The 52,999-nt window shown below is 66.0% G+C and carries 57 protein-coding genes and 1 tRNA gene (1 of these 58 running past the window's edge); 23 read left to right on the top strand and 35 right to left on the bottom strand.

What is annotated here, in order from left to right; translation table 11 throughout:
• A protein-coding gene (locus H0O22_RS11810) for an NAD(P)H-quinone oxidoreductase subunit 5 (protein ID WP_185186834.1) crosses the window boundary here: on the bottom strand, positions 1-404 show its start. Its footprint begins 1,606 nt before the window's first position; 404 of the gene's 2,010 nt are visible here — the first part of the coding sequence; its start codon is at positions 402-404; its stop codon lies off the left edge, out of view.
• 45 nt (positions 405-449) lie between these two features.
• Positions 450-1,151 carry an NnrU family protein gene (locus tag H0O22_RS11815; protein ID WP_185188423.1) on the bottom strand — a complete coding sequence of 234 codons (702 nt, stop codon included), beginning with the start codon at positions 1,149-1,151 and terminating at the stop codon, positions 450-452.
• Between the two features lie 140 nt (positions 1,152-1,291).
• On the opposite strand from H0O22_RS11815, the gene H0O22_RS11820 reads away from it, so the two are divergent.
• Positions 1,292-2,278: a LysR family transcriptional regulator gene (locus tag H0O22_RS11820; protein WP_185186835.1), complete on the top strand. Its 987-nt coding sequence runs from the start codon at positions 1,292-1,294 to the stop codon at positions 2,276-2,278.
• Between the two features lie 25 nt (positions 2,279-2,303).
• Here H0O22_RS11820 and H0O22_RS11825 read toward each other — a convergent pair whose 3' ends face one another.
• On the bottom strand, positions 2,304-2,939 hold the full coding sequence (locus H0O22_RS11825) for a DUF3172 domain-containing protein (protein ID WP_185186836.1): 636 nt from the start codon (positions 2,937-2,939) through the stop codon (positions 2,304-2,306).
• Positions 2,936-3,283 (bottom strand): NAD(P)H-quinone oxidoreductase subunit M, encoded by a 348-nt coding sequence (gene ndhM / locus H0O22_RS11830; protein ID WP_185186837.1) that lies wholly within the window; start codon positions 3,281-3,283, stop codon positions 2,936-2,938. The genes H0O22_RS11825 and ndhM overlap by 4 nt, the downstream gene beginning before the upstream one ends.
• 149 nt (positions 3,284-3,432) lie before the next feature.
• Between ndhM and pds the strand changes: the two genes are divergently transcribed.
• Positions 3,433-4,821 carry a 15-cis-phytoene desaturase gene (gene pds / locus H0O22_RS11835; RefSeq protein WP_185186838.1) on the top strand — a complete coding sequence of 463 codons (1,389 nt, stop codon included), beginning with the start codon at positions 3,433-3,435 and terminating at the stop codon, positions 4,819-4,821.
• Positions 4,821-5,753, top strand: a complete 933-nt coding sequence (locus H0O22_RS11840; protein ID WP_185186839.1) for a phytoene synthase — start codon at positions 4,821-4,823, stop codon at positions 5,751-5,753. Before pds ends, H0O22_RS11840 begins: the two co-directional genes overlap by 1 nt.
• Here H0O22_RS11840 and H0O22_RS11845 read toward each other — a convergent pair.
• From H0O22_RS11845 to H0O22_RS11855, 3 genes are all read right to left on the bottom strand, one after another.
• Positions 5,741-6,691, bottom strand: coding sequence for an alpha/beta fold hydrolase (locus tag H0O22_RS11845; protein WP_185186840.1), 951 nt, complete (start codon positions 6,689-6,691; stop codon positions 5,741-5,743). The two genes, H0O22_RS11840 and H0O22_RS11845, sit on opposite strands and share 13 nt — an antisense overlap.
• Positions 6,692-6,696: 5 nt before the next feature.
• Positions 6,697-7,128 carry an RNA-binding protein gene (locus H0O22_RS11850; RefSeq protein WP_185186841.1) on the bottom strand — a complete coding sequence of 144 codons (432 nt, stop codon included), beginning with the start codon at positions 7,126-7,128 and terminating at the stop codon, positions 6,697-6,699.
• Between the two features lie 169 nt (positions 7,129-7,297).
• Positions 7,298-8,533 (bottom strand): CCA tRNA nucleotidyltransferase, encoded by a 1,236-nt coding sequence (locus H0O22_RS11855; RefSeq protein WP_255439317.1) that lies wholly within the window; start codon positions 8,531-8,533, stop codon positions 7,298-7,300.
• 28 nt (positions 8,534-8,561) lie between these two features.
• On the opposite strand from H0O22_RS11855, the gene H0O22_RS11860 reads away from it, so the two are divergent.
• The 3 genes from H0O22_RS11860 to H0O22_RS11870 are packed head-to-tail and all read left to right on the top strand — an operon-like array spanning position 8,562 to position 10,089.
• Positions 8,562-8,813: a Ycf34 family protein gene (locus H0O22_RS11860; protein WP_185186843.1), complete on the top strand. Its 252-nt coding sequence runs from the start codon at positions 8,562-8,564 to the stop codon at positions 8,811-8,813.
• Positions 8,810-9,451, top strand: coding sequence for a tRNA (adenosine(37)-N6)-threonylcarbamoyltransferase complex dimerization subunit type 1 TsaB (gene tsaB / locus H0O22_RS11865; protein WP_185186844.1), 642 nt, complete (start codon positions 8,810-8,812; stop codon positions 9,449-9,451). Before H0O22_RS11860 ends, tsaB begins: the two co-directional genes overlap by 4 nt.
• Positions 9,448-10,089, top strand: a complete 642-nt coding sequence (locus tag H0O22_RS11870; RefSeq protein WP_185186845.1) for a YdcF family protein — start codon at positions 9,448-9,450, stop codon at positions 10,087-10,089. Before tsaB ends, H0O22_RS11870 begins: the two co-directional genes overlap by 4 nt.
• Here the strand turns inward: H0O22_RS11870 and H0O22_RS11875 are convergent.
• From H0O22_RS11875 to rpaB, 5 genes are read right to left on the bottom strand one after another with little or no spacing between them, the layout of a single operon-like run.
• Positions 10,031-10,783 carry a 1-acyl-sn-glycerol-3-phosphate acyltransferase gene (locus H0O22_RS11875; RefSeq protein WP_255439318.1) on the bottom strand — a complete coding sequence of 251 codons (753 nt, stop codon included), beginning with the start codon at positions 10,781-10,783 and terminating at the stop codon, positions 10,031-10,033. The two genes, H0O22_RS11870 and H0O22_RS11875, sit on opposite strands and share 59 nt — an antisense overlap.
• On the bottom strand, positions 10,780-11,670 hold the full coding sequence (gene fabD / locus H0O22_RS11880; RefSeq protein ID WP_185186846.1) for an ACP S-malonyltransferase: 891 nt from the start codon (positions 11,668-11,670) through the stop codon (positions 10,780-10,782). The genes H0O22_RS11875 and fabD overlap by 4 nt, the downstream gene beginning before the upstream one ends.
• Before the next feature lie 28 nt (positions 11,671-11,698).
• Positions 11,699-12,718: a beta-ketoacyl-ACP synthase III gene (locus H0O22_RS11885; protein ID WP_255439319.1), complete on the bottom strand. Its 1,020-nt coding sequence runs from the start codon at positions 12,716-12,718 to the stop codon at positions 11,699-11,701.
• Positions 12,719-12,746: 28 nt separating this feature from the next.
• Positions 12,747-14,099 (bottom strand): phosphate acyltransferase PlsX, encoded by a 1,353-nt coding sequence (plsX, locus tag H0O22_RS11890; protein ID WP_185186847.1) that lies wholly within the window; start codon positions 14,097-14,099, stop codon positions 12,747-12,749.
• A complete protein-coding gene (gene rpaB / locus H0O22_RS11895) occupies positions 14,080-14,829 on the bottom strand; it encodes a response regulator transcription factor RpaB (protein WP_185186848.1) in 750 nt (249 codons plus the stop codon). The genes plsX and rpaB overlap by 20 nt, the downstream gene beginning before the upstream one ends.
• Before the next feature lie 124 nt (positions 14,830-14,953).
• Between rpaB and radA the strand changes: the two genes are divergently transcribed.
• Positions 14,954-16,396 carry a DNA repair protein RadA gene (gene radA / locus H0O22_RS11900; protein ID WP_185186849.1) on the top strand — a complete coding sequence of 481 codons (1,443 nt, stop codon included), beginning with the start codon at positions 14,954-14,956 and terminating at the stop codon, positions 16,394-16,396.
• Positions 16,397-16,423: 27 nt separating this feature from the next.
• On the opposite strand, the gene H0O22_RS11905 is transcribed toward radA, so the two are convergent.
• The gene (locus tag H0O22_RS11905) at positions 16,424-16,945 is read right to left on the bottom strand and encodes a photosystem I assembly protein Ycf3 (RefSeq protein WP_185186850.1); all 522 of its coding nucleotides are present in this window, start codon (positions 16,943-16,945) and stop codon (positions 16,424-16,426) included.
• 164 nt (positions 16,946-17,109) lie between these two features.
• On the opposite strand from H0O22_RS11905, the gene H0O22_RS11910 reads away from it, so the two are divergent.
• Genes H0O22_RS11910 through H0O22_RS11920 form a run of 3 tightly spaced genes read left to right on the top strand, consistent with a single transcriptional unit; the run spans position 17,110 to position 20,999 of the window.
• Entirely contained in the window at positions 17,110-19,389 is a 2,280-nt protein-coding gene (locus H0O22_RS11910) for a cation-translocating P-type ATPase (RefSeq protein WP_185188426.1), read from the top strand.
• Entirely contained in the window at positions 19,382-20,026 is a 645-nt protein-coding gene (tmk, locus tag H0O22_RS11915; protein WP_185186851.1) for a dTMP kinase, read from the top strand. Before H0O22_RS11910 ends, tmk begins: the two co-directional genes overlap by 8 nt.
• On the top strand, positions 20,019-20,999 hold the full coding sequence (locus H0O22_RS11920) for a DNA polymerase III subunit delta' (protein WP_185186852.1): 981 nt from the start codon (positions 20,019-20,021) through the stop codon (positions 20,997-20,999). Before tmk ends, H0O22_RS11920 begins: the two co-directional genes overlap by 8 nt.
• On the opposite strand, the gene H0O22_RS11925 is transcribed toward H0O22_RS11920, so the two are convergent.
• The 4 genes from H0O22_RS11925 to H0O22_RS11940 form a co-directional block, all read right to left on the bottom strand.
• The gene (locus H0O22_RS11925) at positions 20,996-21,766 is read right to left on the bottom strand and encodes a response regulator transcription factor (RefSeq protein WP_185186853.1); all 771 of its coding nucleotides are present in this window, start codon (positions 21,764-21,766) and stop codon (positions 20,996-20,998) included. The genes H0O22_RS11920 and H0O22_RS11925 overlap by 4 nt on opposite strands.
• Positions 21,767-22,068: 302 nt before the next feature.
• Positions 22,069-22,140 (bottom strand) — tRNA-Asn (locus H0O22_RS11930).
• 33 nt (positions 22,141-22,173) lie between these two features.
• A complete protein-coding gene (locus tag H0O22_RS11935) occupies positions 22,174-22,869 on the bottom strand; it encodes an ABC transporter ATP-binding protein (RefSeq protein WP_185186854.1) in 696 nt (231 codons plus the stop codon).
• Positions 22,862-23,089: a hypothetical protein gene (locus H0O22_RS11940; RefSeq protein WP_255439320.1), complete on the bottom strand. Its 228-nt coding sequence runs from the start codon at positions 23,087-23,089 to the stop codon at positions 22,862-22,864. Before H0O22_RS11940 ends, H0O22_RS11935 begins: the two co-directional genes overlap by 8 nt.
• Positions 23,090-23,297: 208 nt before the next feature.
• On the opposite strand from H0O22_RS11940, the gene psbD reads away from it, so the two are divergent.
• Positions 23,298-24,353 carry a photosystem II D2 protein (photosystem q(a) protein) gene (psbD, locus tag H0O22_RS11945; RefSeq protein ID WP_185186856.1) on the top strand — a complete coding sequence of 352 codons (1,056 nt, stop codon included), beginning with the start codon at positions 23,298-23,300 and terminating at the stop codon, positions 24,351-24,353.
• 10 nt (positions 24,354-24,363) lie between these two features.
• On the opposite strand, the gene H0O22_RS11950 is transcribed toward psbD, so the two are convergent.
• A complete protein-coding gene (locus tag H0O22_RS11950) occupies positions 24,364-26,034 on the bottom strand; it encodes a multicopper oxidase family protein (protein WP_185186857.1) in 1,671 nt (556 codons plus the stop codon).
• 367 nt (positions 26,035-26,401) lie between these two features.
• On the opposite strand from H0O22_RS11950, the gene H0O22_RS11955 reads away from it, so the two are divergent.
• Entirely contained in the window at positions 26,402-27,637 is a 1,236-nt protein-coding gene (locus tag H0O22_RS11955) for a hypothetical protein (RefSeq protein WP_185186858.1), read from the top strand.
• Here the strand turns inward: H0O22_RS11955 and H0O22_RS11960 are convergent.
• Genes H0O22_RS11960 through H0O22_RS11975 form a run of 4 tightly spaced genes read right to left on the bottom strand, consistent with a single transcriptional unit; the run spans position 27,615 to position 33,875 of the window.
• On the bottom strand, positions 27,615-28,559 hold the full coding sequence (locus tag H0O22_RS11960) for a lysylphosphatidylglycerol synthase transmembrane domain-containing protein (RefSeq protein ID WP_185186859.1): 945 nt from the start codon (positions 28,557-28,559) through the stop codon (positions 27,615-27,617). The two genes, H0O22_RS11955 and H0O22_RS11960, sit on opposite strands and share 23 nt — an antisense overlap.
• On the bottom strand, positions 28,559-29,953 hold the full coding sequence (locus tag H0O22_RS11965) for a glycosyltransferase (RefSeq protein WP_185186860.1): 1,395 nt from the start codon (positions 29,951-29,953) through the stop codon (positions 28,559-28,561). Before H0O22_RS11965 ends, H0O22_RS11960 begins: the two co-directional genes overlap by 1 nt.
• Positions 29,950-32,337 (bottom strand): glycosyltransferase family 39 protein, encoded by a 2,388-nt coding sequence (locus H0O22_RS11970; protein WP_185186861.1) that lies wholly within the window; start codon positions 32,335-32,337, stop codon positions 29,950-29,952. The genes H0O22_RS11965 and H0O22_RS11970 overlap by 4 nt, the downstream gene beginning before the upstream one ends.
• Positions 32,304-33,875, bottom strand: a complete 1,572-nt coding sequence (locus H0O22_RS11975; protein ID WP_185186862.1) for a glycosyltransferase family 39 protein — start codon at positions 33,873-33,875, stop codon at positions 32,304-32,306. The genes H0O22_RS11970 and H0O22_RS11975 overlap by 34 nt, the downstream gene beginning before the upstream one ends.
• A 97-nt stretch (positions 33,876-33,972) precedes the next feature.
• Between H0O22_RS11975 and H0O22_RS11980 the strand changes: the two genes are divergently transcribed.
• The 3 genes from H0O22_RS11980 (at position 33,973) to H0O22_RS11990 (ending at position 38,277) form a co-directional block, all read left to right on the top strand.
• Positions 33,973-35,571 carry an iron uptake porin gene (locus tag H0O22_RS11980; RefSeq protein WP_185186863.1) on the top strand — a complete coding sequence of 533 codons (1,599 nt, stop codon included), beginning with the start codon at positions 33,973-33,975 and terminating at the stop codon, positions 35,569-35,571.
• 262 nt (positions 35,572-35,833) lie between these two features.
• Positions 35,834-37,507, top strand: a complete 1,674-nt coding sequence (locus tag H0O22_RS11985; protein ID WP_185188427.1) for an iron uptake porin — start codon at positions 35,834-35,836, stop codon at positions 37,505-37,507.
• Positions 37,508-37,590: 83 nt separating this feature from the next.
• Positions 37,591-38,277: a DnaJ domain-containing protein gene (locus H0O22_RS11990; protein WP_185186864.1), complete on the top strand. Its 687-nt coding sequence runs from the start codon at positions 37,591-37,593 to the stop codon at positions 38,275-38,277.
• Here H0O22_RS11990 and ndhO read toward each other — a convergent pair.
• Positions 38,274-38,519: an NAD(P)H-quinone oxidoreductase subunit O gene (gene ndhO, locus H0O22_RS11995; protein WP_185186865.1), complete on the bottom strand. Its 246-nt coding sequence runs from the start codon at positions 38,517-38,519 to the stop codon at positions 38,274-38,276. The genes H0O22_RS11990 and ndhO overlap by 4 nt on opposite strands.
• A gap of 90 nt (positions 38,520-38,609) precedes the next feature.
• Between ndhO and H0O22_RS12000 the strand changes: the two genes are divergently transcribed.
• Positions 38,610-39,539: a TIGR01777 family oxidoreductase gene (locus H0O22_RS12000; RefSeq protein WP_185186866.1), complete on the top strand. Its 930-nt coding sequence runs from the start codon at positions 38,610-38,612 to the stop codon at positions 39,537-39,539.
• Here H0O22_RS12000 and H0O22_RS12005 read toward each other — a convergent pair.
• From H0O22_RS12005 to H0O22_RS12020, 4 genes are read right to left on the bottom strand one after another with little or no spacing between them, the layout of a single operon-like run.
• A complete protein-coding gene (locus H0O22_RS12005; RefSeq protein ID WP_185186867.1) occupies positions 39,508-39,783 on the bottom strand; it encodes a hypothetical protein in 276 nt (91 codons plus the stop codon). The genes H0O22_RS12000 and H0O22_RS12005 overlap by 32 nt on opposite strands.
• Positions 39,776-40,999 carry a lipid-A-disaccharide synthase-related protein gene (locus H0O22_RS12010; protein ID WP_185188428.1) on the bottom strand — a complete coding sequence of 408 codons (1,224 nt, stop codon included), beginning with the start codon at positions 40,997-40,999 and terminating at the stop codon, positions 39,776-39,778. The genes H0O22_RS12005 and H0O22_RS12010 overlap by 8 nt, the downstream gene beginning before the upstream one ends.
• Positions 40,999-41,421 carry a hypothetical protein gene (locus tag H0O22_RS12015; RefSeq protein ID WP_185186868.1) on the bottom strand — a complete coding sequence of 141 codons (423 nt, stop codon included), beginning with the start codon at positions 41,419-41,421 and terminating at the stop codon, positions 40,999-41,001. The genes H0O22_RS12010 and H0O22_RS12015 overlap by 1 nt, the downstream gene beginning before the upstream one ends.
• Positions 41,422-41,469: 48 nt before the next feature.
• Positions 41,470-41,865, bottom strand: a complete 396-nt coding sequence (locus tag H0O22_RS12020) for an iron-sulfur cluster assembly accessory protein (RefSeq protein WP_185186869.1) — start codon at positions 41,863-41,865, stop codon at positions 41,470-41,472.
• 96 nt (positions 41,866-41,961) lie between these two features.
• Here H0O22_RS12020 and zds point away from each other — a divergent pair, with 96 nt between their 5' ends.
• From zds to H0O22_RS12035, 3 genes are read left to right on the top strand one after another with little or no spacing between them, the layout of a single operon-like run.
• The gene (gene zds, locus H0O22_RS12025) at positions 41,962-43,437 is read left to right on the top strand and encodes a 9,9'-di-cis-zeta-carotene desaturase (RefSeq protein WP_185186870.1); all 1,476 of its coding nucleotides are present in this window, start codon (positions 41,962-41,964) and stop codon (positions 43,435-43,437) included.
• Between the two features lie 5 nt (positions 43,438-43,442).
• Positions 43,443-43,898, top strand: a complete 456-nt coding sequence (locus tag H0O22_RS12030; RefSeq protein WP_185186871.1) for an SRPBCC family protein — start codon at positions 43,443-43,445, stop codon at positions 43,896-43,898.
• Between the two features lie 7 nt (positions 43,899-43,905).
• Positions 43,906-44,373: a hypothetical protein gene (locus H0O22_RS12035; protein WP_185186872.1), complete on the top strand. Its 468-nt coding sequence runs from the start codon at positions 43,906-43,908 to the stop codon at positions 44,371-44,373.
• Here the strand turns inward: H0O22_RS12035 and H0O22_RS12040 are convergent.
• The 5 genes from H0O22_RS12040 to H0O22_RS12060 are packed head-to-tail and all read right to left on the bottom strand — an operon-like array spanning position 44,363 to position 48,606.
• A complete protein-coding gene (locus H0O22_RS12040; protein ID WP_185186873.1) occupies positions 44,363-45,148 on the bottom strand; it encodes a uroporphyrinogen-III synthase in 786 nt (261 codons plus the stop codon). The two genes, H0O22_RS12035 and H0O22_RS12040, sit on opposite strands and share 11 nt — an antisense overlap.
• 3 nt (positions 45,149-45,151) lie before the next feature.
• Positions 45,152-46,345 carry a glycosyltransferase gene (locus H0O22_RS12045; RefSeq protein WP_185186874.1) on the bottom strand — a complete coding sequence of 398 codons (1,194 nt, stop codon included), beginning with the start codon at positions 46,343-46,345 and terminating at the stop codon, positions 45,152-45,154.
• Positions 46,346-46,398: 53 nt separating this feature from the next.
• Positions 46,399-48,000, bottom strand: coding sequence for a glycoside hydrolase family 3 N-terminal domain-containing protein (locus tag H0O22_RS12050; protein WP_185186875.1), 1,602 nt, complete (start codon positions 47,998-48,000; stop codon positions 46,399-46,401).
• A complete protein-coding gene (gene rbfA / locus H0O22_RS12055) occupies positions 47,987-48,397 on the bottom strand; it encodes a 30S ribosome-binding factor RbfA (protein WP_185186876.1) in 411 nt (136 codons plus the stop codon). Before rbfA ends, H0O22_RS12050 begins: the two co-directional genes overlap by 14 nt.
• Positions 48,398-48,399: 2 nt before the next feature.
• Positions 48,400-48,606: a DUF751 family protein gene (locus H0O22_RS12060; protein ID WP_185186877.1), complete on the bottom strand. Its 207-nt coding sequence runs from the start codon at positions 48,604-48,606 to the stop codon at positions 48,400-48,402.
• 79 nt (positions 48,607-48,685) lie between these two features.
• Here H0O22_RS12060 and H0O22_RS12065 point away from each other — a divergent pair, with 79 nt between their 5' ends.
• Entirely contained in the window at positions 48,686-49,396 is a 711-nt protein-coding gene (locus H0O22_RS12065; RefSeq protein WP_185186878.1) for a glutathione S-transferase family protein, read from the top strand.
• Here the strand turns inward: H0O22_RS12065 and H0O22_RS12070 are convergent.
• Positions 49,393-50,058 carry a DUF6816 family protein gene (locus tag H0O22_RS12070; protein WP_255439321.1) on the bottom strand — a complete coding sequence of 222 codons (666 nt, stop codon included), beginning with the start codon at positions 50,056-50,058 and terminating at the stop codon, positions 49,393-49,395. The genes H0O22_RS12065 and H0O22_RS12070 overlap by 4 nt on opposite strands.
• 49 nt (positions 50,059-50,107) lie before the next feature.
• On the opposite strand from H0O22_RS12070, the gene H0O22_RS12075 reads away from it, so the two are divergent.
• On the top strand, positions 50,108-50,377 hold the full coding sequence (locus tag H0O22_RS12075; protein ID WP_185186879.1) for a chlororespiratory reduction protein 7: 270 nt from the start codon (positions 50,108-50,110) through the stop codon (positions 50,375-50,377).
• Here H0O22_RS12075 and H0O22_RS12080 read toward each other — a convergent pair.
• Positions 50,370-50,993 (bottom strand): shikimate kinase, encoded by a 624-nt coding sequence (locus H0O22_RS12080; RefSeq protein WP_185186880.1) that lies wholly within the window; start codon positions 50,991-50,993, stop codon positions 50,370-50,372. The two genes, H0O22_RS12075 and H0O22_RS12080, sit on opposite strands and share 8 nt — an antisense overlap.
• A 58-nt stretch (positions 50,994-51,051) precedes the next feature.
• On the opposite strand from H0O22_RS12080, the gene H0O22_RS12085 reads away from it, so the two are divergent.
• Complete coding sequence (locus tag H0O22_RS12085; protein ID WP_370521449.1) at positions 51,052-52,008, top strand: 6-carboxytetrahydropterin synthase; 957 nt, start codon at positions 51,052-51,054, stop codon at positions 52,006-52,008.
• A complete protein-coding gene (locus tag H0O22_RS12090; protein WP_185186881.1) occupies positions 51,995-52,618 on the top strand; it encodes a RibD family protein in 624 nt (207 codons plus the stop codon). The genes H0O22_RS12085 and H0O22_RS12090 overlap by 14 nt, the downstream gene beginning before the upstream one ends.
• On the opposite strand, the gene H0O22_RS12095 is transcribed toward H0O22_RS12090, so the two are convergent.
• Entirely contained in the window at positions 52,603-52,956 is a 354-nt protein-coding gene (locus tag H0O22_RS12095; protein ID WP_255439322.1) for a hypothetical protein, read from the bottom strand. The two genes, H0O22_RS12090 and H0O22_RS12095, sit on opposite strands and share 16 nt — an antisense overlap.
• Positions 52,957-52,999: the final 43 nt, after the last annotated feature.

The following is a 52,999-nucleotide window of genomic DNA, read 5'->3' on the forward strand; positions in this document are numbered from 1 at the left end:
ATCGAACTGCTGAACAGGGCCAGATAGGTGAAGAAGCGGACATAGCCCTTGTCGTGGGCCATGTAGCCGTCGGAGTAGATCATCACCAGGACGGCGATGGTCGTCACTAGCGAGAGCATCACGGCTCCCAGGGCGTCCACCCGGAAGCCCATCTCCAGGGTGAAGGCCCCCGCGCTGGCCCAGTCGAACAAGACCTCGGTGGTGCCGGCGCCCGCCAGCTGCTGGGCGAGCACGGCGTAGCTCAAGACCGCAGCGGCCCCGACGCAGCTGATCAAGAGCAGCGCAACCGGTTTGCGCAGGCGGTTGACCGTGCGGTTAAAGCTGATGAGCCCCAGGCCCACGATCGCGGCCCCGATCAGCGGGAGCACCGGGATGAGCCAGGCGAGTTCGGCGGGCGACGGCATCCGGCACTCAGGGAATCAGGGCGAGTGTAGGCAGCCCGGTGGGCCTCAACCCAGCCAGTGGGCGAGCCCTAATCGACTGAAGCCTGTCGCGGCGACCCCGATGTAGCGATGGGCCCACCAGAAGACCCCCACGGCGATGGCGATTCCCAGTTGGGCCGGCCGGAGGAATTCAGAGGCCACCAACTGCTGACGGCCATCGAGCACGGCGCGGAAGGGAACGAAGGAGGTGCTGGCTCTGAGTTCCTCAAAGGCTTCGCCAAAGCGGTTGCTGAGGCGACGGTCTCCGTTCCAGACGGCGAAGAGATGGTGAGCGATTAAGCCGACGCAGGTGGCGACCATGAAGCTGCTGCCAATCCAGAGCAGGTGGGTGCAGCACCAGAGGATCTGACCGATCGCCTGGGGGTGGCGACTGACGCGGATGATGCCGGTGGCATACATCCGCACCTGGGGTTTGAGGACCGCCGGAATTTCCAGCAGGTTGTAGGTGGCGGGGTAGAGGAACAGAAAGGAGATGGCAGTCCCGACCCAGACCAGCGGCACCATCCAGGGCTGGTCCTGGAGGTTCCAGAGCCGGATCCCGTCGTAGCGATGGGCCAGGAAGTAGCCGATGACCACGACCGCTGAGGGAATGCTGATGGCGGCAAACAGCAGCCGCCAAGCCCGTTCCCCAATGCGCTCAGCCCCCCAGTAGCGCAGGGAGGCGCCGCCGCTGTGGATGACGGCAAACACCAGGAGCAGAGCCAGCATGACCAGGCTGCTGTGGTGGAGGTTGCTGACGCCGCTCACGACCCGGGTTGCTTTGGATGCAGCGGATTCTCGCCAAGCGCCTGAACCGGCTGGCCACTCGACCTAGAGTTCTGATCCCCCGCTGAACCGCAGCGCCCTCCATGGCTGATCTGCCGTTCACTCTTGATCAGCTGCGCATCCTGCGGGCGATCGCCAGCGAGGGCAGCTTTAAGAAGGCCGCCGACAGCCTCTACGTCACCCAGCCGGCGGTCTCGCTGCAGATCCAGAACCTGGAGAAGCAGCTCAATGTTTCCCTGTTTGATCGGGGTGGTCGCAAGGCCCAGCTCACCGAAGCCGGTCACCTGCTGCTGAGCTACTGCGATCGGATCTTGAGCCAGTGCCAGGAAGCCTGCCGCGCCCTCGAGGACCTGCACAACCTCAAAGGCGGCTCGTTGATCGTGGGGGCGAGCCAGACCACGGGCACCTATTTGATGCCCCGGATGATCGGTCTGTTCCGGCAGAAGTATCCCGAGGTGGCGGTGCAGCTGCAGGTGCACAGCACCCGCCGCACCGGCTGGAGCGTGGCCAACGGTCAAATCGACCTGGCGATCATTGGTGGCGAGCTACCGAGTGAGCTCAACGAGTTGCTGCAGGTCATTCCCTACGCCAGTGATGAGCTGGCCCTGGTGCTGCCCACCAAGCACCCCTTGGCCCGCCTGCCGGAGCTGAGTAAGGACGACCTGTACAGGCTGGGCTTTGTCTCCCTGGATGCCCAGTCCACGACCCGCAAGATGGTCGACCAATTGCTGGCGCGCTCGGGTTTGGACGTGTCGCGCCTGAAGATTGAGATGGAGCTCAACTCGTTTGAGGCCATCAAAAACGCGGTGCAGAGCGGCCTTGGTGCAGCCTTTTTGCCGGTGGTCTCGATCGAGCGGGAATTGGCCGCCGGCAACCTGCACCGTCCGGCCCTCGCCGATCTCTCGGTCCGCCGCCAGCTGAAGTTGATCACCCATCCCGCCCGCTACTGCTCGCGGGCGGCGGATGCGTTCCGCAAGGAGATCCTGCCGGTCTTCGCCAGCCCTGACAGTCCCTTGCGCCGGCCTTCCGCCGCGAGTGCACCGGCGGAACCCGAGCGCGTCGATGCCTGAGGGCCCCAGCTCCGATCAGGACAGATCAGAACTGATCGGCTTCAGGGGTGATACCGGCGGCATCGTCGGCGATGCCCTTAGTGATGAATTTGTTGTCGCTGATGTCGGTCTGGTAGACGCAACGCACGATCGGTTGGTCCTTGACCGAGCCGATGTAAGCGAAGGTGTTCATCCGCTGCTTGCACTGCCGCATCTGCTCGGAGGTAACCGCACCCTCCTTCTGCAGAACGCTCCAGTTTTCTCGCCTGATCACGCAGCCGGGCCGCAGCGCCGGTTGGGTGACGAAGCTCGAGCTGGGGTTCATGGTTGTGTACAGCTCGATGTCCATTACGAAGGCACTCGCTCCCCACTGCCGGCAGAACTCCGGATCCGGAACGGCCATGTCGAGCTGCTGGGAGCTGGCGATGTTGCCCTGGTCCCCCTGGGTGTTGCTGGAGATGCCGGTGCCGATGCCGATCCCCACCACAAGAACGCCGCCGAGCAAAGCGACCGTGCCCATGTTGAACTGAAATCCACCGCCCCCACCTGGGGCTCCACCGCCGCCTGATCCGGGTCCCCGGGGCCGGCCGCCACCGCGACGGGGGTCGCCGTAGCTGTCACGGCCGCGCTCGTCGCCGTAGCGATCGTCGTAGCTGCTGCGGCCGTAGCGGGAGCGGGTCATGGACGCTCAGGGCTTTGGGGAAGACCCATCGAGTAGTTCAGGACTCGGCAGTCGGGGTTGTAGCTGAGCTTGCCGGCCTGGAGCAGGGTGCGGATGGTGCCTTCCAGTTCGGAACCGATCCGGCGCAGGTTGTAGTCGTTGAGATCGTTGCCGGCGTTGGCCGTGACCAGCTCCTGGAAGCGCTGCTGCACGGCCTGTTGGGCCTCGGTGTTCCAGAGGAACTCGTTGTCCGGATCCAGGTCCAGGGTCAGCTGGTGGTCGTCTGGGACCAGCTGCCCGTTCTCCACCCGTGCCGTGAAGAGGCGCACGTGGCGAGTGGTGGATTTGATCAGGGTGTCGGCCATGGCGAGGCAATCTGCTGACCGGCGAACCCGAAGGCCGGCGTCACGACTTTAAGAAGTGCCTGGCGGCTCTGGTCAAGCCGGCCTGGGACTGGAGGGACTCAGTGCTGGTCTCGGGCCCTTTAGGGTTGTCTACTGATTCAGGGTTTTTCATGCGCGTCGCCATTGCTGGTGCTGGCTTGGCCGGATTGGCCTGTGCCAAGTACCTCTGCGACGCCGGTCACACCCCGGTGGTTGTGGAAGCCCGCGATGTCCTCGGCGGCAAGGTGGCTGCCTGGCAGGACGACGACGGTGATTGGTATGAGACCGGTCTGCACATCTTCTTTGGTGCCTACCGGAACATGCGCCAGCTCTTCAAGGAGCTGAACATCGAGGACCGGCTCCAGTGGAAGAGCCACTCGATGATCTTCAACCAAAAGGAGACGCCGGGGACCTACAGCCGCTTCGACTTCCCCGATATCCCCGCTCCCCTGAACGGTGTTGCCGCGATCCTGGGCAATAACGACATGTTGAGCTGGCCCGAGAAGATCTCTTTCGGCATGGGGCTGGTGCCGGCGATGCTGCGCGGCCAGCAGTACGTCGAGGAATGCGACCAGTACTCCTGGACCGAGTGGCTCCGCATCCACAACATTCCTGAGCGGGTGAACGATGAGGTCTTCATCGCCATGGCCAAGGCCCTGAATTTCATCGATCCCGATGAGATTTCGAGCACGGTGGTCTTGACCGCCCTGAACCGTTTCCTGCAGGAAAGCGACGGTTCAAAGATGGCCTTCCTGGATGGCAACCCCCCCCAGCGCCTGTGCCAGCCGATTGTCGATTACGTCACGGCCCGCGGCGGTGAAGTCCATCTGGATTCCCCCCTTCGCGAGATCGAGCTGAACGCCGATGGCAGCGTGAGCGGTTTTCGCATTGGCGGGATCAAGGGCAAGGAGGGCTTCACGCTCCAGGCCGATGCCTTTGTGAGTGCCCTGCCGGTCGATCCCTTCAAGCTGCTGCTGCCGGAGCCTTGGAAGCAGATGCCCTACTTCCAGAAGCTCGACGGCCTCAATGGCGTTCCGGTGATCAACATTCACCTCTGGTTTGACCGCAAGCTCACCGAGATCGATCACCTGCTCTTCAGCCGCAGCCCCCTGCTCAGCGTCTACGCCGACATGAGCAACACCTGCAAGGAGTACGAGGATCCCAACCGCTCGATGCTCGAGTTGGTCTTTGCCCCCGCCAAGGATTGGATTGGCCGCAGCGATGAAGAGATCGTCGCGGCAACCATGGAGGAGCTGAAGCGTCTCTTCCCGATGCACTTCACCGGGGACGACCAGGCCAAGCTGCGCAAGTCGATCGTGGTCAAGACCCCGCTGTCGGTCTACAAGACCGTTCCCGGTTGTCAGAAGCTGCGTCCGGATCAGACCTCGCCGATTCCGAACTTCTTCTTGGCCGGTGACTACACGATGCAGCGTTATCTGGCCTCGATGGAAGGTGCGGTGCTGAGCGGCAAGCTTTGCGCCCAGGCGGTGAGTGAAGCCAAAACTGCCGTGGCGGCTTGATGGCGGCGGTGACAGCAACGGCTGATCTCTCCACCATCCCCTCCCTTGAGGACGCGTTTGAAGCCTGTCGCCAGGAAACGGCGGAGTGGGCCAAGACCTTTTATCTGGGCACCCTGCTGATGCCCCCGGCCAAGCGCCGGGCGATTTGGGCCATTTACGTCTGGTGCCGCCGCACCGACGAATTGATGGATAGCCCCGAGGCGATGGCGCGTCCCGTCTCGGAGCTGGCCGAACGCCTCGATCGCTGGGAGGAGCGCACCCGCGCCTTCTTCAAGGGCGAAGTCCAGGACGGTCTCGATCGCGTGATGGTCGACACCCTCGAGCGCTACCCCCAACCGTTGCAGCCCTATCTCGACATGATCGAGGGGATGCGGATGGACCTGACCACCACCCGCTACGCGAGCTTCGACGACCTGAAGCTCTACTGCTACCGCGTTGCGGGAACGGTGGGGTTGATGACGCAGGAGGTGATGGGGATTGACCCGGCCTACACCTCGGCTCCCTGGAGTGATCCGCCGGACACCAGTGATGCGGCTGTCGCCCTCGGCATCGCGAACCAGCTCACCAACATTCTTCGCGACGTCGGAGAAGACCGTGGTCGCGGGCGGATCTACCTGCCCCAAGAGGACCTGCAGCGCTTTGGCTACAGCGAAGAGGAGTTGCTTGCTGGAACCCTCAACGACAGTTGGCGTGAACTGATGCGATTCCAGGTGAACCGCGCCCGCGAGTGGTTCGCGCGTTCTGAAGCCGGTGTTCGCTGGTTGGCCCCCGACGCCCGCTGGCCGGTCTGGGCATCCTTGCGCCTCTACCGCGGCATTTTGGATGTGATCGAAGAACTCGATTACGACGTTTTCAATCACCGCGCCTTTGTGCCAAGAACCGGCAAGTTCCTCGATCTGCCGCGTTCCTTCGTGATCGCTCAGGCCCGCTGAGGGCTCTCCCAGCCCAGCTGCAGCCAACGCTCCAGGATTGGATTGACCTGTTCGGGGGCCTCGTCATGGGGGCAGTGCCCAAGGCCCGGCAGTACCTCAAGCTCCTGCACGCAAGGGAACGTCTGCTCCCAGCGCCGGGCTTCCTCGAGTGGCTCCCAGGGATCCGCCTCACCCCAGAGCATCCGCACGGGTACGGTCAGTCGCTCCAGCAGCTGCGGCGCTAGCCAGTCATCAAAGAGATTGACGAAGCCCCGGAAGCTCTCCGTTGCTCCGGGCTTCTGGCTGGGCTTCAACAGCAGTTGGACCAGCGCGTCATCGACGTTGGCGCCGCTGGGATAGGCCTGCTTCAGCACCGCACGCACGGCCCCGGCCCGCGCGAAGAAGCGGAAGAGGTTGCTCACGATCCAGCGCTGCCGCACCAGCGCCATCACCAAAGGCCGCGAGAGTTGCGCGCCGAAGGGCTGCTCCGGTAAGCGCTTGAGGTCGAGTTCCCGCTCGGCGCAGTCGATCAGCACCACCTGGGCCGGAGGCTGACCGTTTTCCGAGAGCATCCGGGCGGCATTCAAGGAGACGACCCCGCCGATGGAGTTGCCGATCAGCTGCAGCGTCACCGGGCCAGTGGCTGCGATGACCTCGCGATAGAAGTCCACGAGTTGGCTGGCCCAGAGGTCAAAGCCGTAGCGCACGCTGCCCGCGGTCTCCGGTTCATTGACTAGGCGAGACAGGGGTTTGCTGCTGCCGCCAAAGCCGAGGAGATCAATCGCGTAGACCCACTGGTCGTTGGCGAGGGCCTGGAGGTTGTGCCGCCAATGGCCTTTGGAGGCGCCGAACCCATGCACACAAAGAACGGCTCGACCGCAGGCGGTTGAGCCGTTCTGGGGAGGGATTTGGGTGTAGCTGATCTGATGGCCTTTCCAGCTCCAGATCAGCTCATCCATTGCAATCAGACCGCAGCCTTCTGGTTGTCGAGCAGACCCTTCAGCTTGGCCAGTTCGCCAGCCCAACGGGGATCGGGAGCACCCTCTTCCACGGTGTCGCGGTGGACGACCTTGTTGACGGCCTTGCGGGCCACGGCGGGACCGGTGCTGCCACCGGGGCCGCGGCGGTCGTTGCCACCACGACGGTCATCGCGGCGCTCGGAGCGCTCGATGCGCAGGTTGTTGCCGCCGAAGTCACGGCCGTTGAGCTGCTCGATCACCGCGTCGGCGACCTTCTCATCGTTGATGTTGGCGAAGCCGAAGCCACGGCCAGCGCCGGTCTCACGGTCCTGGACGGCCTTGAAGCGGATGCCTTCGCCCACGCTGGCGAACAGAGCCTCGAGCTCTTTGGTATCGAAGCTCTGGGGCAGGTTGCCGACGTAAAGACGAACGCTCATGGGATGAGAGGGAAGGAACGGAAACGTGTGGGTTCTGGCTGGTCGGGGTTAATCACGAAGCGGCAGCACCGAACCCGACAGCGGAGTTCAATCGGCGACCTACGGCGTAATGCTGTGCCCTAACTGGCTGGATTCAGGTCGTTGATAACGCCTTTCATAGTGAAGTTAATCACGGCGGGGTCCCCTCTTCCTGGCGTTTCAGCCAACGGCGGGCCGCTTCGAGGGCCTCCGCGGTGTCATGGAGGCGGCCAAAGGCCTGCTCGAGCATCAGGAATTGCAGCAGTGATCCCAGCTGGGGAGAGGCTTTGAGGCCTAACTCCCGCTGCAGTTGATCCCCATTGATCGGTGCTTGTGGATGAAAGAGCCGGTCCTCAGGGTTGCGCCAGCGCTCCAGCCAGCGCTGGACGGGATCCGGGCCCCAATGCAGCAGCAAGGCCGGCAGATCGCCGCTGAGCTCCCGGTGCAGTTTCAGGCGTTCCGGTTCCGCCAGGCCGTCGGCGCGGCTCTCCGGGGCGTCGTGACCTAGCCGCTGCTGCCACTGCCGCAGGCGCTGAACCCGTTGCTGCAGTTTCCGGCTGCTCTTTAGTTGCTGCAAGCCCGCTCCGTCGAGGATCGCGGCCATCCGGGCCAAGGGCAGGGCGTCTCGCCACTCCTCGGCCCTCAGCCCCAGGGCCTCCGCCTGTTGCCAGCTGAGGGGCTCGAGTGCCGCCGAGGCCGGACCGTTGTGTTGCCACGGCGCGAGGAGCCCCCAGTCCAGGCAGCGCTGCAGACCCCGATGGCCCTCAGGGCTTTGGCAGAGCTTCTCGAGTTCCGCCAGGATCCGCTCGCCTGCCACGCCCGTTAGCTGCTGGCGGTGCTGCTGAATCCAGGCTGCGGTTTGGCTCTCCAGCTGGAAGCCGAGTTCGCTGGCAAGCCGTAGGCCCCGCAGCAGGCGCAGGGCGTCGTCCAGCAGGTTGGCTTCGGCGAGGGCCACCATCTTTCCGCTTTGCAGATGGCCCAGCCCCCCATGGGGATCCACCAGGCGGTCCCGCTCGGCAAGCGGCAGGGCCATGGCGTTGATGCTGTAGTCCCGCCGCTGCAGGTCCGCCTCCAGGCTGGGCCCCTCGCGGCGGGCCAGGTCCACGCTCCAGCCGCGGATGACCAGCCGGGCGATGTCCCGCTCCGCATCCAGCACCACCGGACTGCCGCCGTAGCGCTTACTCAGCGCCTTGCAGAGCTCAATGGCCCCTTCAGCCACGACCAGGTCAAGGTCAGGGGCTGGCCCCAGCCGGTTCAGCAGGGCATCGCGCACGGCCCCGCCCACCAGGGCGGCATCGCCCGGGAAGGCGGAGACGGGAAGCGGCCAGTCCTCAGCCCGCAACGCCCCCCAGGCGGCTGCCGCTGCAGAACCGCCAGAGCCGGGCACAATGAGCCCATCTGCGCTGACGCTGGAGATGTGCATCTGCGTGGACTGCCGCTGGGTCGACCAGTGCCAGGCCTACCACGCAGTCGAGCGTCAGCACGGGGTGAAGCACCTCTGCGTGGACCCGCCGTTCGCCCCCAGTGAGCCCAAGATCCACGTGCAGGTGCGGGACCTTGGTGCAAGCGCTGTCGGTGTCGAGTGGGACGTGCGCGCCTGCGGCAGTTTTGAGCTCGAGCGCGGTCGCTGGCAGCGCCTGTGCCCCGGGGAGGTGCTGCCCACATGAGCGCGCCGTCCCTGTTGCTGGCCCTGCACAGCTCGAGTGAAAGCCTCGGGGTGGGCCTCTGTGATCTGCAGGCGCCCGAGGCTCCGCCCCAGTGCGCCAGCTTCCCCCTGGGCCGTCAGCTCTCCAACGACCTGCTGCCCTGCGTCGAGCAGCTGCTGCCCGCGGAGCGCTGGCCGCAGCTGGCGCGGATCGTGGTGGCGACCGGGCCCGGGGGCTTCACCGGAACCCGCCTCACCGTGGTTCTGGCACGCACCTTGGCCCAGCAGCTCCAGATCCCCTTGCACGGCTTCGGCAGCTTCCTGCTGATGGCCCGTCGCCTGGCGGAGGCGGGGGTGCTCACGGGGGATCAGCCCCGATTCTGGCTGCAGCAAACCCTGCCCCGCCGCGGGATCGTGGCGGGGGCGTATCGCCTCGATGCCGCCGCTCTGGGCGGGATTCGGGAGATCGATGAGCCCCGCTTGTTCCGTCCTGAGGAGGAGGGGCCAGGCGGGGAGCCTGGAGCGCCTGCCGAGGTCGACGCGGAGCAGGATGTGCGGCAGCTGCTGGCCCTTGGCCGCTTGGCCCACGCAGCGGCCTTGCCGGGGCCCTGGGAGACGGTGCTGCCGCTCTATCCCACCAGCCCGGTAGATGGGGCATGACCCACGCCCAACCCCCAACGGCGACGCGGCCCGGCGGCAGGTGCCGGCGCCCGCGTCGCCGTGGCAGAACCCGGCGCGTCCTCCTTTTGGCGGGATTGCTCGCGCTGGCGTGGAGCAGCCGGGCTTTTTGGTTTCCCTCCCTGCCTCCACCGCAGTTGGTGCTCGTGCTCGGCGGCGATGTGGAGCGGGAGCGGGTTGGGGCGGAGGTCGCCCAGCGCGATGGACTGCCCGTGATCGTCAGCGGTGGCAGCAACCCGGAGTACGCCCATTGGTTGTTCCGCGGCCGGGGCCTCGATGACAGCCGGGTGCTGCTCGACTACCGCGCCACGGACACCCTGAGCAACTTCACCTCGGTCGTGGATGACCTCAAGCGCGCCAAGATCCGCCACGTGCTGCTGGTCACCAGCAGCGACCACATGGACCGGGCTCTGATGGTCGGTCGGGTCGTGGCCGGGAGCCGCGGGATTGGTCTGACGCCCCTGGCGGTGCCCTGCGGCAACCGCTGCTTCCCTGAGGACTGGCGCAAGGTCTGGGGAGATGGACTGCGGGCGGCCCTTTGGGTGGTGAGCGGCCGGGACCTCAGGGACTGGGCGGCAGAGCGTTTTGGTCCGCTTCTGGAGGAAGTGCGGGGCCGCTGATCAAGCCCTGATCGAGTAGGGCATTGATCTGCGCTTGGCAGGCCGCGGTGGCTTGATCGAGATCCGCCCGTTTGCGCGAGGCCGGGGGCGGGATCGGCGTGCCGATGCGGATGTGGACCGGCACGAGTCGGGCGCTGCGGGATCCGGTGCCCAGGGCGCGGTGGCTGTTGATGATCGCCACGGGCAGCAGGGGCACGCCTGCGCGGGCGGCGAGCAGGGCGGCTCCAGCCTGGGGATTGTTCACGCGACCATCCACCTGGCGGGTGCCATCGATGAAGACCCCGGTGGCCCAGCCCTGATCGAGGCGATCGGTGGCGACGCGGATGGCTTCGCGGTCACTGGCGCCCCGGGAGACCGGGTAGGCGCCGCACGCGCGGATGATCGGACCGAGCAGCGGGATCTTGAACAGTTCCGCCTTGGCCATGAAGGCCACGGGGCGCCCCAGGGCGTGGCCCAGGAGCGGTGGATCCAGGTGGGAGCCGTGGTTGGCGACCACCACCAGGGCCCCGTCCATGGGCACATTGCCGTTGCCGGCCGTGCGGCCCCGGAACAGCAGCCGGTAGATCGGGAAGACCAGCAGGTAGCTCACCAGCCGGTAGGTGAGGCTCGGCCGCGGCGTGCGGATCAGGGCCGGCGGTTCGGCGGGTTTGCGGCGCCGCAGAACGCGCTTGACCGCTTTGACGGGGCGGTTCACAACCCCAGGTCGGCGGCGGTGGCGACCTGCGCGTTGCTGATGCCTTCGCTGCTGCGCTTGATCAGACCACTGAGGACGTTGCCCGGACCGATCTCCACGGCGGTGCTGATGCCCGCGGCCGTCATCGCGTCCATCGTTTCGCGCCAGCGCACGCCCGTGGTCATCTGGCTGCGCAGGCGTTCCTTGAGGGCCGCACCGCTGGTCTCCGGGGTGGGGTCGGTGTTGCTCAGCACCGGAATGGCGGCGTCGGCAAAGCTCACCCCCTCCAGGGTGGTGGCGAAGGCGGCGGCGGCCTCGGCCATGAAGGGGGAGTGGAAGGCCCCGCTCACCGCCAGGGGGATGGCCCGCTTGCACTTGAGCTGGCTGCTCACACTGCCGACGGCGTCCGGGCTGCCGGAGAGGACCACCTGGGCACTGCTGTTGTCGTTGGCGATCACCACGCCCTCGGTGGCGTTCACGAGCGCTTCGAGTTCACCGCGGTCAAAGCCCATCACGGCGGTCATCGCGCCGCCGCCGGCGGCGGCCATCAGCTCGCTGCGGGTCTTCATTAGCTGGATGCCCGTCTCGGCATCGAACACCCCGGCGGCGTAGAGGGCCACCAGTTCCCCGAGGCTGTGGCCCGCCACCAGATTCGCGCTGCGGCCCTGGGCCTTCAGGCCATCCACCAGCAGGCTCTCCACCACAAAGAGGGCCGGCTGGGTGTTGCGGGTGTCGTTCAGGTCGCTGAGGTCACCTTCGGCGTCGCCGTTGCAGATCGCGAGCAGGTCGCGGCCCAGCAGGTTGGAGGCGGCTTCAAAGCGAGCCTTGGCACCAGGGAGCTCCAGCACCCCTGCAGCCATGCCCACCTTCTGAGAACCCTGTCCAGGGAAAACCCAGGCGTTACCCATGGCCGCGCGTTGAAGTGACGGGGGGAGCCTACGCGGGGCCCTTCCAGCGCAGCAGGGCTCCGCCCCAGCTCAATCCGGCGCCAAAGCCGCTGCTGGCGATTAGGTCTCCGGGTTGAACGCGGCCGTCCTTGACCGCCTCATCCAGCATTAAGGGAATGGTGGCCGCGGAGGTGTTGCCGTAGTTGCTCAGGTTGCTCAGGACCCGCTCGTGGGGAATCTTGAAGCGATCGGCCACCGCATCGAGGATGCGTTGGTTGGCCTGGTGCAGCAGCAGCCAATTCAGTGCTTCGGCGTCCGTGCCGGTGGATTCCAGCAGCTCCTTGAGGACTGCGGGAACTTCGCGCACGGCGAACTTGTAGACCTCCTGGCCATTCATGCGCAGGGGTTCAAAGCCACCCTGCTGGGCGCTGACGCCGTCGAGCACCGGGTGGTGGGTCTCGGTTTGAGCCAGGGTCAAGCATCCGTTGCGGCTGCCGTCGGAGCGCATGCGGAAGCCCAGCAGGCCGTCCTCGTCGGCGGGGCAGGCTTCGACCGCCACGGCGGCCGCGGCATCACCAAAGAGCACGCAGGTGGTGCGGTCGTCCCAATCCACCCAGCGGCTGAGCTGATCGGCACCGATGACGAGGGCCCGGCGCATGGCGCCGCTCCCTAGGTACTGCCCAGCGGTGATTAGGGCGAAGAGGAAACCGCTGCAGGCGGCGGTCAGGTCAAAGGCCACCGCCTGTTTGGCACCGAGGGCCCCTTGCACCCTGGGGGCGGTGCCGAAGAGGTCGTCGGGGCTCGAGGTGGCCATCAGGATCAAGTCCAGATCCTCGGGCTTCCATCCCGCGTGCTCCAGGGCGGCCTCAGCCGCTCGGGTCGCGATCACGGTTAGGGGTTCGTCGGCGTTGCAGATCCGCCGGGCACCGATGCCGGTGCGGGTGCGAATCCATTCGTCGCTCGTGTCGACTCGGGTGCTGAGCTGCTCGTTGCTCACGCGGTTGACCGGCACTGCGCTGCCACACCCCACCAGGGCCATGCCGAAGGGGGCTTTGGCAGCGCTGGTCATGTGGCCTGGCCCGAGACGGTGGGGTCAGTCAACCACAGGTGACGGTCGTGTTTTCGGCTTCGCTCAGGCGGTGTAGGTCGTCCATCACGCCGTGGTTCGCGGCGGAATGGGCGATCCGCAGAGCGCTGACCACAGACAGGGCTTTGCTGCTGCCGTGGCCGATGACGCAGACCCCATTGACCCCGAGGAGCAGGGCGCCGCCATGTTCGGCGTGGTCCAGGCGCTTCTTGATCCGCCGCAGGTTGCTCATCAAAAAGGCGGAGCCGACCTTGCCGCGGCGGCCGCGGGGGAGTTCGGCCTTGAGGACATCCAGCAGGACACTGCCGACGCTCTCAAGGAACTTCAGCAGCACGTTGCCGGTGAAGCCATCGCAGACCACCACATCGAAGTCGCCGGAGAGGACATCACGGCCTTCGCAGTTGCCCGCAAAACGGAACCGGGTTTCGGCGGCCATCAGCGGGTAGGTCTTGAGGGCTTGGTCGTTCCCCTTGCACTCCTCTTCGCCGATGTTCAGCAGTCCAATGCGGGGCTCTCGGACCTGCAGGACATCGCGGCTGTAGATGTTCCCCAGCAGCGCCCACTGGTGCAGATAGCTGGGCTTGGCGTCCATGTTGGCGCCGACATCCAGCACCAGAACTTGCTGCGCGGGATCTTTGGTCGGGAAGAGGGCGCCAATGGCGGGGCGATCAATGCCTTTGAGGCGGCCCAAGCGGAAGATCGCCGAGGCCATGACGGCTCCGGAGTTGCCGGCGGAGTAAATGGCGGTGGCTTCCCCGGCCTTCACCAGATCCATGGCCATGTTGATGCTGGCGTCGCGCTTCTTGCGCACCACCGTGGCCTCCTCGTTCATGCCCACCGAGGGGCCACTAGAGACGAGCTCAATCAGCCCCTGTTGTTGCGCCTCACGCAGTGCCTCACCCAGACCGAGTTCGGCAACGGCCGCGTCCACGGCGGCGGTTTCGGCCACGAACTTCACCCGCACCGGCAGCAGGCGCACGGCCCGCAGACAGCCTTCAAGGATCGGACCTGGGGCGTAGTCGCCGCCCATGCCATCGACCGCCACCCAGAGCCGATCGGCATCGTTGATGGCCTCGCCATCGACGCCGCCTGCCCCCTGTTGGAGACGGCGCAGCGGGTCAAACACCAAGGGTTGCAGCACCGTGTTGGCCGCGGCACCCGCTGCTCCAGCGGCGGTTCCAGCCGTGCTGACGACGGAACCGGCCATTGAGCCTGCGGCGGTCCCAGCGGCCGAAGCCGAATCAACCAGGGTGGTGACGGCCGCGTTGCGCCGATACCAAATCACCAAACGCCGAATGGCCTTCGGGCGGTTCCGGCGGCTCGATGCGCCGGGGCCAGTCGCGTCAGTTGGATTCTGGGGCAACGGCTTCAACGATGCGTTGGAACAGATAACCGGTGCCGCGAGCCGTGAGGATCAGCTCGGGGTTGGCCGGATCGTCTTCCAGTTTGGAGCGCAACCGGGAGATATGAACATCGACCACCCGGGTATCCACATGGCGCTCGGGGGTGTAGCCCCAGACCTCTTTGAGGATTTCGCCGCGGCTGAAGGGTTCCCCGCTGCGGCCCACCAAGAGTTCCAGCAGGCTGAATTCCATGCCGGTCAGGCGAATCCGCTCATCACCGCGGAAGACCTGCCGTTTGTTGGTGTCGATCCGAATGTCGTTGATCTGGATCAGGCCCGAGTTCGGAATGCCGGCGGCGCCTTCCTTGCCGATGCGACGCAGCACGCAACGGATGCGGGCCTCGAGTTCCTTCGGGCTGAAGGGCTTGACCACGTAGTCGTCCGCCCCTAGCTCGAGTCCCGTGATCCGGTCGGCGACATCGCCGAGCGCTGTGAGCATCACGATGGGGACGTCGGACTCCTTGCGGAGTTCCTGGCAGACGCCGTAGCCATCGAGCTTCGGCATCATCACGTCGAGCACCACCAGATCGGGGGGGCTGTTCCGAAACGCTTCGAGGGCTTCCTGGCCGTCGCAGGCGGTGACGACCGTGTAGCCAATCATCGAGAGCCGCGTCTCCAGGATGCGGCGGATGCTGGCCTCGTCGTCCACGACCAGAATCGTTTCCTTGGCTGGAGCGGAAGAGGCCGTCATTGCGCCAGTCTGGGTGGCCGTTACTAAGTGATTAGACCTACTGAAGAGGTCTTTCGGGGTTCACGTTCGACGAATCCCACCTTTCGTCATACACCTTCTTCATCCCCCCGCCGCCCCCAGCGCTTTGGCTCGCACCACCAGCACCTACGTCTGTCAGAGCTGCGGAGCCCAAACCCGGCAGTTTTTTGGACGCTGCTCGAGCTGCGGCAGTTGGAACAGCCTGGTGGAGCAATCCACCCCTGCGAGCGATAACCGCCGCCGCCGTCCTGTGGCGGTGGCCGATGCCGAAAGCGAGATTCCCGCGGCTCCTCGTCGCTCGGAGCCCATCGCCGCCGTAGGCGACCGCCCCCTGCAGCGCCTGGGCAGTGGCTACAGCGAATTTGACCGGGTGCTGGGCGGTGGTTTGGTGCCGGGCTCGTTGGTGCTGCTCGGGGGGGATCCCGGCATCGGTAAGAGCACCTTGCTGCTGCAGAGCGCCCAGGCGATAGCGGCCCGCCATTCCGTTTTGTATGTCAGTGCGGAGGAATCCGCCCAGCAGGTGAAGCTGCGCTGGCGCCGCCTGGCGGAGGAGCAAGGCGAGCTGCCGCCGCCCCAAGAGGATGCCTCGGGGCTGCAGCTCCTGGCGGAAACCGATCTGGAGTTGGTGCTGCAGGAGCTGGAGGCCCTGCGGCCCGCCGTCGCCGTGATCGACAGCATCCAGGCACTGCATGACGGGGAATTGGGCAGTGCCCCGGGCTCAGTGGCCCAAGTGCGGGAATGTGCCGCCGCGTTGGCTCGGATCGCTAAGCGCCAGAACACGGCGCTTCTCCTGGTGGGCCACGTCACCAAGGAAGGGATGTTGGCCGGTCCGAAGGTGCTCGAGCACCTGGTGGATGCCGTTCTGACCTTTGAGGGGGATCGTTTCGCCAGCCATCGCCTGCTCCGGGCGGTCAAGAACCGCTTTGGCGCCACCCATGAATTGGGGGTCTTTGAAATGCGCGGCCAGGGCCTGGCCCAGGTGCTCAACCCCAGCGAGCTGTTCTTGGGTAGCGACGAACCCAGCGCAGGAACCGCGACGATCGTTGCCTGCGAAGGCACGCGCCCACTTGTGGTCGAGCTCCAATCCCTGGTCAGCACCACGAGCTATGCCAGCCCCCGGCGCACCGCGACCGGCATCGGTACCAATCGCCTGCACCAAATCCTGGCGGTGCTCGAGAAACACCTCGGCCTTCCCCTCTCCCGCTTCGATTGCTATCTGGCGGTGGCGGGCGGACTGGATGTGGAGGAACCCGCCGCGGACTTGGGGGTCGCGGCCGCCGTCGTGGCGAGCTACCGCGACCTGACCCTGCCGCCGGGGACGGTCCTGGTGGGAGAGCTGGGCCTGGGCGGCCAGTTGCGGCCCGTCGGCCAGCTGGAGCAGCGCCTGCAGGAGGCGGCGCGGTTGGGCTTCAACCGGGCCGTGGTCCCCAAGGGCTCGGGCTTGGGACGGCTGGCGGCCGGGCTGGACCTGCAGCTCCACGAAGCGGGGAGCGTTGCCGAAGCCCTGGTGGCCGCCCTGGGGGTGAACCCCGCCGACGACAGGGCCTAATTCAACGACTACTCAGAAGTCGCCAACTCAGAAGTAGACGTCGACGCTGCCGCGACCGCTCGTCTTGAGCCAGTTCTGGGCTTCGATGTAGTTGTTGGGCGCGAGGCGGATGGCCTTGCCCCAGAAGTCGGCCGCGAGATCAAAGCGGCGATCGGCCTCATCGGTTTCGCCCTGCTCTTCGGCGATGCAGCCCAGGTGGTGGTGAATCACCGCCATGTTGTTCAGCGCCTGGGGCATCTTGCTGTTGAGATCCAGGGCTTGGCCGTACTGCTCGAGTGCTTTTTCGTGCTCGCCGTTGCTGGCGTACACGAGGGCCATGTTGTAGAGGATGAAGGCCTTGTCGTTGGGGTCCTCCTCCAGCTTCAGGGCTTCTTTGTAGTTGTCCAACGCTTCGGCGTATTCCCCGTCCGCCTGGGCGCTCATGCCATCGCGGTAGTAGGCGAAGGCCTCCTTGGCCCGTTGGTTGGTCGGCAGCACCTTGAGGATCAGGTCCGCCATGACCGTGAAGCTCTTGTCGATGAAGTTGTCGTTGCGCTGGGAGCGGGGCACGGCAGGCACGGGAGCTTCGTCGCACCATCCTGACTTGTGCTCCGCGGTTCAGGGGAGAAGCGTGAAAAGTCCCTAGCCTTGGGCCTGCCCTCCCTGCTCGCGTGCCGTCCGACCTCGAGCCAGCCGCCCAGCCGGTCGCGCCGCTCTTGCTGGATGTGGAGGGGATGAAATGCGGTGGCTGTGTCCGCTCGGTGGAGCAACGCCTGCTGGCCCAACCGGGGGTGCGCCAGGCGAGCGTCAATTTGCTCAACCGGACCGCCTGGGTGGGTCTGGATCCTGAGGCCGTCACCGCGGAGCCGGCGCAGCCCTTGATCGAGGCCCTGGCCGCCATGGGCTACGCGGCCGCGGTTCGCAACCTGGATGGCGACGATCGGCCGCTGAGCCTGGAGGAGCGGCGGCAGCAACAGGGCTGGTGGCAGCGCTGGCGCCAATTGATGGTGGCGTTGCTGCTGCTGCTCTTCTCGGTCTCCGGGCATCTGGCGGAGGCCGGTGAGCTGCCCTTGGCCCCCTTGGCGGACATCCGCCTGCATGCCCTGGTGGCGACGGCAGCCCTGCTGCTGCCTGGGCGCCCGATCTTGGCTCAGGGCTGGCGTTCGGCCTGGGCCGGTGCCCCGGGGATGGACACCCTGGTGGGACTGGGGATGGGGAGCGCCTACCTGGCCAGCCTGGTGGCCTTGCTTTGGCCGGCCGTGGGCTGGCAGTGCTTCTTCAACGAGCCGGTGATGCTGCTGGGCTTCGTGTTGATGGGCCGCTTCCTGGAAGAGAGAGCGCGGTTCCGCACCGGACGGGCCCTCCACGAGTTAGCCCGCTTGCAACCCGACGAGGCGCTCCTCGTGCTCGGCGATCGCGTCGAGTCGGTTCGCGTTGGTGCCCTGCGGCCCGGGGATCGGCTGCGCCTGCTGCCGGGGGATCGGGTCCCCGTGGACAGCCGCGTGCTGGACGGCCAATCGACCTTGGATGTCTCCAGCCTCACCGGTGAGCCGCTGCCGTTGTTGGCGGCTGCCGGCCAGGAGCTCGCCGCGGGTGCGTTGAATCTGCAGTCGAGCCTCGAGCTCGAGGTGTTGCGACCGGGCCGCGAGAGCGCGGTGGCTCGGATCATTGCCCTGGTGGAGGGTGCCCAGGCCAGGAAAGCGCCGATTCAGACCCTCACCGATCGGGTGGCGGGCCGCTTCAGTGTTGTGGTGATGCTGCTGGCCGCCGCCACCTTTCTCTTCTGGTGGTTGATCGGTGCCCAGCTCTGGCCCCACGTCCTCAGTGCGGCGCCGTCGATGCACCAGCACGGCGGCCATCGCAGCTTGGGCCTCGGCGCTGAAACCCCCTTCGTCTTGGGGCTGCAACTGAGCATCGCCGTGCTGGTGGTCGCCTGCCCCTGCGCCTTGGGCTTGGCGACGCCCACGGCGATCACGGTCGGCAGCGGCCGGGCGGCTCGCTCAGGGGTGCTCTTCCGCGGGGGCGATGTGATCGAGGCGGCCTCCCGGCTGCGCACCCTCTTTTTTGACAAGACTGGAACCCTGACGGTTGGCAGGCCCACGGTGAGGGCTGTGGATCCTGGGGCCAGCGAAGCCGTGTTGATCCAACTGGCCGCCAGCTTGGAGGCCCAGACCCGGCACCCCTTGGCCCACGCCCTGCTGCAGCGGGCCCAGCAGCTGGAGCTCCCGTTGTTGGACGTGCGTGAGGCCCGCACCCTGGCGGGTGATGGCGTCAGTGCCGAGGTGGAGGGCCATGGCCTCTGCCGGGTGGGTCGTCCCGCCTGGCTGCTCGAGGACGGCGTGGCGATCGCCAAGGAGCAGCGGCGTTGGTGGACTGAACAGGAAGCGCAGGGGGCGACGGTGGTGGCCGTGGCTCTTGCGGGCTCAAGCCAACTGCAGGGGCTGATTGCTCTCGAGGATCAAGCGCGCGACGACGCCCAAGGCGCCCTGGCCCAGTTGCGAGCGATGGGTTTGGCGTTGGGCCTGTTGAGTGGCGATCGTCAGTCGCCGGTTCGGCACCTGGCGGCCCAGTTGGGCCTGCCGCCCGAGGAGTTGGCCTGGGAATTGCTGCCGCAGCAGAAGTTGGAGCGCATCGACCAGGCACGACGGGACTCCAGCCCCGTTGGCATGGTCGGCGATGGGATCAACGACGCGCCGGCCCTGGCCGCGGCGGATCTGGGCATTGCGGTGGGGACTGGAACCCAGATCGCGATCGATACCGCCGACCTGGTGGTGCTGGGAGAACGCCTCGAAGCGATCCCGATGGCGTTGCGCCTTGCCCGCCGCACGATGGCCAAGGTCCGTCAAAACCTGATTTGGGCCTTTGGCTACAACCTGGTCGTGCTGCCGATCGCCGCCGGGGTGCTCCTGCCAGGCTTTGGCGTCGTGCTGTCACCACCGCTGGCAGCTCTGTTGATGGCCATGAGCTCGATCACGGTTGTGGTGAACGCCTTGCTGTTGGGGCGCGATGACTAAGCGCGGGCGCTTTCTGGTGCTGGAGGGCATCGACGGGTGTGGCAAGACCACCCAGATCGAAGCCCTCAAAGCGTGGCTCCCCGCGAGTGGTCTGATGCCCGAGGGCGCACAACTGCTGGTGACGCGAGAGCCGGGGGGGACGGCCCTGGGACAGGCCTTGCGTCAGCTGTTGCTGCATCCTCCGGGGGAGGCGGCTCCCGAGTCCACGGCGGAGCTGCTGCTCTACGCGGCCGATCGCGCTCAGCATGTGCAGCAGCGCATTACGCCGGCCCTGGCGGCGGGCCATTGGGTGCTGAGCGATCGCTTTGTGGGATCGACGGCGGCTTACCAGGGCTATGGCCGCGGCTTGTCCCTGGACTTGATTGATCAGCTCGCCGCAATTGCCACGGCTGGGGTGCAGCCGGACCTCACGGCCCTGTTGGAGATCCCCTTGGCGGAGTCCTTGCGCCGGCGGGGCCACCGCCCGGCCGACCGCATCGAAGCCAGCGGCGAGGCCTTCTTGGCGCGGGTTTGCGCGGGCTTTAGTGCCTTGGCTCAGCAACACGGCTGGTGCCGCATTGAGGCCAGCCAATCGCCTGAGGCGGTTAGCCGGGCCCTGCAGGTGGCGATTGAGGAGGTCTGCCGCAGCGATGGCTGAGCTGTTTGAGGACCTGCTGGGGCAATCCCAAGCGGTAGCGCTGCTGCGGGCTGGTCTGCAGCAGCAGCGCCTGGCGCCGGCCTATCTGTTCTGCGGTCCCGATGGAGTGGGTCGCCGTTTGGCGGCCTTGCGCTTCCTGGAGGGAGCCATTGCGGGGCTGGATGGCTCACCTTCGGTGAGACGTCGGCTGCAGGACGGCAACCATCCCGACCTGCTCTGGGTGGAGCCCACTTATTCGGAGAAGGGACAGTTGGTTCCTGCGTCCCAGGCCGAAGCCGCTGGCGTGAGCCGAAAGGCGCCCCCGCAGCTGCGGCTGGAGCAGGTCCGGGCCGTCTCCCAGTTTTTGGCCCGCCGGCCGGTGGAGTCCTCCCGTTGCCTGGTGGTGATGGAAACCGTGGAGGCGATGGCCGAAGGAGCCGCCAATGCCCTCCTGAAAACCCTCGAGGAACCCGGCGACGGGATGCTGATCCTGCTGACGGCCTACCCGGATCGCCTGCTCAGCACGATTCGCTCGCGCTGTCAGTCGATTCCCTTTGGGCGGCTGGATCCCCAGACGTTGGAGGCGGTGCTGCAGCGCCATGGCCATGGGGGGATCACCCAGGCTGGTGATCCGCCGGAGTTGCTCGAACTCGCGGCGGGTTCACCGGGGGCGCTGCTGGAGCAACGGGCGCAATGGCAGTCCCTGCCGGAGGGGTTGACCGATCGCTGCAGTGCGTTTTCGGCCCCCAATGGTGCGCAGACCCCGATGGTGGCCCTGTCCTTGGCCCGCGATCTCTGTGAGGTGCTGGATGTGGAGCAGCAGCTCTGGCTGCTGGACTGGTGGCAGCTCCACCTCTGGCGCCAACGGCAGGACCCTTCTCCGCTAAAGCGTCTGGAGCAACTCAGGTCTCAACTGCGCAGTTACGTCCAGCCGCGCTTGGCCTGGGAGGTGGCGCTGCTGTCGCTTGCGGGGGTGGGATTGGGCAGCGCCTAGGCGGCGGTGCGGCGGTTGTCTCGGGCCTGTTGCACCAGTTGGGCGAGCGCTTCCTGGTTGTCTCCACTGGGGAGTTCCAGGCAGTAGCCGGCGCCGTAGACGGTCTTGATGAAGCGGGGCTTGCGGGGATCGGGCTCGAGCTTGGTGCGCAGGTGCCGCACGTGAACGCGGATGGTTTCGATGTCGTCGTCCGGCTCGTAGCCCCAGACCTCCTTGAGGATCAGTGAGGGGGCAACGGTTTGGCCGTGGCGCTGCAGGAGGCAGTGGAGCAGCTCGAACTCCAGGTGGGTCAGCCGGACGGGTTCGTCGAACCAGATCGCTTCAAAGCGCTCCGGGACCAGGGTCAGGCAGCCGTAGCTCAGGATCTCGTTGTGCTTCGTCGAGAGCGGAGCCCGATCGGAGCGGCGCAGGAGCGCCTTGATGCGCACCAGGAGCTCTTCCAGGTCGAACGGCTTCGCAAGGTAGTCGTCTGCACCGGAGTTGAAGCCGCTGACCTTGTCCTTGGTGCTGCCCAGGGCCGTCAGCATCAGGACGGGGATGCGGGAGGTGCGCTCATCACGCCTCAGCCGTTGGCAAAGGGTGAGGCCATCCACCTTGGGCAGCATGAGGTCCAGCAGGACCAGGTCAGGGGTGTATTGCAGGGCCAGGGCCTGGCCTTTGATGCCGTCCTCGGCCCGTTGCACGTCGAAGCCGCTGTGCTCCAGGTGGCCGGCCACAAGCTCGCGCATGTCGCCGTCGTCTTCGATCAGCAGGATGCATGGCTTCATGACTGGTTCCTGGGTTGACGGATGCGCGGTTGCAGTGAAGGGCCGAAGTTCACCGCCGGTATTCTCCGTGGCTTTTTGTGCTTCTGCACAACAAGCCTTCCGCTTGTTGTGGCCTGGAAGTCTTGCTGAACCTAGGGCTCGCAACGGGTTTGCCTGAATCGCGCCCGCCGCGATGGCGCGGAATCTTCAGGTTTTCTTTCGTCTTTTGGGTTGCGGATCTCGGCCGTTTGTTGTGAAGCGTGTTCCGCCTTCCCTTGGGCTCCAAGCAAAAAGCCCAGCCGTGAGGCTGGGCTTTTCAAGAACTCCCCGGGCGGGATTCGAACCTGCGACCAATCGATTAACAGTCGACCGCTCTACCGCTGAGCTACCGAGGAATGATCCCTGTCGAGACCCGAAGAACATACCTTTCAGCCCTTCCTCGTCGCAAGGGGCTTGAGCTGGTTTTGCACCGTCGAGCCGGTCTGCCAGGTGCCGATGCTGCCGCGCTCCATCAGGGCGGCTCCGTCGCACCAGCTCAGTTCCTCCAATCGATGGGTGATCCAGAGGGCGGTGATCGGTGCCTCCTGCCGGTGGCAGAGCTGGTGAATCAGGCTGATGACCTCCTGCTGACTGGTTTCATCTAGGAGCGCGGTGGGTTCATCCATCAGCAGGAGTTGGGCATCGCTCGCCAGGGCTCCCGCGATGGCGAGCCGTTGCTTTTGTCCCCCGCTGAGGCTGTGGATGGGCCGTTGGCGAAAGCCCCCCAGTCCCACCTGCTGGAGGACCTGATGGACCCGTTCGAGTCGCTCGCTCGCCGTGAGGCTGCTGGGAAGCGAGAGCTCGAGATCGCTGCCGCAGCTGGGTAGCAGGAGTTGGTGGTCCGGGTTCTGAAAGACCAGGGCCGGTTTGAGTGGTCGCTGGAGCTGGCCTTGGCTGGGCTCAAGGAGGCCAGCGATCAGGCGCAGCAGGGTGCTCTTGCCGCAGCCATTCCCGCCCACCAGCATCCAAAGCCCGGGGCGGGGAATGGTGAGGTTGCAGTGATTGAGGGCGCGGTGACCGGTCGGCCAGGTGAATCCCAGCCGCTCGGCCACCAGAGAAGGCTGCCCTCCATCCGCCTTAGCCATCGAAGCTGAAGCCGGGGCGCTTGCTGCCGCCGCCGAGGCTCGACTTTTCGTAGGTCTGGACCGCGACGACTTCAGAGGTCAGCAGGCTGATGCGCTTGCTTTCCTCTTTCTCGCAGTGCAGCTCGAGCAGACGGGGCTGCCCGGATTCCATGGCCTGCTGGATCTGGTTGTAGAGGTCCTGCGCGGCGCTTTGCTCCTTGCGCTGGACCGCGACGGGCATCGGGCTCAGCTTCAACGAGAGCTCAATTACAAACACAGGAGCAGGGTTTCAAGCAGGCCCCACTTTGGCGAACCGCAGCACCGGTTGCTGTTGGCCTGAGTACAAGTACTTATCGCTTGATCAGCCTTGCTGGAAATTGCGCGCGAGCTCGCCGCAAGCGTCCTGTTCCCCGTACAGTGCGCGTGTAACGCTTCATGAAGCCGCTCTCATGACGATCGCTGTAGGGCGCGCGCCGCAGCGGGGATGGTTCGACGTCCTCGATGACTGGCTCAAGCGCGACCGCTTCGTTTTTGTCGGGTGGTCGGGTCTGCTCCTGTTCCCCACTGCCTATTTGGCACTGGGTGGCTGGCTGACCGGCACCACCTTTGTCACCTCCTGGTACACCCACGGCATTGCCAGCTCCTATCTGGAGGGCTGCAACTTCCTCACCGCTGCGGTGAGCAGCCCGGCTGATGCCATGGGCCACTCTCTCCTTCTGCTCTGGGGCCCAGAAGCCCAGGGCGACTTCGTGCGCTGGTGCCAGCTCGGCGGTCTCTGGACCTTCGTGGCCCTGCACGGCGCCTTCTCCCTGATCGGCTTCATGCTGCGTCAGTTCGAGATTGCCCGTCTGGTCGGCATCCGTCCGTACAACGCCATCGCCTTCTCCGGCCCGATTGCGGTGTTCGTCAGCGTTTTCCTGATGTACCCCCTCGGCCAGAGCAGCTGGTTCTTCGCTCCGAGCTTCGGCGTGGCAGCGATCTTCCGCTTCCTGCTGTTCCTCCAGGGCTTCCACAACTGGACCCTGAACCCCTTCCACATGATGGGCGTGGCCGGCATCCTCGGCGGGGCACTGCTGTGTGCCATCCACGGCGCCACCGTGGAGAACACCCTGTTTGAAGACAGCGAGCAGGCCAACACCTTCAAGGCGTTCGAGCCCACTCAGGAAGAAGAGACCTATTCGATGGTCACCGCCAACCGCTTCTGGAGCCAGATCTTCGGGATCGCGTTCTCCAACAAGCGCTGGCTGCACTTCTTCATGCTGTTCGTGCCCGTCATGGGCCTCTGGACCAGCTCCATCGGCATCATTGGCCTGGCCCTCAACCTGCGTGCCTACGACTTCGTGTCGCAGGAAATCCGCGCTGCTGAGGACCCCGAGTTCGAGACCTTCTACACGAAGAACATTCTTCTGAACGAAGGCCTGCGCGCCTGGATGGCCCCCGCGGACCAACCGCACGAAAACTTCGTCTTCCCTGAAGAGGTTCTGCCCCGCGGCAACGCTCTTTGATTCAGACGATTCAACTCAGTTCACGCGTCGCGTGATCCTTTGGCGCCCCCTCGGGGGCGCTTTTTGATGTCTCTGGATCGGCCGCCTCAAAGAGGAGCTGTTCATGGCTGAATCCGCTGGGGTCCCACCAGCTCAGGTCGGCTGAGCGGTAGGCCAGCACGTTGAACATGCCGCGGATGTGGTGATAGCTGATATGGCAATGGAAGGCCCAGATCCCGGGGTGGATGGCATCGAAGGCAATCCGGCAGCGACCGCCTTTGGGCACCAACACGGTGTCCCGCATCGGGCCCGACAACGGTTGGCCGTCGATTTCAACGACTTGGAATTCGTGGCCATGCAGATGCATGGGATGGCCCATCGGGGTCGGATTGCTGAAGACCATCTCGACCCGTTGCCCGTCTTCCACCCAATAGGGGTCGCGGTAGGGATAGAAGCGATCGTTCAGCCCCCAGCGATAGGAGGGGGCGGGTCCCGTGAGGGCAACGGGAATGGTGTTGTCGGCGGCCTTGCTGGGTAGGGGCCGCTTGGCCCTGAGTTGCTGGTCCTGGGTGAAGTCGAGCTGGCCGGTCCATTGCTCGGTTTGCGGTGCCAATGGGGGCACGGTCTGCCCGGGGGCGCTGCGCAGGACGACGCCGCAGCGCAGATTGCTTTGCTCCCCCCAAGCCAGCATGGGAAAGACGCCGGGTGTCTCCGGTAAGCGGATCCTCAGGCTGAGCCGTTGGGCGACGGCGAGTTGGAAGACCGATCCCCGGATCGGTTCCACGGGGTTGGCATCGGTGCGCAGGAGCTCGCCCTCCAGTTCGCCCAGGTCGAGGAAGAAATTCATGAAGGCGCTGGCGGCGATCCAGCGAATGGCCACGGTCTCCCCTGGCTTCACATCGATGATCTGCGGCGCATCGAGGGAGCGGTCATTGGCCAAGAGGGCGTCATAGACGACATCGGGCAGCATCAACTGACCGGCTTCACGCTTCCAGTTGAACCGTTCCTTCACTGGATCCCAGCCCTGGGTGAGCAGGGGCCGTTCGGCCTGCCAATCAAATCCCCGCAGGCTGCGGGCCATGGCGGTGTCGCCGCCGCGTTGGCCAGCGACGACGTTCTTCAAGATCGTGTTCGCCGGCGTGAAGCTGAAATCCCGCAGCGTCACCGTGACGGTTTGATCGGCCCAGGCGTCCTGCTCCTCGCTGAGGATCAAGAAGGGTTCAGCGACAAAGCTTTGGGTCTGCAGCCCGTAATGGGAGTGCATCCAGAAGGTCCCGTCCTGTTGGAGGGGGTAGTGAATGCGTTGCCGCTCCCCCGGCGGGATGGGGGGTTGGGTCACATAGGGCACCCCATCCATGGGATTGGGAAGGATCAGGCCATGCCAGTGCACCGTCGTGGGAACCGGCAGCTGGTTGACCAGTTCCAGATCCACCCCTTGCTCCCGTCGGGTGATGTAGCCCCGTTGGCCATTCCGTTGCCGGATGCAGCCCCGTTGCACGGTCCGGCCGAGCACGGTGATCGGTGCCGTGCCGATCTCGAGCACGGTGGTGTTTCGGTTCAGGGGGCGCCGGAAGCTGGCCTGGCTGACGAACCGTTCCCAGCTGTTTTCGGCTTTCGCTCGGGTGCGGCTGATCCAGGACTGCGTCGAGCTGCCCAGGGCTGCGGCGAGCAGTCCGAGACGAAGGACGGATCGACGACGCATCCCTGCAGTCCAACTGTCCGTTGCTTAGCCAGCCGAAGCGGTGTTGTCGCATTCGCCACGCCGCACTGGGCTCAGCCTCGATAGAATTTAGAGGTACCGTTAGCAGTGATGTGGCGCCGCAGAACCCTTCGGGCGGAAGCGTTGCCGGATGCATCGCCGGCTGACACCAACCCCCACAGGAGGAGGTGCCCGTGTCCCACAGTTGTAAGAAGCAGGGTCTGCTGATCGCGGAGAACGCCGGCTGATTTCGGCGCCTCATTCCTAGATCAAACGGTTCCGCGCCAGAGCGGACCCGGCGAGAGCCCCCGATTCCTCTTGAGGAATCGGGGGCATCGTTTTGACTGGGTCCTCTCCCTCTGGCCAGTCCATGACGAGCACAAGGCAATCACTGGATTGTCCGGGTTCGCTCTTGATGCTGCTGGCGGCCGTCATTCAGTTTTTTCGCGCAGGATCCCTCGGACTGGAGTGTTGGGTCCCCGGGCGTTCGCTGACTTTTTGCGTCGATCAGTACTGGGTCAATCAACTGCTGAAGAACTACGCCGGTGGATTCACCAAGCGCGGTTTTAGCGGCGAGCTGCTGCGGCACCTGTTGCCATCGGGAGTGGATCTGATTGAGCTCAACGTCTTCGCCTTGCTGCTCTTCATGGCTCTGGCGTTGTTGCTGTATGCCGTTGTGCGCACGCTGCTCGGGCGCTCCGGTTGGGCGCCACTGCTGATCAGCCTCTTGCTGATGTTCGCGCCCTTTGGCAAGTCCCTGGCGGAGACAGCCTTGGATCCGCTGCAGCTCTGTTTGCTGCTGGTGGCTTCGGTGCTGTTGACCCCTGCTCAAAGCCGAGCGCGAGATGCGGTCGTGTTGGTCTCCTTTGTTCTCGCCGCCTTGATCTATGAGGGCTGCGCCCTGCTGCTCTTGCCAGTCGGTTTCTGGTTGATGCGAGCGACCCTTTGGCGCTGGCTCCCCCTGGCGCTGGCGGCCGCGTTGCTGCTGGTGTTCCAGCAACCCGATGCACCGAGCGTCGGGCAGGCGGCGCGGGAGGCCTTGGTGGCGGTTAATCCCCTCACCGGTGAGCAACTGCGCTACAGGGATGGCGGTGGCTTGGCCGCCTCGGTGAGTTTCAGCTTCAACGTGAAGCAGGAGTTCAGCCGCTATCTCTCTGATTCGCCCCGAGAGACGTTGTCACGGATGGCACGTTCCTTGGGTGCCGTGCTGGTTTATGGCATTGCGCTGTTGACGGCCATGGCGGAACGCAGACCCGCTGAACGCAGCCTGGGCATTCGGGTCTGGCTTCTCTGGGTGCCTGTGGCCTTGCCCTTCGTCTTGATCACCCATGACTGGCTGCGGTACGGCGTGATCCTGTTGCTCCTGGCGATGGTGGTGACGGCCGCCCAATGCCCGCCGCGCCCGCTCGAGTCAGGTCCGATGACGCGGCCCGAGTGGCTCGCGAGCGGCCTGATCGCGATGGCGGTAGCCGTGGGGCCCGCCACGGGTGATGTCCGGAAATTCCTGCCCCACAACTATTTCCACGCCTCCCTGCTGATGCTGCTGGTGGCGCTGGCGGTGCTGCTGATCGAGCAACGCCGACTCAAGATTCAGCAGAACGGCTGAGGTCGGGTTGGCGCACCAGCGCCAGGACGCCGACCAGGCAGGGAACGGCGAGGGTGCAGAGCCGTAGCAGCAGCGTGACGGCCAGGGCTTGGGAGCGGTCGGCTCCGTAAAGCATCGCCAAGCCAATCGAGGTGGCTTCACTGGTGCCCAAGCCGGCGGGCAACAGCGAGATCACACCGCCCAGGCCGGTCGCCGTTCGAATCACGGCGGTTTGATGCAGGCTCAGGTCCACACCGAGGGCCTGGTAAAGCGCCACCAATAATCCCGCCTCGATCATCCAGCAGATGCAGGCCAGCAGGGTGCCGACGATGAGGGGTTTGGGTTTCATCAACTGCCGCATCCGGCCCATGGCCAGCAGGGCTTCGCGCAGCAGGCGAATCAGACCGTTCCAGCGCTGATGCAGCGGCAGGCGCTCGAGCCAATGCTCCAGTCTGCGGAGGACCCGGGGGTGGGTCAGCACCCAGCCGCCCACACCGAGAACCGCAAGGCCGATCAGCATTGCGATCCAGACCTGCTCCCCGAGACCCCAGCTCAGCACGAGCAGGGCACTGGCCAGATCAGCCAGCCGTTCCGCCAGGGTGATGCCAACGCCCACGGTCAGCGGGAAGCCGTGGCGCCGCTGCAGCCAGAGGCCGCGGACCGCTTCGCCGCTGCGCCCCGGGGCGGCGATCAAGGCGAGGCCCGCCGCATAAGTCTTGGCGGCGGGTTTGAGGGGCAGGGGGAAGCCCAGTTGGCGCAGGTAATAGGACCAGCGGCCAATCAGCACGAGGTGGCTCCCCAGGCAAATGCCCGGGGCCAGGATCCACCAGCGCCAGGGCAGTTCCCCCAGGGTGGCGCTGACGTCCTGGATGCCAAAGGCGGTGGTGAGCCCGAGGTAGATCGCGAGGGCTGCGACCAGCCCGAAGAGCCAACGGCGCCGCATCAGGGAATGAACCTCAACTTGCGGGCGGCATAGACGCACATCTGCCCCAGGATCAAGCCCTCTTTGACGTGGGCGATGTTCGAGCTGCCGTAGCTGCGTTCTTGATAGCGGACAGGCACTTCGACAATCTTCAGATTCAGCTTGCTGGCGCCAAAGAGCAGGTCAAAGTCTCCGAATGGGTCGAAGTCCCCGAAGTAACTGCGACCTGCTTTGAGCCGTTCGTAGTCGTCCTTCCAGATCACCTTGGTGCCGCACAGGGTGTCCTTGAGCCGTTGGCGCAGCAACCAGGAGAAGGCGGCGGCAAAGAAGCGGTTGGCCGCGGTGTTCAGCGGCGGCATCGCTTCCCAGCTGCGGGGGTAGACGAGGCGGCAGCCGTTGACGAACTCACCGCGCCCATCGGCCATGGCCTGGGCGAAACGCGGTAGATCCTCCGGTCTGACGGTCAGATCGGCGTCGAGGATCATCAGCACATCCCCTTCCGCTTGGTCGAAACCGAGCCAGACCGCATCGGCCTTGCCTTTGCCCGTCTGGCGGAATTTCTTCAGGCTCATCGGGCCTTGGTAGGTCTCGCAGACCCGCTCGATCTCCTCCCAGGTGTTGTCGGAGGAATGCCCCTCGACAAAGATCACTTCGGTGAAACGGCCCAGTTCCGGCAGCCGTTCAATCGCTGGGACGATGTTGCCGGCTTCGTTGCGCGCCGGGATGACGACGCTGACGCTTGGGTTCTGGCGCTGTTGACGGGCGGGCCTGGCCACCATCCAGTGGGTGAGCCCCAGGTTGTCGATCAGCGGCAGTTGGCTCAGCCAACGGTTGGCTAGGGGGGTAAGCAGCGGAATCTGGCGGGGGATCAAGCAGCGCTGGCCCTCCTTGAGCACCTCCCAGCTCGCGAGATCGAGCAGGTTTCGGACATCGTTCGGGGTCAGCCAGCTCTCCGGGGGCTGCGGTTGCCGCTGGCCCAGGCGTTCCGCGGTCTTCAGCAGCGGTTGCCAGAGCCAATTGTGGAAACTCACCACCAAGCGGGTCCGGGGGTGACAAAACGCCTCCAGCCGCTCCAGCACCCCTTGCACGTCCTGCAGCGTGTTCAGGGTGTTCGGCAGCAGGATCACATCGAACGGTTGGGTCTCGCCGATGCTCTGCGGGGTCATCGTCTCGGCGTTGGTCGCCAGGATCCGCAGTTCGGGATGGCGCTCCCGGGCGACAGCGGCCACCTCCGGGTCCAGCTCAATCCCAACCCCATGGGCCGGTTGCAGGTGAGCCAGAAGATCACCGGTGCCGCAGCCCACCTCCAGCACCCGTAGCCCCGGCGGAACCAGCAGCTGATGCAGCCGCTCGAGATCCGCGTAATAGGTGCGGTTGCGTTGGCGGAACTGGATCTGCTGGCTCGAGGTGGTCATGAACGAAGCAGGTGGAGGGTCTGGGGCAGATCCAGGCGCAGGGCGCTGGCCACGATGCGCAGCGTGCGCAAGGTGGAGTTGTTGGGGCTCATCTTCGCTGCTTGATCAAGCGCCACCTGGGCTTGGACCGGTCGAAAGCGATAAAGCTCTACGACTCCAAGCCCGAGCAGGGCATTCGGATTGGAGGGATCCAGGCTCTTGATCTGGGTCAAGGTCTGCGCCGCATCGCTGGCATGCCGTTGCAGCGCCTGGGCGAGGGCCAGGCTGTAGAGGTCGTTCAGGTCACCGGGATCGTCCTGGAGTCGGGCCAGCAGGATGGCTTCGGCGTCGGCCAAATAGATCTGCTCGGGGTCGCTCTGGTTGAGCTGGCCGACCTTGGAGAAGAGGCTGTCCAGTTCCCCGCGGCGCAGCTGGCCCCCGAGGTCGCGCAGCAGGGCGACACGGTTGGCGGCCAGGGCGCCGGGCTCCTGAGTCCCAGCCTCTAGTTCAAGGGTGCTGGCCTGCGGCAGCGGGATCGCCCGTCGCTTGCCGTTGGCCGCGAGCAGTTGCAGTTGGGCGCGCCAGCTCCCGCCGTTGTTGCTGAAGGCGAGCTCCTGCTGGACGGTGGCGCAGCCTTGAGGCAGGCGCAGTAAGCCTTGGCCGAGGGCCTGATCCGCTTCAAGCCTCTGCCCGGCTTGCTCCATGCTGACCAGCAGCCGCGAACCCTGAAGAACGGCGCTCGGGCCGGAGACCTGGATGTCCAGGCCGCCTGGAATCGCAGTGATGGATCCGCTGAGCGGACCGGAGCAACGCACCGGCTTGGCGCTGACGCTGAGGGATCGGCGGCGCAGCAGCTGGGCCTGGCTGCCATCGGGGAGGGGCCAGCTCTTGACCAGTTCGAATGCGGGAGAGCTCTGCAGTAGTTCGGCTTGGCGCGCCTGCCGCTCATCGCTCATGACCCCCTGGTCTCCGCCTTTGCTGAGGAACCAATCGAAGTTGCTGAGTTCCTCTTCCAGCCGCTCCTTCGGGGCCACGGTCTGGCGGGCGGCCATGCGGAATTTCTGGCGCCGCCCCTCGGCCTCGAGGTTGAAGGCGTTCAGCCCTTCGCTGTCGGGCAGCACCGCCAGGGTGGAGAGCTGGTTGGGGCTGGTCTCGCGGACCGTCGCCACGATCGCCTCGAGGGGCCAGCCCCCCTGGGGGTTGGGGCGATGGGGCGGAAAGCTGCTCAGCTTCGGTCCCCAGCCGAATTGGCTCCAGAGCGCTCCGAGCAGGGCGACGAGCACCAGTGCGGCCTGCCAAACGGGGGTCCAGCGGCGCTCGACGCTGGCCACCACCAGGCCCAGCCCCACCGCCAGCTGCGGCAGGAGGGGCAGGACAAAACGAAAGTCCTTGCTGGTCATCAGGATGCACACCAGCAGGCCCCCGAGCGGAAAGCTCAACCACCAGAGCAGCCAGGCCTTGTCGGCCTTGAGCGGGGGCCTGCGCTGCACCAGGGCGATGCCCCCGCCCACCAGCACCAGGACCGTCAGGCTGCTGCCCAACATCGCCGGCAGCGACTTCAAGTAGTAGAGCCACCCCTCCAGGCTGTTGGCCTCCAAGCCGTCTTGGTAGGCGACCCCCCATTGGCGGGCTTTGTTGATGGTGCTCAGGATTGTCAGCCAGTTCTGGCTGAACCAGGGCCAGACCAGCAGCCAGGCGATCAGTCCCCCGGTTGCCCCCTCGGCGAGGGGACGCCAGTGGCCGTGGCGCGCTTCGCGCAGGCCGCCGACCAGCAGCAGCACCAGAGGCAGCCAGAGCAGGACGAGCCCCGTGGGCCGGGTCAGGGCGACGAGCCCCAGGCCGATGCCGCTGAGGACGGACCAGAGCCAGCGCCGTTGGCGGGCGAACCAGCGTCGCTGGCTGAGCACCCACCAGCCGGCGGTCATCAGCGCGGTCAGGCTCAGATCAATCAGGTAGTCGGTGCGTTGGTTGAGCAACGCGGGGGCGGCCGCGACAAACAGCGCCGCCCAGAGCCCCGCGCGGCGGCTGTGCAGTTGGCGTCCCAGGCCGTAGCAGCTCAGCAGCAGGATCCCGTTGAAGACTGCGCCGGAGGCGATCGCGCTGCTGAAGCTCGGCCCGAGCAGCTGCAGAACGGGGGCGCTCAGCATGTAGGTCAGCGGCCCCCGGTAGCTGGGGGCCTGGGCCCAGAGGCTGTGCCACCAGCCGCCGCTCCAGGGGGCCGGCTGGCTGAGCACCTGCCAAACACCCAGGGCGCGGCTGAGGTGATCTCCCTGGTCCCAGGCCGGTGGGGCCTGGTGTTGCTGAATCCAGAGGCCATCCAGCAGCAGACAGATCAGCCAGAGGGCCAGCAGCAGAAGGCCATCACGCCGGTTCAGTTGCCGCTGGGGCTGCGTACCAAGGTCCATGGGGCCAGATCATCGCCCGCGGCCAGGGGAATGAGGTCCCGATTGGCCGAATCCTGCAGCGCGGCTGACTCGATCCAGGTCAAAGCGCCGGGGGCGAGGTCTTGTGCGTTCTCGAGCTTGGGACCGAGCTGCGGTGTGCCCAGGGCGACGAGGATCAATTGGGCATGGGCCTGGCCGCTCAAGGAGCCTTGGCTGATCACGGCCACCGGTTCGGCGGCCAGTAGCGCAGGCAGCTCACCAGCGCTCAGGGCTTGGCGCACGGCGGGGGAGCGATCACTAAAGAGTCCTCCCTGCACGAGCAGGCTGAGGGCCAGCCAGGGACCGATCAAGACGGCGGCGAGGACGCGTTTCTGTGACTGTTGTTGGGGCAGGAGGGCCCAGCTCAGGCCGAGCACGAGGGCTGCTAGCCCCACCAGTGCTGGCGCCAGGGGCGGGATCTCGAGGTTGAGCAGGTTGCCGGGCAGCAGCAGGAGCACCCCGGCGAGGCTCAGCAGAACGCCGAGGCCCGCCAGGCACCAGGCGATGGCCCGCGGCCGGGCGATCCCGGATTGCGCGAAGAGACGCAGGCCGCTGGCGGCCCAGATCGCCAGAAACGGCGTGAGCTGCAGGCCGTAGTACGGGGTCTTGGTGCGGAAGCAACTCAGCAGCAGCAGCAGGCTGAGCGGATAGACCAGCAGAAGCAGTCCCTGTTCGGAGCGCCAGCGCTTCAGCCCCCACACCAGCCCAGCGATGGCCACCAGACTCCAGGGTGCGCAGTTGGCCGGAATGTTCCAGAAGTAATAGAAGGGCCCGGCGCTGTAGACGTCGCTTTCGGAGAGGAAGAGCAATTTGTCCAGCAGTCCGCCGACCACGCCGGCGCCGTAGTGCTGCAGGCTCAAACCCAGCCAGAGCGCCACGGGAAGCCAACCCAGCAGCAGTCCGGACCAGAAGGCCGGCGCGCGCAGCAGGAACCGTCGCTTGAGCAGGAGGAAGGGCAGCAGGGCGAGGACCGGCAGGGCGGTCATGAAGCCTTTGATCAAAAAGGCTGGCCCCAGCCAGAGTCCTGCCGCGATCCGCCAACCGCCTGACGCTTGGGGCTGGGCCTGCAGCAGGGCCCATACCCCGAGCAGCTCGAGGGCCAGCAGGGGCATGTCCTGGCTGGCGAGGTGGGCGTAGTTAATAAAGAGAGGCGTGAGGGCCAGAAGGGCTGCACTCAGCCAACCCAAGCCTGGGCCGAGCAGACCAGAGGCCAGGCGTGCGGTGAGCCAGAGCGCAAGAGCTGCCGCCAGCAGAGATGGCAGGTGTGCCGCCCAGCTGTTGGGCCCGAAGAGGCTTTGGGCACTGGCGATCAGCCACTGGACGCCGATGGTGCGATCAAACAGGGGTTGGTCCCACCAGAGGGGCGCCAGCCACTGGCCACTCTCTTGGATCCAGCGGGCCTGCAGGGCGTAGTACCCCTCGTCGTGGGCCAGGTAGCTGCGGGGCGCGACGCTGATCAACAGCGGCAGGAAGGGCAGCCACCGAAAACCAGACTTTTGGTATCCGTTGCTACGTGTCATTGCTGTTTGTGGCACATGACCGCTTTTCTGGCCCCTCAGGGGCCTTGATCATCACAAAGAGACCTCGTGTCTCGATCCTCTATTGGTGTGAGGACCAATGAAACTGTTCCAGAAGCTTCTTCTGGCGCCTGCAGCTCTGGGCCTTCTGGCTCCTGTCGCTGCAAACGCCTCTGACGTCAACATTGCTGGCCTGAGCCAGTACGGCACCGAAGAGCAGGTGACTTCGATCACCCAGTTCTCCGACGTGCAGCCCACCGACTGGGCTTATCAGGCACTGAGCAACCTGATCGAGCGCTACGGCTGCGTCGCTGGTTACCCCAACGGCACCTACCGCGGCAACCGTGCGATGACCCGCTATGAAGCGGCCGCACTGCTGAACGCTTGCCTCGACCGGGTCACTGAAGTGACCGATGAGCTCAAGCGCCTGATGAAGGAATTCGAGCGTGAGCTGGCTGTGCTCCGCGGTCGCGTGGACGGCCTCGAGGCCCGCGTCGGCGAGCTGGAAGCAACCCAGTTCTCCACCACCACCAAGCTGCGTGGCGTCGCCACCTTCATGCTGGGTGCTCAGAGCTTCTCCGGCTCCAACAACACTGCGAACGTTGATGCCGTTAAGGCTGCTCAGGGCGGCACCACCTTCAACTACGACCTGAAGCTGTTCTTCGACACCAGCTTCACCGGCAAGGACCTGCTGCGCACCATGCTGCGCTCCGGTAACTTCGGCGCCTCTGGTCTTGCAGGTCTCTCTGCAACTGAGGTCGGCTTCGAAGAGCCCGCAGGTGCAAACTCTGTCGCCGTCAACCGCCTCTTCTACAACTTCCCCGTTGGAGAAGACTTCAGCGTGACCGTTGGTGGTCGCGTTCGTGTTGACGACGCAGGCATGCTCGGCGTTTGGCCCAGCGTCTACCCCGCCGACACCATCCTCGACTTCTTCACCTACGCCGGTGCTCCTGGCGCATATGACCTCGATGGTCTGGGTGCTGGTGCCGGTATCACCTACAACAACGTTCTGGGCTTCGACGGCGTCACCCTGAGCACCAACTACGTTGCTATCAACGGCAACGATGCTGCCAACGGCGGTATCGCAACCGAGAACTCCAGTTCTGTCAGCGTGAGTCAGCTGGCTTACACCGGCAACAGCTTCCCCGTCATCGGTGGTAGCGCCTGGAGCATTGCCGCTGCTTACACCTACAGCCAAGCCAACACCCTGTTTGTTGGTACCCCTTACTCGCTGACCTACGGCGCTACCGGAACCACCAACAGCTTCGGCCTGAGCGGCTACTGGGTTCCCGAGAGCACCGGTTGGATTCCTTCCGTCAGCACCGGCTGGGGCACCAGTTCCTTCGAGAACGGCGCTGTTCGTACCGACACCTGGGCTAAGGCTCAGTCCTGGTACGTGGGTCTCCAATGGCCTGACACCTTCGTCAAGGGCAACGACCTCGGCATGGCCGTCGGCCAGGCTCCCTTCGTGACCAGCACCGGTTACGGCGCCGTCGAAGGTCCTAAGACGCCTCTGGACTCCAACTACATGTGGGAGTGGTGGTACAAGTTCCAGGTGACCGACAACATCACCGTCACCCCTGCGCTGTTCTACATCAACAACTTCCAAGGTCAGGACGGCAAACTTGCCTCCGACGGTCAGTACGACGCCACCCTCAACAACCTCGGTGGCATCCTGAAGACCACCTTCAAGTTCTGATCCAGAACAACTGGGGCTCTTCCCTCACACATAGGGCCCCACTTTCTTCTCACGCACCGTCCTCGAAGACCTCGATCAACCCCGGCTCTGTCCGGGGTTTTTTGTTGCCGGAAGGCCTGCGATTCGGCCTGAAATTGTCTTTTCGGTGGGTGGCTCGTCGCATTTGATACGCGGATCCGTGCCCACGGTTCAGAGCCTTGGATGCACAACCAATAGTGTTTCTGCTCCCCTCTTTGGGGTTCCTCTTTTGGTGTGAGGACCAATCAAACTGTTCCAGAAGCTTCTTCTGGCGCCTGCAGCTCTGGGCCTTCTGGCTCCTGTCGCTGCAAACGCCGCTGACGTCAACATCGCTGGGCTGAGCCAGTACGGCCCCTCTTCTGCGTCAGGCAGAGCAGCCGAGCAGGTGACTTCGATCACCCAGTTCTCCGACGTGCAGCCCACCGACTGGGCTTACCAGGCACTGAGCAACCTGATCGAGCGCTACGGCTGCGTCGCTGGTTACCCCAACGGCACCTACCGCGGCAACCGTGCGATGACCCGCTATGAAGCGGCCGCACTGCTGAACGCTTGCCTCGACCGGATCACTGAAGTGACCGACGAGCTCAAGCGCCTGATGAAGGAATTCGAACGCGAGCTCGCCATCACCCGCGGCCGCGTCGATGGCCTCGAGGCCAAGGTCGGCGAGCTGCAAGCGACCCAGTTCTCCACCACGACCAAGCTGCGTGGTTTCACCCGATTCGTTTTGGGTGCGAATAGCTTCACCGGCACGAATACGGCCGCTGGTGATGTTGATACGGCCTATACAACCGCTTTTAAAAAGGCCAAGCGTGGTGCCACCACGTTTAACTACGACCAGCGCCTTTATCTCGACACCAGCTTCACCGGCAAGGACCTGCTGCGCACCCTGCTGCGGGCCGGCAACTTCCAGCTAAGCGCCTACAACTACGGCCTGCTCAAGCTCGATCCTGCCTTCCAGGAACCCGCGGGGCCCAACGTCGTTGGCGTGAACCGCCTCTTCTACGCCTTTCCTGCTGGCGAGAAGTTCAACTTCAACGTTGGCGCTCGAGTGCGAATCGATGACCCCGGCATGCTCGCCATCGGTGTGCCCTCGGTCTACAAGCCGGGCCTGCTTGATTTCTTCACCCGTGCTGGCTCCCCCGGCGTCTACAACAAGAGCGGTTTCGGTGCCGGTTTCGGTGGCACCTACAAGACGCTGCTTGGCATCAAGGGCCTCGCCATCAGCAGCAACTACGTCTCCGCTGATGGCTCCGACGGCAACCCCAGCACCGGCGGGATCATGACCGGCGGCTCCAACAGCGTCTCGGTGACCCAGTTGGGCTACCTCGGCAAGAACACCCCGCTCATCGGTGGTAACTACGCCATCGCGGCGGCCTACACCTACGCCCAAAACTCCAAGCTGCACCGCGCCACCCCTTACGGCTTTGACGTGGGGCGGACCGGCAGCAACAACAGCTACGGCGTGAGCGGTTCCTGGATCCCCGAGAACACCGGTTGGATTCCGACCGTGAGCCTCGGTTGGGGTTCCACCAACTCCGAGAACGCCACCTTCCGCGGCATTCCTTACCGCACCGACAACTGGGCCAAGACCCAGTCCTGGATGGTGGGCTTGCAGTGGAACGACGCCCTCCGTAAGGGCAACAAGGCCGGCATGGCCGTCGGTCAGGCCCCCTACGTGAGCGACAACGGTGGCGGCTCCGTTGGCACCGTCGCCGGCGCCAGCACCCCGATGGACTCCAACACCATGTGGGAGTGGTGGTACGAGTACCAGGTCTCCGACAACATCTCGGTGAAGCCCGCGCTGTACTACATCAACAACCTCGACGGTCAGTACGGCAAGTACAACACCAGCACCGGGGCCTACAACGCCAAGGACAACGTCTTTGGCGGCCTGCTGATGACCACCTTCCGCTTCTGATTCTTCAGAGCACCCCCTTGCCCTCCGCCTTTGGCGGGGGGCTTTTTGCTGTTTAAGGATGGGGCGACCCTCCTCTGAATTGCATGCCCCAGTCCGCCCGCGATCCCTATCTGGTGCTCGGTGTGGCGGCGACAGCCAGTGGCGCCGAGATCAAGGCGGCCTATCGCGCCCTGGTCAAACAGCATCACCCCGATGCCGGCGGAGACGAAGAGGCGATCCTGGCCATCAACGCAGCCTGGGAGGTGCTCGGGGATCGCGAGCGCCGAGCCGAGCACGATCGCCATCGCGTCGTCAGCAGTCATCAGGCCACCGTGCGCTCCGCCGCTGCCGGCCGGGCGGCCCGAAAGGCCACGGCGGAATCAGCCCGCGGCGATGAAGCCTTGCTGGTCTGGCTGCAGACGGTCTACGCGCCGATTGATCGTCTGCTGGGTCAGGTCATCAATCCTTTCCCCGCCGAATTCAAGGCGCTCTCTGCCGATCCCTATGACGATCAGCTGATGGAGGCCTTCTGTGCCTACCTCGAGCAGAGCCAAGCCAAGCTCGAAAAGGTGGAGACGCTCTACCGCTCCATGGCCGCGCCGGCCTCAGCCCAGGGCTTCAGCCTCAGCGTTTACCACTGCCTCTCCCAGGTCAAAGACGCCGTGGTGGAACTCGAGCGCTACACGATGGGCTACGTCGACAACTACCTCCACGACGGCCGCGAGATGTTGCGGGAAGCCAAGCAAAGGCGCACCCGGCTCCAGGCGGAGCGCCGTCGGTTGGACCTTTAGTTGAAGGCTTCCAGTTGATCGAGCCGCAGCCAAATGTCGGGCACTGGCCGGCGGTAACGCAGTTGGGCGTAATCCCCTTTGACCATCAGGACCTCAGCGGGGCCCTCAAAGAGATAGTCCGGCGCGGTGGTGTCGCTGGCCTTGGATTCCAGGCTGCCGCCGTAGGCCGCGCGGTTCACCTTCACCAGGGCGCCTTTCTTGATGGCGGCGGCCGCGGGTTTGCTGGCGGGCGCTTCGGCCATGGCAACGAGGTCGGGTAGCCGCCAGGCTAGTTCCCGCTCGGAGATCCAGAGGGTCCCTAGCCTTTGCCCCAGTTCAAGGGCTCTGGGCGAGTGCGGATTCTGTTGGTGGGGTGCAGTGGTTTTGTCGGTCGGGCCCTCGTGCCACAGCTGCTCGCGGCGGGCCACCAGTTGGTGCTGATCAGCCGCTCCAGTGCTCCCCTGGCGGCCGTCCAGTCCCCCCAACTGCAGCGCCTTCAGGCCGACCCCGCCCAGGCGGCCACGTGGCAGCTCCCCGCCGTGCAAGAGGCCCTGGCCACAAGCGAGGCGGTGATCAACCTGGCCGGTGAGCCCATCGCGGAGAAGCGCTGGAGCGATGCCCACCGCGCCCTGCTCACGAGCAGTCGCATCCACACCACCCGTGCGCTGGTGGCCGCCATGCAGGCGCTGCCGGAGGGCCAGCGACCCCAGACCCTGATCAGCGGCTCGGCCATCGGCTACTACGGCACTAGTGAGACCGGGCGTTTCAGCGAAACCAGCCCCGCGGGCAGTGACTTCCTCGCCGGGCTCTGCCAGGCCTGGGAGAAAGAAGCCGAGGCGGCCTCAAGCTTTGCGCGCGTCGTGATCCTGCGGATCGGGATTGTCCTCGGCGCCGATGGCGGCGCCCTCGGCAAGATGCTGCCGGTCTTTCGGACGGGCTTCGGCGGACCGATTGGCAACGGCCAGCAGTGGATGAGCTGGATTACCCGCCATGACCTCTGCAGGCTGATCGGCGAGGCCCTCAGCAAGACCGCCTACCAAGGCACCTACAACGCCGTGGCACCCGCTCCGTGCAGCATGGTCAACTTCGCGGCCGCCCTGGGGCAGGCCCTCGGGCGCCCCAGCCTGCTGCCGGTGCCCGCACCGATCCTTCAGCTCCTGCTGGGCGATGGCGCCAAGGTGGTGCTCGAGGGGCAGCAGGTTCTGCCGGAGCGCCTGCAGCAGCAGGGATTTGTCTTTGAAGACGCTGAGCTCAGCGCGGCTCTCGCCCGCGCCACCACTTGAGGGCCCAGCCCAGGATGCCGCTCAGGATCGCCGCTCCCATCAGGAGGCCGATGGCCGGCGTGAACAGGGGCTCCCAGAGGCTCTGAAAGAGGTTGAGGGGCGCCTCGATCCCACGGCTGTGGCAGACCACGGCCACGCCGAACCAGATGGCTCCGGCGATCACCACGAAGACGTCCGCGACCAGCACCGCATCCAAATAGCCCTTCAGGCGTTGGCCGGTGCTGGGTGGGGTCGCTTCAGCCATGGCGCTGCGCCAGACGCTCCAATAAATCAGCGCTCATCTTGGCGGCACCGCCCCCGCTGCCGATGCGCTCGTCGCCGAGCTGCCGCAGTTCCTCATGCCAGCGCTGATCCACCAGCAGGCGGTTGAGCAGTTCCTCCAGGAGCTCAGCTGTCCCCCGCAGCTGCTCCTCGCTGCCCCCGTTCCCCGGGGCGCAGAACAGGCCTGGCCCCAGCAGCCGACGCTGGGCTTCGGCGAAGTTGTCGGTGAACTGGGGCCCGTCGCCGACGAGCTGCAGGACGGGCTTGCCCAGGCCGACGCACTGTTCGGCAGCGGTCCCCGTCATCGAGAGCAGCAGGTCGCACTGCTGGATGACAGCCGCAAAACGCCCCCACTCCAACTGCAGGTGGAGGGGTCCACGCTGAAGGCTGCAACGGCTGCTGCTCTCCAGTTCCAAGCGCCAGCCCAACCGGCTCGCCAAGGGCGCGACTTCCTGGGGCGTCAGTTTCCCCACCAGGGCCGCATGCAGTCCGAGGCGTTGGGGAGGCCGGAGCGCTTCGGGCAGGCGCTCCAGCACCCGCAGCATCAGCTCAAGGTTGTGCAGGGCCTCCGGCAGTCGGCTGCCGGGCAGCAGACCGAGCCGTTGCCGCGGCGCCCCCGCCAAGGCATCGCTCTCCCCCAGGGCCCCATCAAAGAAGGGGTTGCCGAAAAACTGAACCGGCCGCTGCAACTGCTCGCTGAGGTCGCTCGCGGTGAGTTGATCGCGGCTGTAGACAGCCAGGGAGCGCTTGGATTTCAGGCAGCCGCCGCAGGGCCAGGGCAGCTGCAGGCGTCCTTCGTAGTGGCTGGAGTAGGCCACCAGGTACGTCGCCATCGGCCGGCGGCTCAACCAGGCCGCCAGCACAGGAATGACATCGCCGACCACCAGGATCAGGTCGTAGCGATGGCCGATGCGCAGCAAGAGCAGCAGCCGGCTCAGCAGGTAGAGCACCTGCCCTTGCACGACCTCGGTGATCCGTCCTATCAGGCTCGTGTAGCCGAGGCCGCCGGTGCTGTACTCGCGGGTCTTGCCCCGCGTCGTGATGCCGGCCTGGATGTAGGCCTGGCCGTGGCCCACCAGGGGCAGCGCCTCAACGCTGCACCCCTGGTGCTGGAGTGCCGTTCCAATCAGGGCGCCGCTGAGGTCTTCGCCGTGGCCGTTGCTCAGCAGCAGGATGCGCCGCTGGCCGTGGTGGGCCATCAACCGTGCAGCCAAGCTTTGACCTTTTGCAGGGCCTGCCAGTCAGGGCGCCGGCCCAAGCCGTCGGCGATGGAGGAGTCGAGTTCTTCGCCGATCTCCGGGGCCATCACCCGCACGCGCTGCACCAACTCGATGTGCTCGCGCACGCCTTTGACGTTGTTCTCGAGCATTGCCAGGCTCAGGTTGATCCGGGCCTGGGGGTCCTGGGGGTTGAGCTTGACCGCCATCCGGGCTGAGCGCAGCGCCGTCTGCGCTTGGTTGTCCAGCAGTTGCAGCCAGGCCAGGCACGTCCAGCCGGCGGACAGCCGGGGGTCCTGTTGGGTGATCTGCTGGAAGCTGGCGATCACCTCAGACAGCGGTGCGCCCTCGTTGTAGCTCTTCAGGGCCTGCTCAAACAGAGAGGGCGCGTCAGTGGCGGTCATGGCGGAGGGCGTGCCGTTTCGTCAGCTCAGATTCGCACCCGAGGGGGATCAGACCGCGAAGGAGCTGCCGCAGCCGCAGGTTTGGGTGGCGTTGGGGTTGGTGAAGTTGAACCCACCGCCGATCAGGGCCGATGAGAAGTCGAGCTGCATCCCATAGATGTAGAGGAGGCTCTTGGGGTCGCTCACCACGGTGAAGCTGGGGGCTCCACTGGGCTCATAGATGTAGCGCTCATCGTCCTCGCGGATCTCGCTGCCATCGATGAAGTCCATCGTGTAGCTCATGCCGCTGCAGCCGCCGGAGCGCACGCCCACCCGCAGGACCTTCCCTTCCCCTTGGGCCGGCAGCAGGGTGGCCAGCTGTTTCATCGCCGGCTCGGTGATCAGGATCCCTTTGCCGTCCCGGCCGGTGTGGGTCGCGACTGGGGTGGCGGTCTCGCTGGTCATCGGAGCAATGGCCTGTGACCCCACTCTATGGAGGCCCTTTCTCCGCTGCCTTGTCACCCTTCTCCATAGAGTCACCCCATTCGTGGGAGAACAAGGGTGCGGGTCGCCATCGTGGGTGCGGGTCTGGCCGGATTGGCGGCGGCGGTGGATCTGGTGGATGCCGGCCACGAGGTGGACCTCTATGAGGCGCGCCCCTTCATGGGCGGCAAGGTCGGCAGTTGGGTCGATGAGGGCGGCAACCACATCGAGATGGGCCTGCACGTCTTCTTCTTCAACTACGCCAACCTTTTCGCCCTCCTCCGCAAGGTGGGGGCGATCGACAACCTCCTGCCCAAAGATCACACCCACCTGTTTGTGAACGCCGGTGGGGATCTGCGGGAGCTGGATTTCCGATTCGCCTTAGGGGCACCCTTCAACGGCCTGAAGGCCTTCTTCACCACGCCGCAGCTCGATTGGCTGGACAAGCTGCGCAATGCCCTGGCCTTGGGCACCAGCCCGATCGTGCGCGGCCTCGTGGATTACGAGGGGGCGATGAAGGTGATTCGCGACCTGGATCGGATCAGCTTCCAGGAGTGGTTCCTGGGCCACGGCGGCAGCGAGCAGAGCATCCGCCGCATGTGGAATCCGATTGCCTACGCCCTCGGTTTCATCGATTGCGAGGCGATCTCGGCCCGCTGCATGCTGACCATCTTCATGATGTTCGCGGCCAAGACCGAGGCCTCCAAGCTCAACCTGCTGAAGGGCTCCCCCCATCGCTGGTTGACCGGTCCGATCCTTGAGTACATCCAGGAGCGCGGGGCGCGGCTACACCTGCGGCACCGGGTGACCGAGGTCCAGTTCGAAGAAGCCGCCGGCGAAACCCGCGTGACCGGGCTGACCCTTGGCACCCCCGATGGGGATCTGCAGGTTGAAGCCGACACTTACCTGGCGGCCTGTGATGTGCCGGGCATCCAGCGGATGGTCCCGGCGGCCTGGCGCCGTTGGCCCCTCTTCGACAACCTCTACAAGCTGGAGGCCGTACCCGTCGCCACGGTTCAGCTCCGCTACGACGGTTGGGTGACCGAGCTGGGCGACTCCCCGATGGCCGAGGCCGCCCGCCGCGATGTGGCGCGCCCCGCCGGTCTCGACAACCTGCTCTACACCGCAGACGCCGACTTCAGCTGTTTTGCGGACCTGGCCCTGGCCAGTCCCGTGGACTACCGCAAGGAGGGCGTCGGCTCCCTGCTCCAGTGCGTCCTCACCCCAGGCGACCCCTGGATTCCCAAGAAGACCGAAGAGATCGTCGCGGCCACCGATGCCCAGGTGCGGCGCCTGTTCCCCTCGGCCAAGAACCTCAACCTGGTCTGGAGCAACGTCGTCAAGCTGGCCCAGTCCCTGTACCGCGAGGCGCCGGGGATGGAGCCCTACCGCCCGGATCAGGCCACGCCGGTGGCCAACTTCTTCATGGCCGGGAGCTACACCAAGCAGGACTACATCGATTCGATGGAAGGCGCCACGATGAGCGGGCGTCTTGCCGCCGCTGCGATCCTGGGTCGTCAGGCTGAGCTGGCCACCAATTCATCCGTTGCCTAGAGACCATGGGCCGTTGGCTTGAACACAGCGTCACCACCGAGGTGAAGGCACCGGCCGAACGGGTCTGGGCGGTCTGGAGTGATCTCGAGGCCATGCCCCGCTGGATGAACTGGATCGAGTCCGTCACCACCGAAGACGGCGACCCGGATCTAACCAACTGGACCCTGGCGGCCCAGGGCTTTCGCTTCCAGTGGAAGGCGCGCATCACCGAGCGGGTCGAGGCGCAACAGCTCCATTGGGAATCGGTTGGAGGACTGCCCACGAAAGGGGCCGTTCGCTTCTATCCCCAGGGGCCAATGACCACGGCCGTGAAGTTGACCGTGAGTTATGAGCTGCCGGGGGTGTTGGCGCCGCTGATGGATGCCTCCATCCTGGGGGGGATCGTGACCAAGGAGCTCCAGGCCAACCTGGACCGCTTCCGCGATCTCGTCCAAAGCGGGTATGGCCAAGCGGCGAGCTGAGAATTGGATGCTGGCGCTGCCTGTGCTGCTGGCCCTGGCGGCCTGCGGGACAGGTTCGAGCAGCAGCACGGCCCCCACGACAGGTGTCGCCCTGCCCCCGGCCAGGACTCCAGAGCCCACGCCCCTCACCCCGTCAGGGGGCTTCATCGCCATGCCGAGCCCGCAGCAGGTGGTGGAGGCGCAACCCCATGGCCGCGTGGATCCCTTTGCCCCGGTGGTGGCGGCGACCGCCACGGAGGAGCGCACGTCCGCTGAGCTGCAACTCACCGGTTTGATCGGCAGTGGCCGCAGCGCCCAGGCCCTGATCAGCCTGGGTGGCCAGAGCGGGACGGTCTGTGTGGGCCGGCAGGGCTTCTGCCCAGGGTCGGGCCTGCCCGCGTTCTTGCCTCCGGGATGGACCGTGACCGGCATTGACCTGGGGCGCGGTGAGTTGCGCTTGAACCAGGCCGGTCAGCAGCGGGTGCTCAGTCTTTAAGGGCGGCGCTGCAGGCGGCGACGAGCCCATCGAGGTCATGGGGGTTGGCCTCGCCATCCACCCGGCCCAGCACGGCCTGAAGGGTCTTCGAGGTTTGCGGTCCGATCGAGATCAGCCGCACTTGCTCCAGCGGCTCCCGCCAGTTGGTACCGAACTGCTGCTCGAGCAACTGGGCGGTGTGTTGGACGGTTTTGCCGCTGCTGAAGGTGATCGCATCCACCCGCCCCTCAGCGAGGGCGGTGGTGGTGGCGGCCGGTAGGCCTTCGGGGCAGCGGGATTCATAGGCCGCGACTTCCACGACCCGCGCTCCAGCCTCGCCAAAGGCCTCGGCCAGCAGGGTGCGGCCACCGCTTTGCACCCGGGGGAGCAGGAGCCGCAGCCCCCAGCCGGAGACGGGGAAATGCTCAATCAGGCTGTCGGCGACGAAGGCGGGCGGCACGAAATCGGCGGCGGCCCCCAGCTCCTCCAGGCGTGCTGCTGTTTTGCGGCCCACCGCCGCAAGTTTCAAGCTGCTGGGCCGCTGGCTCAGGCTGCTGCCAAGGCGCCTGAGCCGCTGCTCCACCGCGTCGACGCCGTTGCTGCTGGAGACGATGAGCCAGTGGAACTCCTCCAGCTCCGCCAGGGCGTCATCGAGCGGCCCCCATTCATCGGGCGGACCGATGACGAGGGCGGGGAGATCGAGGACCTCCGCTCCGGCCTGCTCAAACAGTTGGCGAGCGGCGCCCAGTTGCTGTTCCGCCCGGGTCACCGCGATGGTGCGCCCTTGCAGCTCCATCCCTCAGCCCTCGAGCTTGACCAGTTCGCCGGCCTGCTTGTGCAGCCGCTGGGCCTCTTGGGTGCGGCCCTGGTCGATCAGCAGTTGGATGGCATCGCGGAAGCTGCCGCGAGAGCCATCGATGTCGCCACCCAGCAGCAGCGCGACCGCGAGGTTCTGGTGGGTTTCGGCGTGGCCGGGGTTGACCCGTTTGGCCTCCCGGTAGGCCTCCAGGGCGCCGGCGAGGTTGCCCTGCTTCCGGCGAATCAGGCCGAGGTTGTACCAGCCCAGGCCGATCTCAGGGGCGACACGGGTGGCCCTGGCACTCAGGGTTTCCGCCTCCTCAAGTTGACCGAGCTGCAGCAGGAGCGCCGCCAGGTTGAGTTGAGCCGCCAAGTTCAGGCGCGGGGCCAGGGGGATCGCGAGGGCCTGGCGGTAGTACTGCTCCGCTTGCTTTGGGTTCTGGCCGGCTTGCGCGAGGGCCAGGTGCAGCAGCAGCTCGTAACGCTCGGGGTGGGCCTCGGCGGGGCAGTGCTTGAGGCCCTCCTCCAGGAGCGCCAGGCCGCGCTTGAGGTTCCCTTCGGCCACCTCCAGGCTGCCCAACTTGGCGCAGGCGTAGGGGTCGCTGGGGCGGGCCTTGAGTTCTTCTTCCATGGCTTGGCGCAGCCGCTCTGGCTTGTTGCCTTGGGCCAACAGCTCGGGCCGGTAGCCGTCATGGTCGATCGCCGGCTCGGAGCAATCAGCGATGCGCCACTTCGGCTCCTCTTTGAGCAGGGCCGCGACACTGTCGTCAATCATCGAGTGGTAAGCCCGGCTCCACTGGATGCGGGGATGGCGCCGGAAGAGGCGACTGACGTTCGAGTAGGGCGATTGGATCGCGCCCCGCTCATGGCGCAGCAGGTTGATGACCAGGACATCCGGTTGGGCCATCAGGGCCCGAAGCGGCTTCCAGGCCTCCGGCTTGAGCCGTTCATCGGCATCGAGCACCAGCACCCAGTCCCCCTGCACCATCGCGAGCGCCTGGTTGCGGGCCGGGGCGAAGTCTCCAGGCCATTCGATTTGCTCGACCCGGGCGCCGGTGGCCTCGGCGAGGGCCACGGTGTTGTCCTTGGAGCCGGTGTCGACGACCACCATCTCGTCGACAAAGCCTTGAGCGGACTTCAGGCAGTCTTCGATTTGCCCGGCTTCATCCCGAACGATCATCGAGAGGCTGAGCATGGTGGGTGCCGGCGGCCGCAGAAGTCGGCCCGAGGCTAGTGGGAGCTGCCCGCTTAGTCGGTAAAGCCGCCCTCCAGGGCCGCCTCCGGCAACCCCAGGGCCTCCAGCAGCAGCGCTTGGGCCTGGGGCATCTGGGCTGGGCTGTAGGCCGCGGGCAGCTCCGGCGGCAGCAGCGGCTCCAGGGTCTGCCAGAGGTAGGGGCTGCCGTAGACCGCCAATCCCGCCAGACTTCCTGCCGACAGCAGTTGCCGCACGACCTGGGGCCAGGGTTCATCGCCGCCGGCGCTGCCGCGGAAGGGATTGCCCCGCACCAGGAGCTGCAGCAGCACCGGACCCTCCGGCAGGCGATCGAGGGCCAAAGGCGCTGTCGGATCGCCGCTCCAAGGGCTCGGGCTGCGGGCGTCGATCAGCCGCGCCTCGTAGCCCAGGGCTGCGGGCCGCAGCAGAGCTGGGGCCACCAGTGGCAGCTGCGGTGCGTTGAGCTGGTTGTCGAGTCGGATCAGGTTCAGCCCCGGTCCGGCGGGGAGCCCCGGGGTGCCCTGGCGCAGGAGGCTGCCGGCGAGCAGTTCGCCGCTGAGTTGCCGTTCGCTCGCGGTGATCAGCCCATCCAGTGCCCCCTGCTGTGCTTCCTGGGTACCCGTGCAGCGCGCCAGGGCCGCCCGCCGCCGCTCCAGGCTGGCCTCCACCCGCTCCCAGCTGATCCGGCCGCTCTGTACGGCCTCCACCAAGCCATCGAGGGCCTCTTGGGCCTCAGCGGGCATCAGGATCAAATCCGCCCCGGCTTCAAAGGCCAGGACGGCGGCTTCGGCGCTGCCGTGGTGCTGGCTGATGGCCTCCATGACCAGGGCATCGGTCACCACCAGGCCGGGGAACTGCAGCTCCTGGCGCAACAGACCGGTCAGGACGGCCTCAGAGAGGGTGGCCGGTTGCGCGTTGTCCAGGGCCGGCAAGCGCAGGTGGGCGGTCATCACCGAGGCCACCCCCGCGGCAACGGCCCGCTGAAAGGGCGGCAGCTCGATCTGATCGAGGCGTTCGCGGTCGTGGGGCAGTTCGGGCAACTCCAGGTGCGAATCAGAGCTGGTGTCGCCGTGCCCGGGGAAGTGTTTGGCGCAGGCCAGCACGCCCTCGGCCTGGCAGCCCTGGATGAAGGCCGCCGCGAGGGCCCCGGCGCTCTCGGGGGTCTCCCCCCAGGCGCGCACGTTGATCACGGGGTTGGCCGGGTTGTTGTTGACGTCGCAGACCGGACCCAGCACCCAGTTCAGCCCCAGCAGTCGTGCCTGCCGGCCAGTGCAGCGGCCGTAGCGCTCCGCTAAGACCTCCGCCTGCTCGGGATCGCGTGCATGCAGGGCCCCCAGCGCGAGGGGAGGCGCCAGCCAGGAGGCCCCCTCAAAACGTTGGCCGACCCCCTCTTCCACGTCGGCGCAGAGCAGCAGGGGCTGGCTCGCCCAGCGCTGGAGTTGCTCGCAGCGCAGGCGCAGTTCCTCGGCGCTGCCCCCCAGCAGGATCACGCCGCCCACCCCCTGCTCGAGGAGGGTCTGCAGCTGCGCGTTGCTCAGTTCCCAGCGGGGATAGCGGCGCTGGTGGTCCCGCGCATGGCCGCTGCCCCGCACCACCAGCAGGCTGGCGAGCTGCCGCCGGAGCTCAGAAGCCTCCATCCTCCTGTTGGCCTGTGCCTTCGGGAACCTCGCCGCGCTCTTGGCGCTGCTCCTCGAGCTGGTTCAGCAGACCGAGCACGGAGGTGCCCTTCTCGATGCCGCGGTCCAGCTGGAAGATCACCTCAGGGGTACGGCGCATGTTCAGCCGGCGGCCGAGCTCCCCTTTGACGTAGTTCGACGCTGAGCGCAGGCCCTCGAGGGCTTGCTGTTGCACCTCGGCGCTGCCGTAGACGCTGACAAAAATCTTGCAGTGCTGCAGATCGCCGGCCACATCGACATTGGTGATGCTCACCATCCCCAGGCTGACCCGCTCGTCCTTGATCCCTGTGACCAGCAATTCGCTGACCTCCCGGCGGATCAGAGCGGCCACGCGCTCAACGCGACGACCTTGCGCCATGGCTATGCGATGACCTCTGGAGTCACCATGGCACGCAGAATCAGGGTGAGGCTCACCAGGCCGCTCACCAGGGCTCCGATCAGGGCGACGGCGGTGACCGGGTTGCTGCGGCGCTGGGCGAGGGGTTCCAGGACGGAGTTGGCGACGCCAAGCCCGAACGCAATCAGGTAGCGCGGATAGCGCGTGACGTTCAGAAAAAAGTCCCGCATGGGGGCCGGGGCGCTGATCAAACAGTGCTGGCTACTCTGCCCCCAAAGGGCACCCGTTGCCGCGCGATCTCATCTCTTGATGCTGGAGCTCCATCAGTTCCGCCATTCCGCCTTCTGCGAGAAGGTCCGCTTGGTGCTGGCCTTTAAGCAACTCAGCTTCACGCCGATTGAGGTCACCCCAGGTGTCGGTCAGGTCGACCTCTACCGGCTCTCCGGCCAGCGGCAGGTGCCGGTCCTCGTCGATGGCAGCGAGGTGATCGCTGACTCCACGGCCATCGCGTTGCATCTGGAGCAGAAGCACCCCGATCCGGCGCTGCTCCCCAGCGATCCCGCCCTGCTGGCCCAGGTGCTCTTGCTGGAGGACTGGGCCGACACTGCCCTGGCGGCTGGGGCGCGGATGGCCCTGGTGCAGGCGGCAGCCAGTGACGCGGTCCTGCGGGATGGCTTGCTGCCGGAGGCCACCCCATCCCCGCTGCGTTCCCTTGTGAGCGCCCTGCCCGGCGGGGTGCTGAGCGGCGTCGGTCAAGTGCTCGACCAGCAGGTGCTGCAGCAACTGCGCAGCAGCCTTGAGCAGCTCACGGCCCTCGTGCAGGCCCAGCCCTATTTGGTGGGGGATTCACTCAGCCTGGCGGACTTGGCGGTGATGGCCCAGCTGTCCCTGATCAAGTTCCCCAGCTCCGCCGGGAGTCCCTTGGCGGGCCGTGGCGTGGCGGGCTTGGCTGACGATCCCCGTTTGGAATCGCTCTGGCTCTGGCGCGATCGCCTCGGGCTCCAATTGGGGCGTCCCTAGGGCTGCCGCTTCAGCACGAGCGTTCCGCTCCAGTGGCGCTTGGCTTCAGCGATGAGGCCTGCGGCGGGGGAGTCGTAACTCACCTGCCATTGCTGGGCTTCGATCCGATCGGCATCGATGCGGACATAGCGGCTGAGGGTCTCGACCTGGCTAACGCGCGGATCGCCCGGGCCATGCAGCACCTGCAGGCTGAGTTCGTCTGCCAGGAACTGATCCATTGGCGGATGTTCGCTGCGGCGCCCCACCACGGTGGACTCCAGGTAGCGATCTCCGCTGAGATCGGCGAGTTGTCGGTTGGGGTTCTGGGGGTCATTGCGGACCCGCTGCAGCTGCTCGCCGAGGAGCGCCCGTCCGATGGAGTTGGCGTTGAAGGCGCGGTCACCCACGATCCGTCCGGAGGGGTCTTGGATGAAGCGGACCGCGTACTCGATCTCCGGTTCCACGCCGCTGAGGTCGGCGCTGGTGGCTCGCCAATTCCCCTCAAACCAGGCGGGGTAGACGAGATCGCGCGCTCCGGGCCGCGGCAGCGGTGCCGGCAGGCTCCACGCCGGCCAACCCTCGAGCCGTTGCTCCAGGGTTGACGCCGCAGCCGGAAGGCCGCCGCTGAGCAGGACGACCAGGCTGAGCAGGAGCGCCAGCAGCGGTCGACGGACAAGCGGCATGCGGCACACGTGGCAGGCTGCCTGTGATCCTGCCGCCTGAGACGGCCCCATGTCCGACCCCCTGATCCGCGAGCTGGATCACTACGTGGTGCTGGAGCCGGGGAAGCCCGAGCAACTCCTGACCGTCGCGGAGACCTTGGCGTGGCTGGAGCAGCAATTGAGTTTCCTCGAGTCCATCCCAGAGGACCTGTCTGGCTTGGCCACGACGGCCGATCAGGCGCAGCGCTTGCTGGAGACGGCCTGTGAGTTGGAGCTGCAGCCCGGGGTGACGGTGCAGTGGTTTGCGATTCGCCTGGAGCCGCCCGGCGCGGCTAATTGATCGAGGTCCCCACCTCGCCGGCATCGTTGGTGACCTGCAGCTGTCCCGGGGGAGGCGCGGTGCGTTCTTTGATGATCGAAGGCAGGGCCTCGAGGATTTGCTCGGCCACCTGCTCGGGCGGGCGGCCATCCTGAAGGATCTGCAGGTCGGCTTGGGCATAGAGCGGGCGGCGCTCGGCGAGTAAGGCCGCCAGGCGCTCGGCGCGGTCCTCCGCCTCCATCAGCGGACGCGGGGTGGGGTCGGCCTCGAGGCGCTGCAGCAGGATCGCGTCGGGGGCGTCGAGCCAGACCACGACCCCTTGATGCAGTTCGCCCCAATTGGCCGGCTGGGTGACGACACCGCCGCCGGTGGCCACAACCAGGGAATGCCAGGAGGCGATTTGGTTGAGCATGGCCGATTCCAGGGCGCGAAACCCGCTCTCCCCTTCGCTGGCAAAAATTTCGGGGATGGAGCGACCAGCCACCTGCTCGAGGCTGGTGTCGGCATCGATGAAGCGGTAGTTCAGCCCCTCCGCTAAGTGCCGGCCCACACTGCTTTTGCCGCTGCCCATCATCCCCACCAGATAGAGGTTCAGGCCCTCCAGTCGCTGCCGCAGCTGGACTCGGGTGTCCTCCATCGGTTCGCCATCGCAAGTACCAACATTCTTAAGATGCGAGCTTCCGTTACTCGCTGTCATGACTCCGCCAGTGATGGCGGCGCCACCGGCGAGCCCGGTGTCCGTCGCCTCCCATGCACCCCACGGCCAGGGGCGTCCCTGCGTGATCACGCGCCGGGCCACCTTTAGTGCCAGCCACCGCTACTGGCTGCCTGAGCTGACCCCGGAGCAGAACGCCGCACAATTCGGCCCCTGCAGCGTGTCCCCTGGCCATGGTCACAACTACGAGTTGATCGTCGCCATGGGCGGCGGGCTCGATGCCCACGGGATGGTGCTGAACCTCTCGGATGTGAAGCACGCCATCCGCGAGCAGGTCACCGCCCAGCTCGATTTCCGCAGCCTGAACGAGGCCTGGCCGGAATTCGATCTGAGCCGTCCGGAGGGGGTCTTGCCCACCACCGAGGCCTTGGTGCATGCCATCTGGACGCGTCTGGCACCCCACCTGCCCCTGATGGGGCTGCGTCTTTACGAAACCGACAAGCTCTGGGCCGATGTGCTCGGCGATTCCATGGAAGCCTTCCTGACCATCCGCACCCACTTCGCGGCGGCCCATCGCTTGGCCCGTCCGGAGCTGAGCTTCGAGGAGAACACCGAGATCTACGGCAAGTGTGCCCGGCCCCACGGCCATGGCCACAACTACCTCTTGGACATCACCGTGCGCGGTGCCATCGACCCCCGCACTGGGATGGTCTGTGACCTGGCGGCCCTGCAGTCTGCGGTGGATGAGTTGGTGGTGGAACCGTTCGATCACACGTTCTTGAACAAGGACGTCGAGCACTTCGCAAGCACGGTGCCCACCGCCGAGAACATCGCGCTGCACATTGCCGACCTGCTGCAATCCCCCGTGGCAGCCCTGGGGGCCTCGCTGCACAAGGTGCGCCTGCAGGAGAGCCCGAACAATGCCGCTGAGGTGTTTGCGGAGGTGCCCCAGCTGGGCATGAACCCCCAGGCCCTCGAAGCCCTTGCCGGCGCCTAAGGTCAGGCTGGTTCTGGCCGTCAGCCTGGACGGCCGCCTGGCTCCCGCCACAGGGGGTGCCGCCCAACTCGGTGGATCCGGTGATCGCCGCGCCTTGGAGGAGGCCCTGGCTTGGGCCGATGGCGCCCTGGTCGGCGGTCAAACCATCCGCGCCCATGGCTGCACCTGTCTGATCCGCGACGCCGATCTCTTGAAGCGGCGCCAGCAGGAGGGGCGACCGCCCCAGCCCGCGGCCCTGGTAGTGAGTCGCCAAGCGGACTGGGATCAGGACTTGCACTTGTTTCAACAGCCCCTGGAGCGTTGGCTGCTGGGCCCCCACGAGGCCGCCCCCGCTGGTTTTGATCGGGCCCTACGCCTCACGTCCTGGCCCCAAACCTTGGCCGCGACGGGTTGTGCCCGTTTGCTCCTGCTCGGAGGAGCCCAGCTGTCCTCCCAACTGATGGCTGAGGCGCTCGTCGATGAGCTGCAGCTCACCCTGGTGCCCCAGCTGCTGGGAGGACCCCACAGCTGGTTGCGTTCCGATCTCGCCCTGGAGTCCTATGGCTGGCAGCTCGTGGAGCATCACCCCTTGGGGGGAGAGGAGTTGCTGCTGCGTTACCGCCGCACCTGAGCCTTGAGGCTGTTGAAGCGCTCGGCCAGGTCCCGCAGCGGCAACCTCCCAAAGGTCTCCGGCGGAAGCCCCAGCATCCGTCCGGCGCAGCGCTTGACCACCACCTCCAGGTCATCGCCAAAGCGTCCGGCCATCAACTCGGTGATCACCCCGAGGCTGCGCCCGCTGGATTGGGTCTCAGCCACCAGGCAGCGGCTGGTGGGGGCGGCGAGGGCTTGGCAGGCCGGCGTGAGCCGCTCCGTCAGACTGCTGTTGCCCATGGCGCTCCACCGCAGGCAGGCCTCGCTGAGCTTGGCTTCCAGCTGCGGCCGCATCAGGTTGAGCACGGGGCTGAGCAACCCGGCTTGGCTGGGCGTTGCCAGGGCCCCGATGGCAAGTGCC

This window comes from Synechococcus sp. LTW-R (assembly GCF_014217875.1).
In the GTDB taxonomy this organism is placed as follows: Bacteria; Cyanobacteriota; Cyanobacteriia; order PCC-6307; family Cyanobiaceae; genus Vulcanococcus.

What these genes read in the sequence shown, in the direction of transcription:
- H0O22_RS11910 (WP_185188426.1), top strand. Translation starts at nt 17,110, where the DNA reads ATGAAATGCGGTGGCTGTGTCCGCTCGGTGGAGCAACGCCTGCTGGCC.
- H0O22_RS12030 (WP_185186871.1), top strand. Translation starts at nt 43,443, where the DNA reads ATGGGCCGTTGGCTTGAACACAGCGTCACCACCGAGGTGAAGGCACCG.
- H0O22_RS11950 (WP_185186857.1), bottom strand. Translation starts at nt 26,034, where the DNA reads ATGCGTCGTCGATCCGTCCTTCGTCTCGGACTGCTCGCCGCAGCCCTG.
- H0O22_RS11990 (WP_185186864.1), top strand. Translation starts at nt 37,591, where the DNA reads ATGCCCCAGTCCGCCCGCGATCCCTATCTGGTGCTCGGTGTGGCGGCG.
- H0O22_RS11980 (WP_185186863.1), top strand. Translation starts at nt 33,973, where the DNA reads ATGAAACTGTTCCAGAAGCTTCTTCTGGCGCCTGCAGCTCTGGGCCTT.
- H0O22_RS12005 (WP_185186867.1), bottom strand. Translation starts at nt 39,783, where the DNA reads ATGGCTGAAGCGACCCCACCCAGCACCGGCCAACGCCTGAAGGGCTAT.
- ndhM (WP_185186837.1), bottom strand. Translation starts at nt 3,283, where the DNA reads ATGGCCGACACCCTGATCAAATCCACCACTCGCCACGTGCGCCTCTTC.
- H0O22_RS12015 (WP_185186868.1), bottom strand. Translation starts at nt 41,421, where the DNA reads ATGACCGCCACTGACGCGCCCTCTCTGTTTGAGCAGGCCCTGAAGAGC.
- H0O22_RS12085 (WP_370521449.1), top strand. Translation starts at nt 51,052, where the DNA reads ATGACTCCGCCAGTGATGGCGGCGCCACCGGCGAGCCCGGTGTCCGTC.
- H0O22_RS12045 (WP_185186874.1), bottom strand. Translation starts at nt 46,345, where the DNA reads ATGCTCAGCCTCTCGATGATCGTTCGGGATGAAGCCGGGCAAATCGAA.
- H0O22_RS11845 (WP_185186840.1), bottom strand. Translation starts at nt 6,691, where the DNA reads ATGGATGAGCTGATCTGGAGCTGGAAAGGCCATCAGATCAGCTACACC.
- fabD (WP_185186846.1), bottom strand. Translation starts at nt 11,670, where the DNA reads ATGGGTAACGCCTGGGTTTTCCCTGGACAGGGTTCTCAGAAGGTGGGC.
- H0O22_RS12040 (WP_185186873.1), bottom strand. Translation starts at nt 45,148, where the DNA reads ATGGAGCTGCAAGGGCGCACCATCGCGGTGACCCGGGCGGAACAGCAA.
- H0O22_RS11820 (WP_185186835.1), top strand. Translation starts at nt 1,292, where the DNA reads ATGGCTGATCTGCCGTTCACTCTTGATCAGCTGCGCATCCTGCGGGCG.
- H0O22_RS11960 (WP_185186859.1), bottom strand. Translation starts at nt 28,559, where the DNA reads ATGCGGCGCCGTTGGCTCTTCGGGCTGGTCGCAGCCCTCGCGATCTAC.
- H0O22_RS12035 (WP_185186872.1), top strand. Translation starts at nt 43,906, where the DNA reads ATGCTGGCGCTGCCTGTGCTGCTGGCCCTGGCGGCCTGCGGGACAGGT.
- H0O22_RS12060 (WP_185186877.1), bottom strand. Translation starts at nt 48,606, where the DNA reads ATGCGGGACTTTTTTCTGAACGTCACGCGCTATCCGCGCTACCTGATT.
- H0O22_RS12010 (WP_185188428.1), bottom strand. Translation starts at nt 40,999, where the DNA reads ATGGCCCACCACGGCCAGCGGCGCATCCTGCTGCTGAGCAACGGCCAC.
- pds (WP_185186838.1), top strand. Translation starts at nt 3,433, where the DNA reads ATGCGCGTCGCCATTGCTGGTGCTGGCTTGGCCGGATTGGCCTGTGCC.
- tmk (WP_185186851.1), top strand. Translation starts at nt 19,382, where the DNA reads ATGACTAAGCGCGGGCGCTTTCTGGTGCTGGAGGGCATCGACGGGTGT.
- H0O22_RS11965 (WP_185186860.1), bottom strand. Translation starts at nt 29,953, where the DNA reads ATGACCACCTCGAGCCAGCAGATCCAGTTCCGCCAACGCAACCGCACC.
- H0O22_RS11940 (WP_255439320.1), bottom strand. Translation starts at nt 23,089, where the DNA reads ATGCCCGTCGCGGTCCAGCGCAAGGAGCAAAGCGCCGCGCAGGACCTC.
- H0O22_RS11860 (WP_185186843.1), top strand. Translation starts at nt 8,562, where the DNA reads ATGTGCATCTGCGTGGACTGCCGCTGGGTCGACCAGTGCCAGGCCTAC.
- H0O22_RS12075 (WP_185186879.1), top strand. Translation starts at nt 50,108, where the DNA reads ATGTCCGACCCCCTGATCCGCGAGCTGGATCACTACGTGGTGCTGGAG.
- H0O22_RS12050 (WP_185186875.1), bottom strand. Translation starts at nt 48,000, where the DNA reads ATGGAGGCTTCTGAGCTCCGGCGGCAGCTCGCCAGCCTGCTGGTGGTG.
- H0O22_RS11825 (WP_185186836.1), bottom strand. Translation starts at nt 2,939, where the DNA reads ATGACCCGCTCCCGCTACGGCCGCAGCAGCTACGACGATCGCTACGGC.
- H0O22_RS11870 (WP_185186845.1), top strand. Translation starts at nt 9,448, where the DNA reads ATGACCCACGCCCAACCCCCAACGGCGACGCGGCCCGGCGGCAGGTGC.
- rbfA (WP_185186876.1), bottom strand. Translation starts at nt 48,397, where the DNA reads ATGGCGCAAGGTCGTCGCGTTGAGCGCGTGGCCGCTCTGATCCGCCGG.
- H0O22_RS11955 (WP_185186858.1), top strand. Translation starts at nt 26,402, where the DNA reads ATGACGAGCACAAGGCAATCACTGGATTGTCCGGGTTCGCTCTTGATG.
- H0O22_RS12070 (WP_255439321.1), bottom strand. Translation starts at nt 50,058, where the DNA reads ATGCCGCTTGTCCGTCGACCGCTGCTGGCGCTCCTGCTCAGCCTGGTC.
- H0O22_RS11920 (WP_185186852.1), top strand. Translation starts at nt 20,019, where the DNA reads ATGGCTGAGCTGTTTGAGGACCTGCTGGGGCAATCCCAAGCGGTAGCG.
- H0O22_RS11815 (WP_185188423.1), bottom strand. Translation starts at nt 1,151, where the DNA reads ATGCTGGCTCTGCTCCTGGTGTTTGCCGTCATCCACAGCGGCGGCGCC.
- ndhO (WP_185186865.1), bottom strand. Translation starts at nt 38,519, where the DNA reads ATGGCCGAAGCGCCCGCCAGCAAACCCGCGGCCGCCGCCATCAAGAAA.
- H0O22_RS12020 (WP_185186869.1), bottom strand. Translation starts at nt 41,865, where the DNA reads ATGACCAGCGAGACCGCCACCCCAGTCGCGACCCACACCGGCCGGGAC.
- H0O22_RS11850 (WP_185186841.1), bottom strand. Translation starts at nt 7,128, where the DNA reads ATGAGCGTTCGTCTTTACGTCGGCAACCTGCCCCAGAGCTTCGATACC.
- tsaB (WP_185186844.1), top strand. Translation starts at nt 8,810, where the DNA reads ATGAGCGCGCCGTCCCTGTTGCTGGCCCTGCACAGCTCGAGTGAAAGC.
- psbD (WP_185186856.1), top strand. Translation starts at nt 23,298, where the DNA reads ATGACGATCGCTGTAGGGCGCGCGCCGCAGCGGGGATGGTTCGACGTC.
- H0O22_RS11970 (WP_185186861.1), bottom strand. Translation starts at nt 32,337, where the DNA reads ATGGACCTTGGTACGCAGCCCCAGCGGCAACTGAACCGGCGTGATGGC.
- H0O22_RS11925 (WP_185186853.1), bottom strand. Translation starts at nt 21,766, where the DNA reads ATGAAGCCATGCATCCTGCTGATCGAAGACGACGGCGACATGCGCGAG.
- H0O22_RS11885 (WP_255439319.1), bottom strand. Translation starts at nt 12,718, where the DNA reads ATGACCAGCGCTGCCAAAGCCCCCTTCGGCATGGCCCTGGTGGGGTGT.
- H0O22_RS12065 (WP_185186878.1), top strand. Translation starts at nt 48,686, where the DNA reads ATGCTGGAGCTCCATCAGTTCCGCCATTCCGCCTTCTGCGAGAAGGTC.
- rpaB (WP_185186848.1), bottom strand. Translation starts at nt 14,829, where the DNA reads ATGACGGCCTCTTCCGCTCCAGCCAAGGAAACGATTCTGGTCGTGGAC.
- H0O22_RS11840 (WP_185186839.1), top strand. Translation starts at nt 4,821, where the DNA reads ATGGCGGCGGTGACAGCAACGGCTGATCTCTCCACCATCCCCTCCCTT.
- H0O22_RS11935 (WP_185186854.1), bottom strand. Translation starts at nt 22,869, where the DNA reads ATGGCTAAGGCGGATGGAGGGCAGCCTTCTCTGGTGGCCGAGCGGCTG.
- H0O22_RS11975 (WP_185186862.1), bottom strand. Translation starts at nt 33,875, where the DNA reads ATGACACGTAGCAACGGATACCAAAAGTCTGGTTTTCGGTGGCTGCCC.
- H0O22_RS12080 (WP_185186880.1), bottom strand. Translation starts at nt 50,993, where the DNA reads ATGGAGGACACCCGAGTCCAGCTGCGGCAGCGACTGGAGGGCCTGAAC.